This is a genomic window from Psychrobacter piscatorii (assembly GCF_904846415.1).
GTDB lineage: Bacteria > Pseudomonadota > Gammaproteobacteria > Pseudomonadales > Moraxellaceae > Psychrobacter > Psychrobacter piscatorii.
The window spans coordinates 57,672-115,325 of the sequence record NZ_CAJHAR010000010.1; the positions used below are offsets into that span (position 1 = coordinate 57,672).

Annotated in this window: 45 protein-coding genes, 1 other RNA gene and 1 pseudogene (1 of these 47 cut by a window edge); 21 read left to right on the forward strand and 26 right to left on the reverse strand. The window is 43.2% G+C overall.

Features of this window, described 5'->3' with window-relative positions; translation table 11 throughout:
- From mfd to JMX83_RS06435, 4 genes are all read left to right on the forward strand, one after another.
- Positions 1-3,095, forward strand: partial view of a transcription-repair coupling factor gene (gene mfd, locus JMX83_RS06420; RefSeq protein ID WP_201599791.1) — the 3' portion only. The gene continues 616 nt to the left of window position 1, outside the view; 3,095 of the gene's 3,711 nt are visible here — the last part of the coding sequence; the start codon falls outside the window, past its left edge; its stop codon occupies positions 3,093-3,095.
- A 158-nt stretch (positions 3,096-3,253) separates the two neighbouring features.
- Positions 3,254-3,685: an HIT domain-containing protein gene (locus JMX83_RS06425; RefSeq protein ID WP_057759208.1), complete on the forward strand. Its 432-nt coding sequence runs from the start codon at positions 3,254-3,256 to the stop codon at positions 3,683-3,685.
- Between the two features lie 163 nt (positions 3,686-3,848).
- Positions 3,849-5,068 (forward strand): IS3 family transposase gene (locus JMX83_RS06430; protein ID WP_227675763.1). Its coding sequence is split into 2 segments (ribosomal slippage): positions 3,849-4,188 and positions 4,188-5,068, totalling 1,221 coding nucleotides; the frame shifts between segments, so codons are not numbered across the junction.
- 283 nt (positions 5,069-5,351) lie between these two features.
- Positions 5,352-6,776, forward strand: a complete 1,425-nt coding sequence (locus tag JMX83_RS06435) for an adenylate/guanylate cyclase domain-containing protein (RefSeq protein WP_201599793.1) — start codon at positions 5,352-5,354, stop codon at positions 6,774-6,776.
- A 102-nt stretch (positions 6,777-6,878) separates the two neighbouring features.
- Here JMX83_RS06435 and fdx read toward each other — a convergent pair whose 3' ends face one another.
- The 8 genes from fdx to JMX83_RS06475 form a co-directional block, all read right to left on the reverse strand.
- Positions 6,879-7,217 (reverse strand): ISC system 2Fe-2S type ferredoxin, encoded by a 339-nt coding sequence (fdx, locus tag JMX83_RS06440; protein ID WP_201599794.1) that lies wholly within the window; start codon positions 7,215-7,217, stop codon positions 6,879-6,881.
- Between the two features lie 86 nt (positions 7,218-7,303).
- Complete coding sequence (hscA, locus tag JMX83_RS06445; protein ID WP_201599795.1) at positions 7,304-9,184, reverse strand: Fe-S protein assembly chaperone HscA; 1,881 nt, start codon at positions 9,182-9,184, stop codon at positions 7,304-7,306.
- A 210-nt stretch (positions 9,185-9,394) separates the two neighbouring features.
- Positions 9,395-9,976: a Fe-S protein assembly co-chaperone HscB gene (gene hscB, locus JMX83_RS06450; protein ID WP_201599796.1), complete on the reverse strand. Its 582-nt coding sequence runs from the start codon at positions 9,974-9,976 to the stop codon at positions 9,395-9,397.
- Between the two features lie 138 nt (positions 9,977-10,114).
- Positions 10,115-10,435: an iron-sulfur cluster assembly protein IscA gene (iscA, locus tag JMX83_RS06455; RefSeq protein WP_058024184.1), complete on the reverse strand. Its 321-nt coding sequence runs from the start codon at positions 10,433-10,435 to the stop codon at positions 10,115-10,117.
- 223 nt (positions 10,436-10,658) lie between these two features.
- Positions 10,659-11,069 carry a Fe-S cluster assembly scaffold IscU gene (gene iscU, locus JMX83_RS06460; protein ID WP_058024183.1) on the reverse strand — a complete coding sequence of 137 codons (411 nt, stop codon included), beginning with the start codon at positions 11,067-11,069 and terminating at the stop codon, positions 10,659-10,661.
- Between the two features lie 168 nt (positions 11,070-11,237).
- On the reverse strand, positions 11,238-12,464 hold the full coding sequence (locus JMX83_RS06465) for an IscS subfamily cysteine desulfurase (RefSeq protein ID WP_201599798.1): 1,227 nt from the start codon (positions 12,462-12,464) through the stop codon (positions 11,238-11,240).
- On the reverse strand, positions 12,461-12,970 hold the full coding sequence (locus JMX83_RS06470) for an Rrf2 family transcriptional regulator (RefSeq protein ID WP_058024181.1): 510 nt from the start codon (positions 12,968-12,970) through the stop codon (positions 12,461-12,463). Before JMX83_RS06470 ends, JMX83_RS06465 begins: the two co-directional genes overlap by 4 nt.
- A 484-nt stretch (positions 12,971-13,454) precedes the next feature.
- Positions 13,455-14,099 carry a hypothetical protein gene (locus tag JMX83_RS06475; RefSeq protein WP_201599800.1) on the reverse strand — a complete coding sequence of 215 codons (645 nt, stop codon included), beginning with the start codon at positions 14,097-14,099 and terminating at the stop codon, positions 13,455-13,457.
- A gap of 456 nt (positions 14,100-14,555) precedes the next feature.
- Here JMX83_RS06475 and JMX83_RS06480 point away from each other — a divergent pair, with 456 nt between their 5' ends.
- Both JMX83_RS06480 and JMX83_RS06485 read left to right on the forward strand, forming a co-directional pair.
- A complete protein-coding gene (locus JMX83_RS06480) occupies positions 14,556-14,876 on the forward strand; it encodes an HU family DNA-binding protein (RefSeq protein ID WP_161808411.1) in 321 nt (106 codons plus the stop codon).
- A 337-nt stretch (positions 14,877-15,213) separates the two neighbouring features.
- A complete protein-coding gene (locus JMX83_RS06485) occupies positions 15,214-17,088 on the forward strand; it encodes a SurA N-terminal domain-containing protein (RefSeq protein WP_201599802.1) in 1,875 nt (624 codons plus the stop codon).
- 160 nt (positions 17,089-17,248) lie between these two features.
- Here the strand turns inward: JMX83_RS06485 and purH are convergent, their stop codons facing one another.
- The 6 genes from purH to mrcB form a co-directional block, all read right to left on the reverse strand.
- The gene (gene purH, locus JMX83_RS06490; RefSeq protein ID WP_201599804.1) at positions 17,249-18,829 is read right to left on the reverse strand and encodes a bifunctional phosphoribosylaminoimidazolecarboxamide formyltransferase/IMP cyclohydrolase; all 1,581 of its coding nucleotides are present in this window, start codon (positions 18,827-18,829) and stop codon (positions 17,249-17,251) included.
- A 149-nt stretch (positions 18,830-18,978) separates the two neighbouring features.
- Positions 18,979-19,341 (reverse strand): DNA-binding transcriptional regulator Fis, encoded by a 363-nt coding sequence (fis, locus tag JMX83_RS15355; protein ID WP_201599807.1) that lies wholly within the window; start codon positions 19,339-19,341, stop codon positions 18,979-18,981.
- A 148-nt stretch (positions 19,342-19,489) separates the two neighbouring features.
- Positions 19,490-20,752: a DUF3426 domain-containing protein gene (locus tag JMX83_RS06500; protein WP_201599810.1), complete on the reverse strand. Its 1,263-nt coding sequence runs from the start codon at positions 20,750-20,752 to the stop codon at positions 19,490-19,492.
- 159 nt (positions 20,753-20,911) lie between these two features.
- Positions 20,912-21,838: a 50S ribosomal protein L11 methyltransferase gene (gene prmA / locus JMX83_RS06505; RefSeq protein WP_201599813.1), complete on the reverse strand. Its 927-nt coding sequence runs from the start codon at positions 21,836-21,838 to the stop codon at positions 20,912-20,914.
- 70 nt (positions 21,839-21,908) lie between these two features.
- A complete protein-coding gene (locus JMX83_RS06510) occupies positions 21,909-22,721 on the reverse strand; it encodes a tetratricopeptide repeat protein (RefSeq protein WP_201599816.1) in 813 nt (270 codons plus the stop codon).
- A gap of 46 nt (positions 22,722-22,767) precedes the next feature.
- Entirely contained in the window at positions 22,768-25,272 is a 2,505-nt protein-coding gene (gene mrcB / locus JMX83_RS06515) for a penicillin-binding protein 1B (protein WP_406947621.1), read from the reverse strand.
- A gap of 369 nt (positions 25,273-25,641) precedes the next feature.
- Between mrcB and JMX83_RS06520 the strand changes: the two genes are divergently transcribed.
- Positions 25,642-28,431 carry a heavy metal translocating P-type ATPase gene (locus JMX83_RS06520; protein WP_201599818.1) on the forward strand — a complete coding sequence of 930 codons (2,790 nt, stop codon included), beginning with the start codon at positions 25,642-25,644 and terminating at the stop codon, positions 28,429-28,431.
- Between the two features lie 101 nt (positions 28,432-28,532).
- On the opposite strand, the gene JMX83_RS06525 is transcribed toward JMX83_RS06520, so the two are convergent.
- Complete coding sequence (locus JMX83_RS06525; RefSeq protein WP_058024171.1) at positions 28,533-29,255, reverse strand: Bax inhibitor-1/YccA family protein; 723 nt, start codon at positions 29,253-29,255, stop codon at positions 28,533-28,535.
- Positions 29,256-29,527: 272 nt separating this feature from the next.
- Between JMX83_RS06525 and JMX83_RS06530 the strand changes: the two genes are divergently transcribed.
- The 3 genes from JMX83_RS06530 (at position 29,528) to JMX83_RS06540 (ending at position 32,245) form a co-directional block, all read left to right on the forward strand.
- The gene (locus JMX83_RS06530; protein ID WP_201599821.1) at positions 29,528-30,532 is read left to right on the forward strand and encodes an NAD(+) kinase; all 1,005 of its coding nucleotides are present in this window, start codon (positions 29,528-29,530) and stop codon (positions 30,530-30,532) included.
- Positions 30,533-30,615: 83 nt separating this feature from the next.
- A complete protein-coding gene (locus JMX83_RS06535; protein WP_201599824.1) occupies positions 30,616-30,927 on the forward strand; it encodes a YeaC family protein in 312 nt (103 codons plus the stop codon).
- A 98-nt stretch (positions 30,928-31,025) separates the two neighbouring features.
- Positions 31,026-32,245 (forward strand): IS3 family transposase gene (locus JMX83_RS06540; RefSeq protein WP_227675764.1). Its coding sequence is split into 2 segments (ribosomal slippage): positions 31,026-31,365 and positions 31,365-32,245, totalling 1,221 coding nucleotides; the frame shifts between segments, so codons are not numbered across the junction.
- A gap of 95 nt (positions 32,246-32,340) precedes the next feature.
- Here JMX83_RS06540 and JMX83_RS06545 read toward each other — a convergent pair.
- The 5 genes and pseudogenes from JMX83_RS06545 to JMX83_RS06565 form a co-directional block, all read right to left on the reverse strand.
- Positions 32,341-32,715: a HopJ type III effector protein gene (locus tag JMX83_RS06545; protein WP_201599830.1), complete on the reverse strand. Its 375-nt coding sequence runs from the start codon at positions 32,713-32,715 to the stop codon at positions 32,341-32,343.
- 164 nt (positions 32,716-32,879) lie between these two features.
- Positions 32,880-33,047 (reverse strand): annotated as a pseudogene (csrA, locus tag JMX83_RS06550) (carbon storage regulator CsrA); the annotation flags it as partial.
- A gap of 394 nt (positions 33,048-33,441) precedes the next feature.
- Entirely contained in the window at positions 33,442-34,728 is a 1,287-nt protein-coding gene (locus JMX83_RS06555) for an aspartate kinase (RefSeq protein WP_058024167.1), read from the reverse strand.
- A 316-nt stretch (positions 34,729-35,044) separates the two neighbouring features.
- The gene (gene alaS, locus JMX83_RS06560; RefSeq protein WP_201599832.1) at positions 35,045-37,717 is read right to left on the reverse strand and encodes an alanine--tRNA ligase; all 2,673 of its coding nucleotides are present in this window, start codon (positions 37,715-37,717) and stop codon (positions 35,045-35,047) included.
- Between the two features lie 154 nt (positions 37,718-37,871).
- Positions 37,872-39,614, reverse strand: coding sequence for a DUF389 domain-containing protein (locus JMX83_RS06565; RefSeq protein ID WP_201599834.1), 1,743 nt, complete (start codon positions 39,612-39,614; stop codon positions 37,872-37,874).
- Positions 39,615-39,889: 275 nt separating this feature from the next.
- Between JMX83_RS06565 and JMX83_RS06570 the strand changes: the two genes are divergently transcribed.
- On the forward strand, positions 39,890-40,102 hold the full coding sequence (locus tag JMX83_RS06570; RefSeq protein WP_102090391.1) for a hypothetical protein: 213 nt from the start codon (positions 39,890-39,892) through the stop codon (positions 40,100-40,102).
- 155 nt (positions 40,103-40,257) lie between these two features.
- Here the strand turns inward: JMX83_RS06570 and JMX83_RS06575 are convergent, their stop codons facing one another.
- Positions 40,258-41,661 carry a L,D-transpeptidase family protein gene (locus JMX83_RS06575; RefSeq protein WP_193834241.1) on the reverse strand — a complete coding sequence of 468 codons (1,404 nt, stop codon included), beginning with the start codon at positions 41,659-41,661 and terminating at the stop codon, positions 40,258-40,260.
- A 340-nt stretch (positions 41,662-42,001) separates the two neighbouring features.
- Between JMX83_RS06575 and prmB the strand changes: the two genes are divergently transcribed.
- Positions 42,002-43,174 (forward strand): 50S ribosomal protein L3 N(5)-glutamine methyltransferase, encoded by a 1,173-nt coding sequence (prmB, locus tag JMX83_RS06580; protein ID WP_201599835.1) that lies wholly within the window; start codon positions 42,002-42,004, stop codon positions 43,172-43,174.
- Positions 43,175-43,309: 135 nt separating this feature from the next.
- A complete protein-coding gene (gene aroC, locus JMX83_RS06585) occupies positions 43,310-44,413 on the forward strand; it encodes a chorismate synthase (RefSeq protein ID WP_201599838.1) in 1,104 nt (367 codons plus the stop codon).
- Positions 44,414-44,547: 134 nt separating this feature from the next.
- Here the strand turns inward: aroC and JMX83_RS06590 are convergent, their stop codons facing one another.
- The 4 genes from JMX83_RS06590 to JMX83_RS06605 all read right to left on the reverse strand — a co-directional run bounded on the left by JMX83_RS06590 (position 44,548) and on the right by JMX83_RS06605 (position 48,981).
- A complete protein-coding gene (locus tag JMX83_RS06590) occupies positions 44,548-44,748 on the reverse strand; it encodes a hypothetical protein (RefSeq protein WP_201599839.1) in 201 nt (66 codons plus the stop codon).
- A 130-nt stretch (positions 44,749-44,878) separates the two neighbouring features.
- The gene (gene creC, locus JMX83_RS06595) at positions 44,879-46,645 is read right to left on the reverse strand and encodes a two-component system sensor histidine kinase CreC (protein WP_201599840.1); all 1,767 of its coding nucleotides are present in this window, start codon (positions 46,643-46,645) and stop codon (positions 44,879-44,881) included.
- A gap of 16 nt (positions 46,646-46,661) precedes the next feature.
- A complete protein-coding gene (locus JMX83_RS06600; protein ID WP_201599841.1) occupies positions 46,662-47,441 on the reverse strand; it encodes a response regulator in 780 nt (259 codons plus the stop codon).
- 232 nt (positions 47,442-47,673) lie between these two features.
- Positions 47,674-48,981, reverse strand: coding sequence for a glycerophosphodiester phosphodiesterase family protein (locus JMX83_RS06605; protein ID WP_201599843.1), 1,308 nt, complete (start codon positions 48,979-48,981; stop codon positions 47,674-47,676).
- A 338-nt stretch (positions 48,982-49,319) separates the two neighbouring features.
- Here JMX83_RS06605 and JMX83_RS06610 point away from each other — a divergent pair, with 338 nt between their 5' ends.
- From JMX83_RS06610 to JMX83_RS06630, 5 genes are all read left to right on the forward strand, one after another.
- Complete coding sequence (locus JMX83_RS06610) at positions 49,320-49,991, forward strand: alpha/beta hydrolase (protein WP_201599845.1); 672 nt, start codon at positions 49,320-49,322, stop codon at positions 49,989-49,991.
- 85 nt (positions 49,992-50,076) lie between these two features.
- Positions 50,077-50,435, forward strand: a transfer-messenger RNA (tmRNA) gene (ssrA, locus tag JMX83_RS06615).
- 391 nt (positions 50,436-50,826) lie between these two features.
- Positions 50,827-51,078, forward strand: a complete 252-nt coding sequence (locus JMX83_RS06620) for a hypothetical protein (protein WP_201599847.1) — start codon at positions 50,827-50,829, stop codon at positions 51,076-51,078.
- Positions 51,079-51,329: 251 nt separating this feature from the next.
- Entirely contained in the window at positions 51,330-51,575 is a 246-nt protein-coding gene (locus JMX83_RS06625; protein WP_201599849.1) for a hypothetical protein, read from the forward strand.
- A 391-nt stretch (positions 51,576-51,966) separates the two neighbouring features.
- Positions 51,967-53,595: a long-chain fatty acid--CoA ligase gene (locus tag JMX83_RS06630; protein ID WP_201599851.1), complete on the forward strand. Its 1,629-nt coding sequence runs from the start codon at positions 51,967-51,969 to the stop codon at positions 53,593-53,595.
- A gap of 315 nt (positions 53,596-53,910) precedes the next feature.
- Here JMX83_RS06630 and JMX83_RS06635 read toward each other — a convergent pair whose 3' ends face one another.
- Positions 53,911-55,005 (reverse strand): hypothetical protein, encoded by a 1,095-nt coding sequence (locus tag JMX83_RS06635; protein WP_201599853.1) that lies wholly within the window; start codon positions 55,003-55,005, stop codon positions 53,911-53,913.
- Between the two features lie 473 nt (positions 55,006-55,478).
- Here JMX83_RS06635 and JMX83_RS06640 point away from each other — a divergent pair, with 473 nt between their 5' ends.
- From JMX83_RS06640 to JMX83_RS06650, 3 genes are all read left to right on the forward strand, one after another.
- On the forward strand, positions 55,479-56,414 hold the full coding sequence (locus JMX83_RS06640) for a YagK/YfjJ domain-containing protein (protein ID WP_201599855.1): 936 nt from the start codon (positions 55,479-55,481) through the stop codon (positions 56,412-56,414).
- Positions 56,415-56,552: 138 nt separating this feature from the next.
- Positions 56,553-56,834 carry a hypothetical protein gene (locus JMX83_RS06645; protein ID WP_201599858.1) on the forward strand — a complete coding sequence of 94 codons (282 nt, stop codon included), beginning with the start codon at positions 56,553-56,555 and terminating at the stop codon, positions 56,832-56,834.
- A gap of 60 nt (positions 56,835-56,894) precedes the next feature.
- The coding region (locus JMX83_RS06650) for a DUF932 domain-containing protein (RefSeq protein ID WP_201599860.1) at positions 56,895-57,654 on the forward strand (760 nt) is incomplete at its 3' end.

The window sequence follows — 57,654 nt, forward strand, 5'->3', positions numbered from 1 at the left end:
TTCATCCGCAAACCCAGCGCACATTGACCGCTGATGATCTCAAGGCGATGTTGACAGGCAATGATACCAGCATGGGCAAAGAGTCACTGTCGCTGCTGCACAAATTGCCAGACATCTCTAAACCGATCGAGCAGTTCCAAATATTACCAGCAAAAGAGTTTCCGCTGGATGAAGGGCGAGAGACATTTCGCACGAATTTTGCGGCGATGTTCCCTAATGCCAGTAGCCGCAAGTCTGAGCTGCATAAAGATGTGATGGCAGGTATCGCGAGTAGCGGACTGGAGTATTATCAGCCGCTATTTTTTGACTTAAAAGATTGGCAAGAAGAAAGTACATTGTTTTCTTATTTGCCAAGCGATGCGTTGTTTATCACAGATGAACTGATTAACGAAAAACAGGCGGACTATTGGTCGCAAATCCAGCGCCGCTATGAAGAACGTCGACATGATATTGACAAGCCTATCGTTGACCCTACGCTGTTATATCTATTGTCTAATGCGCTCAATGAGCAGCTAAATCACTATCCGCGAGTGATATTAAGTGCACGTGATGAGCTGGCTACGATGAATGATGTAGCAGCGCCAGAAGGTAGTGACTCCTCTCAGCCGCAACTGCCATTAAAGCCTACTAAGCAGCAAGGCTTGGTGACATTAAGCGCCGAAGAACCGCCACAACTGGCAGTAAACCATCAAAAGTCTGAGCCATTAACTGAATTGCTCGACTTTTTAAACGTTCAAAAACAAACAGCAACACCAGTACTAATTGTTGCAGAAACCGCTGGCCGTCGCGAGATTCTCATTGAACTCTTCAAAGGCAAGATTGATATCAAAGCATATGATAGCTTTGAAGCATTTTTAGCAGCAGATAAGACGAGCGCTATGAATAACGCTCGACTACCACATGTCGGTCTGACTGTGGCACCGATTGAGCGCGGTGTATACGTGCCTGAGCGCTTAGTATTAATTAGTGAAACGCAGCTGTTTGGTCGTCAAGTCTTACAGACACGTCGTCGTCGCCAAAGCGGTGTATCAGAGGAGTTCTTGGTTAAGAGCGTCACTGAGATAACAGATGGCAGTCCAGTCGTTCATATCGAGCATGGTATCGGTCGTTATAATGGCCTGATTACCTTAGATGTGGGTGATGGTGAGCAAGAGTTTATTCATTTAAAGTATGACGATGACGCTAGTATCTATGTGCCAGTGGCTAATCTGCAAATGATTAGTCGTTATAGTGGCGGCGATCCAGCGTTGGCCCCGTTACATAAGATTGGTAGTGGCAAATGGGATAGGGCCAAGCAAAAAGCGTTAGAGCAAATTCATGACGTCGCTGCTGAATTGCTCAATATGCAGGCAAGACGTGAGGCAAAAGTTGGTATTCACTTTAAAATAGATCCGTCACAATATGAGCTGTTTGCCAGTCAGTTTGCGTTTGAAGAAACCGCTGACCAAGCCAATGCTATCCATGCGGTTATGGAAGATATGAGACAAAACCAACCGATGGATCGTCTCATTTGCGGTGATGTTGGCTTTGGTAAAACAGAAGTGGCGATGCGAGCAGCCTTTATTGCCGTTAGTGCTGGCTATCAGGTGGCTGTGTTGGTGCCTACTACCTTGCTCGCTGGGCAACACGAAGACAACTTCCGTGATCGTTTTGCCGATTGGCCAGTTCGTATTGAAAGCCTGTCACGTTTTGGCGGCAAAAAACACCAAGAGATGGTTTTAGCTGACTTGGCTGATGGTAAAGTAGATATCGTGATTGGTACCCATAAACTATTGCAGCCTGACGTGAAGTTTGCCAACCTTGGGCTAATGATCGTCGATGAGGAGCACCGCTTTGGAGTACGTCACAAAGAGCGTATCAAGGCTATTCAGACAGATGTAGACAGTATGTCTATGACCGCGACGCCTATACCTAGGACGCTCAATATGGCGCTCTCAGGTATGCGTGACATGTCTATTATTGCCACACCGCCAGCACGTCGTCTTGCCATCAAGACCTTTGTGATGCAAAAGACAGAAGCGCTGATGAAAGAGGCTATCTTGCGTGAGTTATTACGCGGTGGGCAAGTCTATCTCTTGCATAATGATGTGGCTAGTATTGAGCGTATGGCAGAGACTATTCGTGACCTCGTACCAGAAGCGCGAGTAGGGGTCGCCCATGGGCAGATGCAAGAGCGTCAGCTTGAGCAAATCATGCAGCAGTTTTATCATAAAAAATTCAACGTGCTGGTGTGCTCTACTATTATTGAGACAGGTATTGACGTACCGAATGCCAATACCATTATCATTGAGCGTGCGGATAAGTTTGGTCTGGCGCAACTACATCAGCTACGAGGCCGCGTAGGACGTAGTCACCATCAGGCTTATTGCTATCTGTTGGTGCCTTCTATTAAAGGTCTCAAAGGCGATGCCAAGCGTCGCCTCCATGCGATTGAACGCGCCAATACACTCGGCGCAGGTTTTATGCTGGCGAGTGAAGATCTAGAGATTCGCGGTGCGGGTGAGATATTGGGTAAGCAGCAAAGTGGTAATATGCAGGCGATTGGTTTTAGCTTATACATGGATATGCTGGAGCGTGCGACTAAGGCGATCAAGGCCGGTAAAGAGCCTGACTTGAATACGCCATTATCGCTGACCAGTGAGATTAACTTGCATAGCTCAGCTCTTATTCCAGAAGACTATCTACATGATGTGCATCAGCGTCTACTGTTTTATAAACGTATTAGCAATACAGATGATAAAGAAGCATTGACGGATATCCGGACGGAGATGATAGATCGTTTTGGTGCATTGCCAGACCAGACCAAGCAGCTATTTGCCATTCATGGACTACGCTTGCAAGCAGAACCGCTGAAGATCAACAAAATCGATGCCAATAGCAGTAGTATGACGCTGGAGTTTGCACCAGATACCCCCGTCGATGCCTTAGCGATCATTAAACTGATTCAGTCAGATGGACAGCATTATCGTATGAATGGGGCATCTGGTATTCGTTATCAACATAGCGATAAGTTGGCAACGCCGCAGCAACGAGTGACCGTCATTCAGGAATTACTGTGTTATTTTAGCAAACATATGGTGGCGGAGGCGGCCTAGATTTGATGAGTAAAAGCTCACATTTAGGTAAACCCATAAAGGCAATAGTGTATGATGCTATTTTATCGCAGGGATAACTGATAAAATAACCGGATTGTTTTTTCTTCGATATTTTTTACGTACTTTTATTTGCATTAAACAACAAGAGAACCGTCATTATGTTCCAACTTCATCATAAACTTGCTGCTGATAGTTTCTTAGTGGGTGATTTTCCATTATCTACTTGTCGTTTGATCAATGACTGTCAATTTCCTTGGTTGATATTAGTGCCGCGCGTATCGGGTATCAAAGAGCTTTACGAGTTGTCCGAGGCAGACCAAACGCAGTTCTTGCGTGAGTCGAGCTGGTTATCAAGTCAACTCGCCAAAACTTTTCAAGCAGATAAAATGAACGTAGCCGCGCTTGGTAACCAAGTCCCGCAGCTTCATTTTCATCATATTGTTCGTTATCAAAACGATATGCAATGGCCAAATCCAGTATGGGGTGTGCCTGCGGTGCCTTATACCAAAGAAGTCTTGGCACAAATGCAGCAGACGTTAATGATGGCGCTACGTGGTCATCATCAAATGCCTTTTGATTGGCAGATGTAATCCGTTTTTAACTTTGAATTTTGTTACCTTATCTATAAAGCATTATTTATGAAGCATTTCTCATAAACTATTGCGACAGAAAAAAGCCAGATACTCGTCATATCTGGCTTTTTTCTATAATATGTCCCGTCCTGAAATAAGTTTACGAAAAAGGAGCTTATTCATGGACAAGTTAGAGACAACAAGGGCTAAGCGTACGCAAAAAGATTACACGCTAGGCTTTAAATTGGCCGTCGTTGACAGTGTAGAAAAAGGCGACATGACCTACAAACAAGCGCAAGCGATTTATGGCATACAAGGACGCAGTACCGTATTGGTATGGCTGCGACGTCATGGTAAATTAGACTGGACCCACCTACCTAAGAGTCAGACTATGCCATCTAAAGAAACCCCAGCGCAAACCATCAAACGTCTAGAACGTGAACTGGCTGATGCCAAAGCGCATAACCTTATTTTAAGCAAAGTCGTCGAAGTATTTGAAAACGACTATGGAGCACATGCTAGAAAAAAGTCTGCTACGGCATCCTCTGGCAGCTCAAAACAGACAAACAAATAAGTTTAGCCCAAGGATGCCGGTTACTTAGTGTTAGCCCGCAAGCGGTGTATCAACACCGTATCCGGCAGCATAACAAAGCAAGCAGGTTTGCCGTCATCAAGGACTGGGTACAAGCGTATCGAATGCTAATGACTCGCATAGGAGGTCGGAAGTTATATTGGCTCATTAAGCCTAAGCTGACAGCGCATGGTATCAAGATTGGCCGTGATGGGTTCTTTGATTATCTAAGAGCACACAGACTACTGGTTAAGCCCAAACGTAGCTATACCAAGACTACCTTTAGCAAACATTGGATGAAAAAGCATCCCAATCTAACGAAGGATGCACCAGCACCTATTAAACCTGAGCAGACGTTGGTCGCTGATATCACTTATGTTACCTCCAAGCAAGGGGTGCATTATCTATCGTTAGTGACAGATGCGTATTCAAGACAGATTATGGGCTATCATTTAAGTGATCATATGCCAGCGACTGAGGTGGTGAAGGCGCTCAAGATGGCAGCTCACAGGCGGCGTTATACGCATAAAGCGATTCATCACTCTGATAGAGGTCTTCAATACTGTGCCTTAGAGTATCAAGAGGTGCTTAGAGTAAATAACATCACACCGTCTATGACTGATGGCTATGATTGTTATCAGAATGCTTTGGCTGAGCGGGTTAATGGTATTTTAAAGAATGAGTTCTTGTTGTATGAGTGCAATACGATGGGTGAGCTTAAACAGCTTATCGATGAGTCTGTTTATGTCTATAATAATATCAGACCTCATTTAAGTTTGAATATGAGAACACCTGCCCAGGTTCATGACCGTTATTCATGTCCTGCTTAATGTAAAAAGCCAGATACTCAGGGTATCTGGCTCATTAAAAAATCATCAATCTATTTTAGGACGGGACAATAATCAAACATTGTCAGTTATTTATCCAAAAAATTTGTTATCTGGATAAATGATAGATGGTGTTTTTTTAGCTACCACTGACCTAGGTTTCATCTAATTTAAAAAGTATAATATATTTTTGTAATAACTTATCGTTCAGATAAATGATGTATGTATGATATTCTTATATATCTTTATCTCTCTGATAGCCTATCTTACTTAAGTGAAATCTAATATGCCTTTTACAGAGACATTAAAGCCAAAGCTGTCGTCAAAAGGTAGTGGAATCTGTCAATTCGACTATCCAGAAGTTTTCGTTTTAATACTCACTGTCATATTACTCGCCCTGCATTACAATTTTCGTCCTACTTCAATGGCATTATTGGTTGTCATTCTCCTACCTAGCCTGATGATTCTGATTTATAACTACCGACGCCAAACCAGTCTTTGGACGTCTAATATAGTCGTTATTTTATTTGCGGTCGTCATTGGGTCAATACAGTTTTGTACGGTGATATCGCTCAGTCTGGTAGCCTTAATCGGCGTACGTATGATCGTCAGTGGTGTCGATAACGCTCTAAGATTATTTACTGTGGCATTGGTGACATCTATTGTCTTTTATTATGTCAGTACAATACTAGACAACGAAGGCTTGAACTGTGATGAAGGCTGGGTACCGCCCACCGTATTGTTAGCAAGCATGATAGTTATTTTGTATCAGTTTCGCAGTACGTATCAAGAGTATATCGGTTATAAAGAAAGTGCCTCTAAAGCAGGAGGACGTTTGAGTACCATGGTGTCGGTCATCAATAAGTTGACTCGCTTTGTACCACCGCAAATTTGGGAACCAATTGTTAGATCTGATAGCCCTGTTAGTGTGTCGAATAAACGTGCCAAGTTGACCATTATGTTTTCAGATATTGTAGGCTTTACCGATCTATCTGATAGTCTGAGCGCTGATAACTTGGCTGATATTTTGAACACTTATATGCATTGCATGACGTTGATTGCTGACAGACATGGTGCTGTACTTGATAAATTTATTGGTGATGGCATGGTGTGCTTTTTCGGTGAGCCCGCCAGTAATGGCCCACGTCAAGATGCTCTTGACTGTGTGGCAATGGCGATAGATATGCGCCGAGAGATGCGTACATTACGTCAAAAATGGCGACTGATGGGATTTGAGGGATTGTATATACGTATTGGTATCACAACTGGTTATTGCCACGTGGGTAATTTTGGTAGCAATAATCGTCTTAGTTATACACTGATTGGTAAAGAGGCTAATCTGGCCTCAAGACTCGAATCGAATGCTGGCAAAGATGAGATATTGGTCAGTGAAAGCACTTATGATTATGTTTGCCATAACTATGAGTGCCAACATGTTGGAGCGCTTCAGCTAAAAGGCTTTGATGACAAGGTAAATGCATGGCAAGTACTTGATCCTGATGCTAATAAAGGTCATTTGTCTAAATGGGTAGATCACACCTTGCCAGGGTTTAACTTGCATCTAAATTTTAAAGATATGAAAGACAATGACTATCAAGATATTAGGAGTCGGTTAAACTTTGCGCTTGAGCGTATTGAACAAGAAGAAGAAAAGTTGGCACAGAGCATCGCTGAAGAAAGCAAACGTCATATTGCTAATAAAAAATCATGATTTGGGAAATAATATCGTGAAATATTGAGTATAAAAAAAGCCAGCTATTATATTTTAATAGCTGGCTTTTTTATAACTTATAAATAGTTTGTACTAATCATATTAATGATTTTCTTTCGCATGATTCAATGTGTATTTTGGCACTTCGATGATTAGATCTTCATCATCAAGCATGACCTGACAAGACAGACGTGAGTCAGGCTCTAAACCCCAAGCACGATCAAGTAGATCAGCTTCTACATCATCCATCTCATCTAGACTATTGAACCCTTTGCGTACGACAACGTGACAAGTAGTGCAAGCTTTTGACATCTCACAGGCATGCTCAATTTTGATGCCTTTTTCTAATAACGCTTTACACAAGTTCTGACCAGCTTGTAGCTCAACTTCTGCGCCCTCTGGGCAGATTTCGTGATGGGGTAGTACGGTAACTTTTGGCATAAATTATTTGTCCAATGCTAATCAATCTAAAAAATAAGAGAAAGTAGCTTAGTATCATAACTAAGCTATCATTTTGAGTATGGATTTTACCAATCTTGTGCGCTGGTACCTGCCATGCTGGTTTTAACGCTTTGATTCATAATGCGAGCAGCAAAGGCATCACTATGCGGCTTAAGCTGTGCTTGCTGTGCTTCGATAAGTGCCAAGTCATTGGTGCCAAGAGCAGAACGCAGTGCTTGTATGTGCTCCGCTAAAGCGTGCTGCTCATCAGAAGAAAGCAGTGCTGCAAACTCATTGAGTGCAGACTCCAAAGCCAATACTTCACGTTCCGCTTCTACTTTGGTCTCAATTAAAGAACGCGCATTTTTGTCTTCTTCTGCGTGTTTGAATCCTGCAACAAGTAACTGTTCTTTTTGTTCATCTGACAGACCATAAGAAGGCACAATCTCAATTTTACTTTCTGTTTTGGTCGTGGTCTCTTGCGCACTAACAGTCAGCTGACCATTGGCATCGATGCTAAAGGTGACCTCGATACGAGCAAACCCAGCTTTCATTGGCGGAATACCGTAAAGCTCAAAACGGCCAAGGGAGCGACAGTTTTCTACTGTTTCGCGCTCACCTTGTACCACATGAATCACCATACCTGTTTGACCATCTTGATAGGTAGTAAATACTTGGCGTTTTTTGACAGGAATGGGCGTATTACGTGGAATCAGCACTTCGACCAGACCACCCATGGTCTCAAGACCTAATGATAATGGCGTCACGTCCAATAACAACAAATTGTTGTCACTATCACCATTCACCAGTTGGTGAGCAGTTTGGGCAGCGCCTAAAGCAACGACCTCATCTGGATTCAGACGGCAAAGTGGCTGCTTGGCAAAAAATTCAGTCACGACTTGCTGTATGGCAGGCATACGCGTTGAGCCACCGACTAAGATAACCTCGTCTAACTCTTTAGCCGTTAGCTTAGCATCGCGTAGGACTTGTTCACATACGCTCAGCGTGCGACGACTAACAGGTTCTACGATAGCGAGTATGTCTTCACGGCTTAATACGCCTTGATAAGACTGACCATTGACAGTAACACTGATATTCACTTGCTCAGCGTCAGTCAATGCCTGTTTATAAGCCTTAGCTTGCTGAGCTAGTACTGATTTGTCATGCAGGCTTACGTCTTTTGGATCGATATTTAACTGTTTGATGATCCAGTTGGTAATCAGACGATCAATATCATCGCCGCCCAGTGCGCTATTACCGCCAGTTGCTAATACTTCAAAGACACCGTCATTCAGCTTTAAGATAGATACATCAAAAGTACCGCCGCCCAAATCATAAATGAGGTAGTAGCTTTCTCTATTATTGTCTTCTGATGATTGATCGAGTCCGTAAGCAACGGCAGCAGCTGTAGGCTCATTTAACAAGCGTAGCACATTGATACCAGCCGCTTGTGCAGCATCTTTAGTGGCTTGGCGCTGTGCCTCATCAAAATAAGCTGGCACGGTAATCACGGCACCCTCAATGCTGTCTGCAGGTAATGCGCTCGCTGCACGTTGCTCAAGCGCGGCTAATATACGCGCTGATACTTCGACAGGTGACACTTCACCTTGAGCCGTGACAAATGCTGGCATATCATCTGTACTACCAGACAACTCATAAGGATGCGAGAATTTAATATCTGCTTGGCTACGGCCCATAAAACGCTTAGCCGAGACGATCGTATTTTTTGGATCATCTGCTAAATGCGCTAGGGCATCATAGCCGACCGATGGATTACCTGTCGCTGGATAATAAACCACAGAAGGCAACAACGTATCTGACGCTGCGCCTGCTTCTAAGACTTGCGCCTTGCCTGAACGTACTACAGCGACCAGTGAGCGTGTCGTACCAAGGTCAATACCTAGGCCAAAACGATGTTGATGAGGTTGAGCGCTTTGATTGGGTTCGGCAATTTGCATTAAAGACATAAGAATAACTCAGAGATAAAATGAATAAGTGTAATGAGGCAAATATGGCATGTTCAGTATGACTGCTTAACCGCTATCTCTTTATTCTAAATATAGAGGAATTTGGCAGTTAAGCATGCTCAAAGTCAGAGATTATACGGTATAGTTGATACTAATTTAACCAAATATTTAGAATATAGCTTTCAAATAACATACATCATGCACAGCTATCTAGACGTACAGGTCATCGTCATCTGAATGTGCAGCAGTGGCGACTTCATCAAGACCAGTTGTAACATCAGCATTCAATTTGACCAAAAACTTCAATTTCTGTGTCGCATCAATCGCCGTTTGCCAATCTTGCTCTTGATAAGCAGTTTCAAAGCGCTGAGACTGGTTTGCCAAGCGCTCTGTAATTTGAGGATGTAGCTGCTGCAAGGCTGAAAGGTCCTTGCCTACAATAGCGTCATCTAAATCCATACGCATTTCCATCGCATCTTCTAAAAAATCCAAGTCTGCGATGGAGTGCTCTAGATTTTGTGCTTGATCGGCCATACCTAGTAGGTAGCCAGCACGGCTATCAGGTGCACTCAATGTTTGATATGCTTGATTGATGATGGCAGAATACTGCTCCGATTGCTGCTTTGCTTGCTTGGTATCTGCTAGACTCTTTGCAACATTATCAGGGTGATAGCGTTTTTGTAGCAGACGTAGATGCTGATCGAGACTGTCTTGATTGACTTCAAATTGTATAGGTTGCTCAAATAGGGCAAAGAAGTTATCAAATTGTGTTTCTGGAATCGTGTCTGTCATATCTTACGCCTTGCTTTTTTATTTGTTTTTAAAGTCTTAATCTGGTTCTTCCACCAAATATATTAGTGCACTTATATCTTTTGTATTGATTCATCACAACAGGTGCATCGATCACTGAATAATCAGTTAATTGAACCATTAAACAGTAAAAGACTCACCGCAGCCACATTCACCTTTTTGGTTAGGATTAGTGAACTTGAAGCCTTCGTTTAGACCTTCTTTTTCATAATCCATCAACAGGCCATCTAAATAGACCAAGCTTTTAGGATCAATAAAAATGCTAACGCCGCGGCTTTCATAGCGTGTGTCATTTTCATCAGGTATATCTACAAACTCTAAAACATAAGCAAGGCCTGAGCAACCCGCTGTACGGATACCAACTCGAATACCTTCACCTTTGCCGCGATTGTCCAAAAAGTCTCGAACATGCTGAGCGGCGCGTTCTGTCATTTCAATCATGCCAACTCCCATTGACTATTAATCGTAAATATCAATAAATAAACTATGTAAACTGGCAAGCGAAATTACGAGTTTGCCAAAATAATATGCTAATAGTTTTTAGAAAATAAAAGGTGACAATTACATAAGTGTCATTGTCACCTTTTTAGCGTTAGTAGCCATTTGATGTATTACTACTTTAGCATTGCTAACAAAACACAGCGCAGACGCTAGTAGGTTTGGCTTAGATAGTAGCTTCTTCTGCCGCTGCTGCTACGCCATGCTTACCTTTATAGTCGCTAATAGCGGCTTTAATGGCATCTTCTGCAAGTACAGAGCAATGCACTTTTACTGGTGGTAACGCTAGTTCTTTAGCGATATCGTTGTTTTTGATTTCGCCAGCTTGATCCAAGCTCTTACCTTTTAGCCACTCAGTAACGAGCGAGCTTGAAGCAATTGCTGAACCGCAGCCATAAGTTTTAAAGCGTGCATCTTCGATAATACCGTTATCGTCGACTTGGATTTGTAGACGCATTACATCGCCACAGGCTGGGGCACCGACCATACCGGTACCAACGTTTTTGGCGTTTTTGTCAAGATTACCAACGTTGCGTGGGTTTTCGTAATGATCAATAACTTGGTCACTATAGGCCATGGGGTTTTCTCCTAGTTAGATGATGAGTAATCGCGTATTAACTTTAAATATCTAACTACTCATCGATAATTGGGGTCAAACATTTAGTTAATAAAAACTGGATTTATAATTGTCTGATCAATCGTTTAATAAATATATTTGAAGCTATATTACTGTCTGTACTTGATTTTAGTGCTCAGCCCATTCAACTGAATTCAAATCAACACCTTCTTGGTACATATCCCAAAGTGGCGATAGGGCACGTAGTTTATCAACAGCTTCATGCATTTGCTTGATAACAGTGTCGATGTCTTCTTCAGTCGTATAACGACCAAAGCTGAAGCGGATTGAGCTATGCGCCAATTCGTCTGGGCGACCGATAGCACGTAGTACATATGATGGCTCAAGTGTCGCTGATGTACAGGCTGACCCTGATGATACCGCTAAGTCTTTCAGAGACATCATCAATGACTCACCTTCGACAAAGTTAAAGCTGATGTTCACAATATTTGGTACGCTGTTCTCAAGATCGCCGTTTAGGTAGATCTCTTCGATATCTTGTAGACCATCCCACAATTTTTGACGCAGTTTTGCTGCATGTGCGTGATCTGCTTCAAAGCTTTCATTGGCTAAAGCAAATGCTGCACCAAGCCCAACGATTTGATGCGTTGGTAATGTACCTGAACGCATACCGCGCTCATGACCACCGCCATGTTGCTCTGCTTTTAGGCGAATACGTGGCTTACGACGAACAAACAATGCGCCGATACCTTTAGGGCCATAAGCTTTATGACCTGAGAAGCTCATCAAATCGATCTTCATTTCTTCAAGATTGATTTTTACTTTACCAACAGACTGTGCGCCATCAACATGGAAAACTACGCCCGCTTCGCGAGTGATTTCACCAATCGCTGCAACATCAGTAATCGTACCAAGCTCGTTGTTAACCATCATGAGAGATACCAAAATCGTATCATCACGTAGGGCTTCTTTTACTTGCTCTGGCAAGATAAGACCTGTGCTTGGTTGGGGCTCAAGATACGTAATCTCAAAACCTTCTTGCTCAAGTTCACGGCACGTATCTAGCACGGCTTTGTGTTCAATCTTACTAGTGATGATGTGCTTACCACGAGACTGATAAAAGTGAGCCGCGCCTTTAATGGCTAAGTTATCAGATTCAGTTGCACCAGAAGTAAAGACGATTTCGCGTGGATCAGCGTTGATGACTTCAGCAACTTGTCCGCGAGCGGTTTCTACGGCTTCTTCTGCTTGCCAGCCGTAGCCGTGCGAGCGCGAGGCTGGATTACCAAAGATGCCATCTACTGTCAGATATTCGCTCATCTTAGCAGCTACTGATTTAGCAACTGGTGTGGTGGCGGCATAATCTAAGTATATAAGGTTGTTATGTTGGCTCATGCTGGGTTTGCCTCGCTGTTCGATAGAGTAATGGTATTGATGTCTTTTATGGAAATGTCTTTTGTAGAGTTGTGCTGACGTTCTGATACTGACTGCACGTTTTCCATATCTAATAATTGCGCTAATGTTATATTTTTCAAGTACTGTTCAATATGATTTGATAGTGCACACCATAGGTCATGGGTCAGGCACATTGTACCACCTTGACAGTCACCGCGTCCTTCACACTGCATCGCATTAACGGATTCATCGACAGCAGATATGATGCTCATCACATCTATCTCGTTCAATGGCTTGGCTAGGTTATAACCACCAGCTGCACCGCGAATACTGGTCACAAGGCCACGTTTGCGTAGCTTGGAGAATAACTGTTCGAGGTAGGAGATAGAAATTGACTGCCGTTTAGCGATATCAGATAGAGATACTGCGCTCTCTTGTTGACTGGTCTGTAATGCCAAGTCTAGTAAAGCAGTAACGGCATATCTGCCTCGAGTAGTTAAACGCATGTGTTATCTCCAAACTTTTATGTCATTTTTATTTAATAACGTTCTTGGAAAGGGATAGATGCAGTCAATAATAGATCAATATAAAAGCTGTCAATCATATCCGTTCAAGTTGTGTCTTATCGTTATTAAACAACAGATGGTTAACCCGATGTGTGCAACGATTAGGTCAATTATACTTAATCCTGAGTAATTTAGTCAAGATTAAAGTGTGGTTAAATGGTTAATCGAGCTTATCGCTATGATTGATAAAAACAATGGTGTTCGGGATGTATGTATGAGCGGGGAGAGATATCTTATTTTTAACACTTCGATATTGGCTAATTTATGATTTGAACGTAAGTTGTAGCAATATCGAACAAGCCAGAATGTAACAATCTAGAGAAAAAATGAGCGTCCATTACCTTCAATAGGCACTGTACGCTCATTTATATCTGAAATCATAGTTTGGTAAAAATCAATTGATAAAAGCTAAGTTCGATTAAAATCAGCTCATCAACAGTGCGATGACTGAGCCAATCATAACAATCAGCGCCACCATAGTGACAATCATAAAGGTCTTTTGCTTACTCTGTAGCTCTTTAACTGTGGTTTCAAGTTCGCGGTTCTTGATGGTTAATGTGTTGATTTGGGTCTGTTGTTCTTTGATACGCTCTTTATAATGGTCTTTCTTTTCCGCCATTTCAGCATCGGTCGGTTTGGTTTTGGCTTTGCCACCTTTTATCTTTCTAATTAGACCTTGGATTAAGCTGCCGAGACCAAGCTGCATAATGAATTGTTTGACCAGCTGTACTTGAACAGATTCACCGCGCATCTGTAATTTTTCGGTCGTCTCTCTATCGTGAGTGGTGATAGCATTAATCACTTGAATGCTATAAGCATTGATAACGACATCAGGTTCGCTACGACCAACAGGCAACTCGGCATCCAAGAGTACGCCTTTGGTACTAAAGGTGGCAAAAACCTCAACATGAGGCAAATATAAGCGCAACGCTACGACCGTACCTTGCTTGGCAAGTGGATAAGCAGCTTTACGTAGTTCAGGATCCAAACGTAACAATAGTGTCAGCGCCGACTCGATGAACACCAGAATAATATTAAGAAGAGAGTGAGACAACGTAGAACGCTTCATGTAAATAATCCATTTTTTTATTTAGCAAATCAAAGTTATGTAATAAACTTAAGTTTATTTTTACCCGAAATTTGCAGTGGTATTTTGCTTATAGTAACGCCTTTATAATAAAAAGTAACGCTAGTTTCTGTCAGTGGTAAAATTATTACAGTACAATCTAGCAGTTGATAAAGACATTAAAATTTATGACTGGTAATGCACAGACACCAACTGACAACTGTTTTAAAGAGTAAACAAATAAGTTGATTCATTGTTTGAATGAGGACAGTTTGCCTGTATATAGGTTGCAGATGTTTTGCGTAACATTGGGTGTCAAATAAGTAGTTGATGGCACAAAAAGATGTAAAATCGCTTGCACTCCTTATGCTGCCTTGATATAAAGACGATAACAAAGCGAAACCTGTTAATACGCCAGTCAGGTAGTTTTTATTGCGTAAGTACCACGAGAGCGTTACAATGCTTGGCGTGAGCGTTTATTACCCCCTTAAACTTGAAGGAAATTTTATGAATAAGTCAGAATTAATTGATAGCATCGCAGACAAAAGTGGTCTAAATAAGACTCAAGCTGGTGATGCTTTGAATGCTGTTATGGAAAGTGTTGGCGAAGCTTTAGAAGCTGGCGATAGCATCTCTCTAGTTGGCTTTGGTACTTTTAGCGTAAAAGACCGCAAAGCACGTACTGGCCGTAACCCTAAGACTGGTGAAGAGCTAAGCATCCCTGCAAGCAAAGTACCAAGCTTCAAAGCTGGTAAAAACCTAAAAGAGCGTTTGAACTAAGCCGCTCCATGGTAGATGGTCGCTTTGGCTGATGTCATAAGCTAAGCACCGAAAAAGCACCTAAATATTAGGTGCTTTTTTTGTCGCTATAGTTTATCTCATACAACGTGAATATTTTGAGTATATACGAAAAATCACGTATCATAGGGCGCGCGATAGATGCGTTGTTTAAATAAGGTATTGTCACTGAACCTTGTTTCCCCTAATAAAATGTACACTTTCTTCCTCTTACCATTGCCGGCTTAAATAGCATTGATATTAGCAGGTCGCACTCAACAGCTCCTAACAGTATTACAATGGTTTTTCATCAATATAGGTTAATAAAGCAGAGATAACTATGGATAAATTGCGCGATTTCTTAAAAAGCTGGCCAGGTCGCATTTTATTGATTTTATGCCTATCGCCACTGGCTCTATTGGGTGTCGAAAGCTATTTTGGCGGTGGCGTTGATCCCAACCAAATCGCTCAGGTGGGTGAGGCAAGCGTAGGGTTGTCCGAGTATCAGACTGCCGTCAATAACCGTCGTAGCGAAATACTAGAGCAAGTTGATGATGCCAGTTTATTGAATGAAGACGTACTGCACGAGCAGGTACTAAAAGGTCTGATTGATCGTACATTGCTAGAGCAGCAAGCAGGTAAGCTTGGCATGACAGTCTCTGATGACACGATCAATCGTTTGCTGCGTGAAGAAGACATATTCAAAGATGCTGATGGGAACTTTTCTAACGATCAGTTTGCAAACTTTTTGCGTCAGCGTGGCATGACTAAAAACCAGCTGTTTGCAGAGTTTCGTAATCAGTTAAGCTTGGATCAGTTGAATGCTAGTATCGTTGGTACAGCCGTCTATCCAATGCAGGCAGTTAGCCAATTGATCGACTTGCAACTGGAATCACGCAACGTCTGGGTACATCGTTTTGATTGGCAGGACTATGCTGATCAGGTCAAACTGAGCAAAAATGACATTCAAGCATATTATGATGCCAATAAAGACACCTTAAAAAGCGCGGCAATGGTTAACTTGGCTTATCTTCAGCTTAGCCCGCAGACCATCAAAGTCGATGATGTGACAACAGAAGAGTTGCAGCAGCAGTACGAAGCGTATAAGCAAGGTCTGGCTGCTGATGATGAGCGCAGAGTGAGTCAAATTCTGTTAACAGGTGATGATGCTAAGGCAAGAGCAGATAAAGTTAAAGCTCGCTTGGCTAAAGGCGAGTCTTTTGCTGCTGTGGCCAAAGCAGAATCGGATGATCCTTCAGGAGAAACAGGCGGTGATATTGGACGCTTTAATCCGTCAGTATTTGGTGGTGACGCCGATGCCGTTGAAAAAGCACTAGAAGGCTTGAGCGTTGGAGATGTGACAGCCCCTATCAAGACCAGCTTTGGCTATCAAATATTCACAGTCACCGAAGATAATGGCAAAAAGATTCCAAGTCTCGATAGTATGCGTGCAGAGCTGACTGCTAAGGCAAAAGAGTACAAGCGTCAAGAAGTCTACGCGGATAAAGTAACCTCGATTAATGATTTGGCAGCAGATGGCTTTAGTATCGAAGATATTGCGCAGCAAGAGAATGTCACGTTAAAACGTATCAAAGATTATCGTAAAGAAAACAACAAATCAGTATTATCGCAACCAGCAGTGATCAAACAGGCCTTTGACGAATTTACGATTCAAGATCAGGCCGTAACGGCAGGTATAGAAGTTGGTAACGGTACGGTATGGGTACAACCAAGCAACTATCGTCCTACGACCACACTGAGCTTATCTAGTGCAACGCCAAGAATCACTCAGATATTGCGTCAGCAAAAAGCCACAGCCTTGGCGCTAAAAGAAGCGAAAGCTGTCGCTGCTGGTATCAAAACGCCAGCTGATATTGCTAAGCAGTCGGTAAGCTTGCAATCTTTGGGTGAGATCAATCGTCAAACAACGTTGCTGACTGATAAAGAGCGTGGATTGGCCTTTAGCAAGCAAGCTGCCAATGATAGCGTAGTTGCGCTCGCTAGTGAGACTGAAGCAGGTGCAACGCTATTGGTTGGTGATCGCATCAAGACTGAGCAGCAGTCACCACTATCTGATATGCAAAGAGCGCAAACGGCCAGCATCATTCGTGATAACTTAGGTCAAGACCAGCTGCAAGACTACTTAGATTATCTACGTATGGTCTATCAGGTTGAGATTAACGAAGCCAACATGGCAAATGCACAAGGGCGCTAAGCGTTCGTTGTATGGTTACTCTTAATTGTTAAACGTAAAAAAGCCACTGTAGCGATACAGTGGCTTTTTTATGTTGTTCATCAGATAAACTAGAAATGAATAACAGTGTTAAGTATAAGTAGTGCTATTCATGCCAGTTTGCAACATGCTATAGGAGCATTTAGTGGCGGAAATGACGCATGCCAGTAAATACCATCGCAATACCGTGCTCATTAGCGGCTGCAATGGTCTCATCATCACGCATAGATCCACCTGGCTGAATGATAGCAGAGATACCCACTTCAGCAGCATTATCGATGCCGTCACGGAATGGGAAGAAGGCATCTGAGGCCATAACGGCACCTTCAGTGGCCAGTCCAGCATGCTCTGCTTTGATAGCAGCGATACGCGCTGAGTTAACACGGCTCATTTGACCCGCGCCAACGCCGATAGTACGCTGACCTTTCGCGTAAACAATGGCATTCGATTTGACATATTTTGCCACATTCCAGCTGAACAGTAGATCTGCCACTTGCGCTTCAGTTGGTTGTACGTCAGTGACGATTTTTAGATCGTTTGCCGTAATCAAACCAAGGTCTTGCTCTTGTACGAGTAGGCCACCATTGACGCGTTTGTAGTCAAGCTGACTATCACGTTTGTCTGGAGCTGGTAGTTCACCACATACCAATACGCGTACGTTTTTCTTAGTAGCAGTCGCTTCAAGCACACCGTCTTCAATGCTAGGCGCAATGATAACTTCTACAAATTGATTATCGATAATAGCTTTTGCAGCAGCAAGCGTCAGTGGACGGTTGAATGCAATGATACCGCCAAAAGATGACTCAGGATCAGTGCTAAAAGCAGTGCGATAAGCAGCTACTTGGTCATTATCAACCGCGACACCGCAAGGATTGGCATGCTTAACGATCACACAAGCTGGTGCACTAAAGGCTTTAACACACTCAAGGGCTGCGTCAGTATCGGCGATATTATTATATGACAGCGCCTTACCTTGTAATTGCTTAGCCGTAGCAATAGAAGCTTGCTGGCTCTTTAAAGGCTGGTTTTCAGTGTAGAAAGCAGCGTTTTGATGTGGGTTTTCGCCATAGCGAAGATCTTGCGCTTTTTCTAGCTGTACATTAAATGTACGTGGGAAGTTTTCTGGCTCTTGCGTCTCATTGACACGGCTGCCTAAGAAGTTGGCAATCATACCATCGTACTGCGCAGTATGCTCAAAGGCTTTAACCGCTAAATCATAGCGTAGAGCTGTTGTCAGTTCAGTACCACCATCTAAAGCAGTCAGTACACGGTTATAATCAGCAGGATCGGTCACGATGCCGACATGGGCATGGTTCTTTGCTGCTGAGCGTACCATGGTAGGGCCACCGATATCGATATTTTCGATAGCATCGTTCATCGTCACGTCAGCACGCGCAATCGTCTCAGCAAATGGATATAAATTTACCACAACCAAGTCAATACGCTCGATTGCGTGCTCATTCATGACAGCATCGTCTGTACCACGACGTCCCAAGATACCACCGTGAATTTTAGGGTGCAGAGTTTTAACACGGCCATCCATCATCTCAGGAAAGCCCGTATAGTCAGACACTTCCGTCACAGCGACATTATTTTCTGTAAGTAATCGATAAGTACCGCCAGTAGAGAGTAAGCCAAAACCTGCTTTGATAAGGCCTTGAGCAAACTCAACGATATTGGATTTATCAGAGACCGAGAGTAGGGCAAGTGGGGTTGTACTCATAAAAAATCTTCCATAAAAAAAGCCTGACGTAAACGTCTGGCAAGGTGATGATGGCAATAACGGTAGACTATATCGTGATAGATAAAGCCATGCACATTCAATTGCCATGCATGATGATTAGTAATAATGGGTGAGCTCATATAGCAGTGCTACATTAAGTCGTAAGTTTTGAGTTTTTTGCGTAAAGTGCCACGATTGAGGCCTAATATTTGTGCACACTTGGTCTGATTGCCTCGAGTTTTCTCTAGAACTACTGACAATAGAGGCTCTTCGACTTGCTTTAAGATAAGCTCGTACAAGTCGGTAGGCATCTCATCACCTAGCATAGCAAAATACTGGCGAACGACGCGTTCAACATGTACACGCAAAGGCTGCTGTGTGCTATTCGCAGCACTTTCTAACGGGAACTCAACATCGTGAGCGACATGGTGATGATCTTCTTTATTATAGTCGGCAGGATGCTCAGAGCTCTTAGCAAAATGATGGGCATGATGCTGTGCATGAGGTGCCATAAGATAATATCCTTGAAATGAAAAAAGAGTCAAACCATAAGATGTCAGAATAATAGTATATCAAATTAATATCGTCTAGCGCTGACAGATTGACGGCAATCTTAAAGTCAGCGATATGTCAGGCTTATTCTATTGCTAAAAACAGTATTCAATAAAGTGGTATCATCGTAATTTCGCGAATTTGTGCATTGTCAACGGGTATGGTAAATAGTAGTTGTCTGTTATTACTAGCAGCTAGCTGGCTTGGCTTACCCAATAAATAGTTGTTAGGCGCTGCTATAAACTCTCCAATGAGGTTGTCTGTCCCATAAACACTGACTTTTATATTTGGATAGAGCTGTGCTTTTGTGCTTTGATTGTTCAAGGTCGCACTGATATCGCTAAACGCACCTGTTGTTTTAATTTGACTTGATCGATGACTTGGATTGGCGATAGTCAAAGCTGTCAGATCAGCGCTTGGCAAGCTACACGCCGCAATAGAGCATACCGTTTGGAGGCGCTGCGCATTGGCAGGGTTTTTGACTAATGTCTCTAGGTTAAACATAACATACTGCGCAGCAAGTAATAGTGCTAATACTAAGCATCCCAGTATCCAGAGAATAGATGCAATTGAATGTGTTGTGGATGTTGGTGCAAACTGTGCATGTACGTTGTTTGCACGTTCTGTAACAGAATTTTCTTCATCTCTAAGAGGCACACCCATATCTATCAGTAGTTGTGATAAATCTGTACTATCTGCTGATTTGGCTTCGCGTTTATTCTGTTCCTCAAGAAGTGCTTCTAGCCATGAGTTATCAGCTTTGTCATTGATACTAGCATGAATGTCATTGGCGGCAGTTGAGCTCAGTACTTCTTGAGTCATTGAGGAATGTTCTGTTGCAATACGATCGGTAGGGGTTGCTACAAATTGCTCTTGGCTTTTATTATTGGTTTTGGAAAATGTGATTGTCGAGTTGTCAGTTGTCGTGGCAGAGTTGGTATCGCTCACTTGCGTCAACCAAGCATCCATGCTGTCTAGTGAGTCGTATTCTACAATGCTGTCTTCTGGCTCATCGATATCCATATCATCATAGATCAAGTCGTCATGAATCAACATATCAGATGAACGTTTCTTATTGAGTGAGGATTTCGCAGTATTTGATATATTAGATGATTGATTACGATTATTGACAGAGCTCTCAAGTTGATTACTCAGCTTGGATTGAGCATTTTGATATGCTGTAGCAGTATGTTGATGTTGAGTGGAGGAGCTGTTGGAGGTATCAGGGGTTACGATAAGGTGTTGATTGACCGAAAAACTTTTTTGGCACTGAGTACAGTTAATAGTAGCGTTGGCTTTATTTAGTTGATTCTGTTGCACTTTAAAGCAAGCTTGGCAATGAGGACATTGAGTTTTTATTGGGGTGGTCATAGGGTCGAATCCAAAAAAGTATGGTTATCTATACCGCTTAGCCACTCACCAACAGCTACCATGCTTTTTGAAATTCTATAAATCATGAGCAACGACAGAGTGGCGTCAAACATGTAACGTTTGACTGCCCTCTATCGTAACAGATGTAATTAAATGTTGCTAGCTAGTAAATGTACCAGACAAGCGCTGCCAATGCTGGTCTTCTTGTGCGGTAAAGGCATGCTTTGGATCGAGTGCAAAATAGGGTTGATAAGCTTCCATGACTTGTTCAGTCTGTGACTCGATTAAACCTGCCAATACGATGCGACCTTTCGATGCAATCAATGTCGAAAAGTAAGGTGCTAAGCCAATTAAGGGTTTGGCCAAAATATTGGCGACAATCACTTCTACAGGCAAAACATCGTTTTGTGAGCAGTAATTTGTGAACTCTTCTGGTAAGAACGCTTGTAGACGATCACCGACATGATTACGCACTGCATTTTGATTGGTTGCGAGTACAGCTTGTGGATCGATATCGACTGCATACACTTGGCGTGCACCCAATAATAGAGCGGCGATACCCAAAATACCTGAGCCGCAGCCATAGTCGATGACCACTTTATCTGTCAGATCTTGCTCTGTTAACCAGTCAAGACAAAGACGAGTCGTGGCATGATATCCAGTACCGAAGGCTAAGCCTGGATCCATAATGATATTGGTCGCCTCTGGATTGGGCGGCGTGAGCCAGTCTGGCACAATCCACAAGTCATTAGCGCATTCGATAGGATGGTAGTTACTCATCCATTCACGCTCCCAATCCTTGTCATCAACAGCCGTTAACCAAATACGAGTAGCCTGTACCTGTGCGGCGATTTCATGACTGAGCTGCTCAACAGCCTGACGGCTACCATCATCGGTGGTGGCATCAAATAGTCCTGTCAGTATGACTTCATCCCATAATGGTGACTCACCGGGAAGTGGTTCAAACAAAGGCTGATCACCTGCATCATCTAAGGCAATAGATAGTGCGCCAGCTTCTAACAAAAGCGCTTCAGCCAAATCGACGTTTGATTTTTCACATTGTAAATGCAGTTGTTGCCATGCCATAACGATAACCCTAAGCTAAAATAAAAGTAAATGTATGTTTTGGATAAATGATAACTGTAATGAGCGATTATTAGCGTAAAGCTCGTCTTGCTTCACTAACGACGCGTGAGTTACCTTGAGCTTGCCCTGATTGTAAAATGATTTGCCACAGCGCTCGTCTGCGACTGGCATCTTGAGAAACGCTAAGGCCACGACGTGCCATCGCTTCTGCCTTACGAGGTTGGTTCTTTTTCAATGCCACCTGCGCCAGATAAAAATACACGGCTGACGATTTGGGTGCCAAGCGCTGTGCACGGGTAAAGCTGTTTTCAGCATTCGTTAATTGTCCTGATTTCAGCTGATTAACGCCCACCTGCATCAAGTTACGAAATGCAGGCAAGTTACTGTTATTACTTGCTGATTGTTGAGAGCGTTGCTGTGAGTTTTTTCTGGCCTGCTCTAGTAGATCATTGTGTGACGGTACTGAGGGCTCAGAGATGATATAGTCATTGCGCGATGGTATGGCAATGCCCAGATCAGGCTCTGTCGCCACTGGAGTAGGTGGCTCAAATACAGGCGCTTCTTGTGTCAATGGATTCGGCGACTCGGACTGCTCGGGTGGAGTATAAGGCTCAATTAGGTATTCGTTCTCATCATCTGCTTCAACGATGGGTGCCTGAGTCACAGTGGTGGTCGATGTCACTGGCGGCTGTGATGATGGGATTGTTTGAATAGGTGTTGTTTTCATTGCAGCTGAGCTATCTGGCGCAGTCTGGCATGCGCTGAGGCTTAGCATGCTGCAAACGATGCCGCCTACAACTAGAGTATTCACTGACGCAAATTTTTTCTGCCACCAAGACATTGTTTGTGTCACAGAGGCAGATTGCTGTAGAAATGAGACCATGTTGAGACCTTTTTTAAATATCAGACGCTACATATTAAAAACAATGTTAAAACCATTCAATAGCACGGTCATACCACGTATCAGCGCGGTTTTGACTTTCATTATTTTGTCCATTACTGTCTTCTGAATCACCAGCATCAACCGCTTCACCATTTGGGATATCTAAACCTTCGCGACGACGTTGCTCATTGATTGCACTCTGCTGATTTTGGAATTGCGATTGCTCGCGAGCACGGTCTTGTTGATATAAGTTAAGCGCGCAGCTACTGGCTTCCTCTGGTAAATGTGCTGACATGACAGGTAAGTAGCGAGCATTGGCACAACGTTCATTAGACAGCTTGCCTGAGTTGTTCTCGAGCCACAACCATTCGATACCTTCTGGCTCTGGTAACGCCACCGGAGTGAGTTTGAGACGTTTCATATAATCGACCCAAACCGGTAGAGCACCAGTACCACCACTCAAGCCAATGGGCTTGTTGTCATCACGACCAACCCAAACAACACTAACGTAGTTACCACTGTAACCTGCAAACCAAGCATCACGGTAGTCGTTTGTCGTGCCCGTTTTGCCGGCGAGATTCAGATTGCTGCCAAGTGATTGAGCACGTCTGGCAGTACCGTTTGACACCACCTGCTGTAGTGCATAGTTGGTCAAAAAGTTGGTCTCAGGTGGAATACTGCGCTGAGTATTGAGTCCGGTACGCTGTAAAATACGACCGCGATCATCAATAACCGTGCGAATACTATGAATAGGCGTGCGGAAACCGCCAGTCGCAAAGACTTGGTAAATACCTAACATGTCCATCGGGCTCAGATTGACAGACCCTAATAACGCTGATGGATAGGGTGGTATTTCTTCTTTAACGCCCATGCGTTTTAGTTGCTTGGCAAAAGTATCAACCCCAAATTCCATACCTAAGCGTACCGCCGCTTGGTTATAAGATTGCGACAGTCCTGTGGTCAGTGGTACATAGCCATGATCACGGTTATCATAGTTTTTAGGACTCCAGTCGGTACCATCATTCAGATTGACTGTGATAGGTGAGTCATCCACCGAGCTTGCTAAGTTATAACGACCACTTTCAAGCGCGGTCATATAAATGATTGGCTTCAATAGAGAGCCAACTTGACGCTTGGCATCGACAGCGCGGTTAAAGCCCGTAAACTCACTGCCACTACCGACGACAGACACCAATTCGCCAGTTTCAGGGTTGGCACTGACGAGCGCGCCTTGTAAATCTTTGGTTTTGCTACCGCTACGGCGTAGTTCGCCAAGTTTTCTATCAACCGCCTTATCTGCTGCCAACTGAGCAATAGGGTCTAGGGTACTAATGATGATTAGACCTTCATTTTTGAGATCATCAGAGTAATAGACATCATTGAGCTCACGTTTGACGATGTCCAAAAAGTCAGGGAACTGGCTCTTGCCCTCAGCAGGCTTGTCCACGATACCGAGCGGCTGTTTTAGAGCTTTGTCATAGTCCTCTTGGCTTAGTGTGCCCATTGCGAGCATGTTACCAAGCACCACGTCACGACGAGCTTTTGAATCATTTGGATTACGACGTGGGTTATAAATGCTCGGACCTTTTGCCATACCAACTAACATGGCTTGCTGATCTATACGCAGCTCATTAAGTGGTTTATCAAAATAGAACTGTGATGCCAAACCAAAACCATTGATAGAGCGATTGCCGTTTTGACCCAAATAAATTTCGTTCAGATAGGTCTGTAAAATTTCATCCTTACTATAATGCAGCTCAAGCAGTACCGCCATCAACGCCTCATTGGCTTTGCGTTTGAGGGTGCGATCAGAGTTGAGATAAAAGTTTTTGATCAGCTGCTGGGTGATGGTCGAGCCACCTTGTCTAGCGCCACCAGAGAAGTTATTGAAAACGGCACGAGCGATACCGCGTATCGAGACGCCTTTATGCTCATAAAACGCGCGATCTTCGGTGGCAATCAAGGCATCAATTAGTGGCTGAGGCACGTCATCTAAAGAGACAACCATTCGATCTTCGTTACTATCTGGATAGATACCACCGATACTCACTGGCTCTAGACGAATGATGCCGCTTTTGGCAGGTAAGGTGCTTTGAATAGAGTCAACTTTATTGCCAGCAATGGTCATTTTGATGACTTGCTCAGCATCTATATCGCTCGAGCTATAGGTAAAGCCGCGTGTATGGATAAAATAAGTATTACCCGATCTATGATAAGTGCCAGTACGATCATAAGACTTGTTGCTCTGGTAATTAAGCAACTCTAGCCACGTTTTCATCGTATCTCTATCGATATTGGCACCCTGATATAGCTCAAGCGGCTGTGAGTATACTTTAGCTGGAATATCCCAGCGCTTGCCTTCGAACTTATGAGTAATGGTGCGATCAAGCTTGACCAAATACAGTGCAAATAGCACCATGCCAGCGATGATGATAATTAAGAGAAGACTACTAAATACCAAGCCGCGCTGCTGTGAAGGTAAGGCATTCATAGCAGGTTTAGATGATGGTGATAGCTTGGTACTTGGTAACTTAAAATTGGATTTTTGCACGGATGTCGCACCATTTTTGGATAAAAAACTGCCTCATAATGACGCAAATTGACAAATTTTTCAATCTATCATCGTTAACGAGGGCATTCATTGGTATTAGACCATAAGCAATGGTACTGCCTAGGGTGACTGCTTGTAGTATAATCTCTATTAAAATACTGATACTTATAATCAAGTATCAACATCTTTCAATTGGGTTAATAAACGCCATATAAGATAACAATCTATGATAACTGTCACGATGTATTTTGTATGAATCCGCCGTTGCTGTTAACTATTTTGAAAGACCTTAAGTACAGTCAATGATAGAAACCTTGCTTAGAGTGAGAACCCTTTAAACAAGCCTATCCAAAGGAAGTACGTCCGATTATGTCTAGTATTCCATCATCAGTATCATCTGCTACCAATCATTCTTATGAAGACAACTCTATTACTGACGGCTTAGTGCTACCCCTTGCTGATCACTGCTTCCATTGCGGTGATCCAGTGCCTCAGCCGCCGTTTCATACTGAGATATTAGGCAAGTCGCGTGAGATGTGTTGTATGGGCTGTCAATTGGCGGCTCAAAGCATTGTAGAGGCTGGGCTTGAGCAGTATTATCTTGACCGTTCGGAGATTAACCGTACAGCAAGCTTACCGACCCAGCTGACGCGTCTCGAGGTCTACGATCATGACGAGATAAAGTCACAGTTCGTTTACGCGCAAGATGGTATGTCGGTGGCGGAGCTGTCTGTTAATAATTTACGCTGTGCGGCCTGTACTTGGCTGATTGAGTCGCGTCTTGATGAGCTAGAGGGTATTAGTAAGTGTCAGGTAAATTTGACCAACCAACGTATGCGGGTCATTTGGGATGAAAACAAATTACCCATCAGTCGCATTTTAGCGGTCATCAACGAAATCGGCTACGAAGCCAAGCCTTATCGCCAAGATACTCATGAAGCCATGCTGGCACGTCATAATAATCAAATGCTATTGCGTCTCGGCATCGCTGCACTAGGTTCGATGCAAGCGATGATGTATGCCGTTGCGCTTTATTTTGGTGAGTATAGCGACATGTTAATATTTCAGCGCGACTTTTTGCGTTGGGTTTCTTTGTTTGTGAGCACGCCTGTTTTCTTCTATGCTGGTATTCCTTTCTTTACCTCAGCCTGGTCAGCGATTCGTGCACGCCAGGTCAATATGGATGTGCCTGTTAGCCTTGCCTTGATTATTACCTTCTTTGCCAGTCTATACGCCACCATCACTGGACAAGGAGAAACATACTACGATTCGGTTAGCATGTTTATTTTCTTTTTGCTGGCAGGACGCTATATCGAGCATAATGCCCGTCTAAAAGCTGCGACCATGGCCAATGATCTGGTCGTAGTAGAGCCAGTATTGGTACAAAAAGTGGCTGAAGACAAATCAGCAGCAGAGCGTATTTTGCAGCAGATCATAGACAATGAGTCTCAACAAAGTGAAGCCATCGAAGATGAGGCGAAAAAGGTATCAGGTGCGACGGCAGAAATTATGCCTAAGTTTATGAAGGGTATTGATGCCAATATTTATCAGCTCACATCACGTATTGCTCAAGATTGGCAGCAGTCACGTAATCAACAGAATGTGACAGCACAGTTAGAAGGTGATGTGGTATCAAAGCAGATGGTGACAGCTCATAGTTTGCAAGTGGGTGACATTATTTTGGTTGAAGCGGGCTCGGAGATTATCAGTGACGGTATCTTGTTAAGTCCAACTGCAACAGTCTCGCAAAGCCTACTGACGGGCGAAGGTGATTTAATCATTAAGTCCCAAGGCGATTATATTGTTGGCGGTGCACAAAACGACAGCCAGCCGTTTGAGATGTTGGTGACAGCGCTACCAAAAGACAGTCAAATAGGGCTGATTGATAGACTGATGAACCGCGCCATGAGTGAAAAACCCAAACTGGCGCAGCAAGCAGATAAGCTGGCACGTTGGTTTGTGGCGCGCATTTTGGTTTTATCCGTCTTGGTATTTGTCGGCTGGTATATCGTTGATCCAAGTCAAGCTATTTGGGCAACAGTCGCCGTATTGGTCGCTACTTGTCCTTGCGCCTTGTCATTGGCGACGCCAATTGCCTTGACCGTCTCGACCAATCGTCTAGCCAGCTATGGTTTTTTGACGACGCGCGGGCATACGTTGCAAACATTGGCTGAAATCACTCATGTTGCTTTTGATAAAACAGGTACGCTCACCTATGGGAAGCCAAACCTATTAAATATTGAGATAATCGAGCCAGTAAACCAGACTGATTCTGTTAACTCACCATCAACAGCACAAAAAGACACGCTATTGGCAATCGCAGCTTCCTTAGAAGTAGGGAGTCGTCATCCCATTGCACACGCGCTGCTTACCGCTGCCTATCAGTTACATCTACCACCGACGAGTGCCATGCAGCATTATCCAGCAGGCGGGGTGGAAGCGATGATTGATGGTGTGATATATCGTATCGGTCATAAGAATTTCGCACTAGGCACTGATGTAAGTAGTATGGATAAAAACAATGGTTTAACCATCGATTTGCTAACCCAGCGCGCGAGCTCAGCGGTCGTTTTATCTTGCCAAAAAGCAGATACAAATGAATGGCAGGCGCTCGCATGCTTTTATTTTAACGATAAGGTACGTGATAGTGCAAAATCCATGCTGGATACGCTAAAAGGGCTGGGTATCGAGTCTGTGATGTTGACTGGTGACCCGAGTCCGCAAGCACTGGTAATGGCTGAGAGCCTAGGGATGCAGGCCGCTTATAATGGTTTGTCACCGACCGATAAGGTCAATCATATCCAGCAGCTGCAATCTAAAGGCGCGGTTGTGCTCATGGTGGGTGATGGCATCAATGACGCGCCCGTACTGGCGGCAGCAGATGTGTCCACCTCGATTGCTGGCGCGGCCGATTTGGCACAAGTATCTAGCGACAGTATTATCCTAAATGGTCAAATAGAGGCCATCACAGCTGCCAAACGTATTTCTGATAAAACAGAGCGTATTATCAAACAAAACTTCCGCTGGGCGCTCGCTTACAACAGTATTGTTCTGATACCAGCGGCTTTAGGTTACGTACCACCATGGCTTGCTGCGATTGGGATGTCACTTAGCTCATTGTTTGTCGTGTTAAATGCGCTACGCCTAAAACGTGCTTAGTTAAGAAGAACTATAAAACCTGCCCACAAAAAACCGCCTGCAACTATGAATAGCTCAGGCGGTTTTTTCTGTACAAAATTTCTATTAGACAGTTTGTTCAATTAGTCTTGTAGATAGCTCAATAGACGCATGAACTCAATGTACATCCAGACTAGCGTGGCAAGAATACCAATGCTGAACAACCATTCGTAGTCTTCAGAAATACCCATCGCCACGCCGCGATCGATATTATCGAAATCCAACAACAGCGTGAAAGAAGCGATAACGATGACAAATAAGCTAAAACCAATAGCGATAGCACCACCTTCGAACAAGAATGGTAAGGTTGAGCCAAACGCTAGAGACAGTACCCACTGTGCTACATAAACAAGCATGATCGCAATCACGGCTGAGGTCACGATAGAGCGGAACTTTTCAGTGACCTTAACCAAACCTGAGCGATACAGCCCTAGCATGACCGCTGCTGTAACGAAGGTCGCACACATTGCCGTGACTGGTACCGTTGGATACATTCTCATAAAGAATAATGAGATACCGCCCAAAAAGATACCTTCTAGCAATGCGTAAGGCACGGCCAACGTCTTGGCTTTTTGTGGCTTAAAGGTAATAAAAAGGGCAAGAACAAACGCAGCAATCATGCTACCGAAGGCTGCCATGGTAATAAAACCTTGCGATAAACCTGCCATAAGCGCATAAAAGAAAAAGCCCACACCAGTAATAGCTGATAACCCAAGTAACAGGCTGGTCTTTTGAATAACGCCTTTGACCGTCATTGGATTACCGCCGATCGCAAGTTCTGCGCGACTGACAATAGGATTGGCCATACATAAGTCCTTAATAATAAAATATAAAAATAGAGATGCTGCTACTTTAGCAAAACCGCCGTTATTGTCAACTGTGTTTGCGTGACAGCCGTTACAGCTCAACCTAGTAGTCTAAAAACCTAAGCAGACAAGCAAGTATGAGCAAGGCATCTGATATATTTTATATGGGGCCAGTTACGACAGTTAACAACGATAATTCATAAACATGCTAGTCTAAGCGCGCATTTATCGCTATTATTGCCCTGTACTTCACCGTTATACCGAGTCGTTTTATGGAAAACTCAGCGCAGTCAGCAAGATTGCCACACTTACACGAGTCAGAGCTGTTCCACGCTATCAAAAATCCTGCTTTTAGGCGTATTGGCTTGATGGGCCGTGCTGGTAAACGCAGCGTCACGCAAAGTCTGGTACAGATTGCCCAAACCATCAACGATATGAATTTGACGTTGATCATGGATGTACAAACGGCCAACTTACCAACGCTTAACCTCACAGAAGTAGAAAGAGTCAAAATCGTTAAACGTGGCTTGATTGGTGAGATTTGCGATTTGGTCATAGTCGTTGGTGGTGATGGATCGATATTGCATGCTGCTGAAGCATTGGCACGCTACCGTGTCCCGGTATTAGGGGTTAACCGTGGTCGTCTCGGGTTTTTGGCAGATGTCAAACCTGACGAAGCAGCATTTAAGCTACGCCAAGTATTGATGGGCGATTATCAGTTGGATCATCGGTTTTTATTGACGATGGAGATACGAGAAGGGCGCAAAATTATCCATGAAGACATGGCGCTCAACGACATCGTACTGCACGCAGGCAAATCGGTACATATGATCGATTTTCAGATGAAGATTGACGGACATGATGTTTATAGGCAGCATAGTGATGGCTTGATAGCAGCGACACCGACTGGTTCAACCGCTTATGCTCTATCTGGTGGTGGCCCCATCATTCATCCAAGTATGGATGCCATCTGTCTGGTGCCCATGCATCCGCATACGTTGTCTAGTCGTCCGATTGTCGTCAGTGGTAATAGTGAGGTTTGTATTCGTATTCACGAAGACAATCGCACGCAGCCGATGGTCAGCGCAGATGGCAAACCAAGCGTACCGCTTGAGCAAGAACAGCGCCTGTATATTCGTAAGCATCCTGATAAGCTCACTTTACTGCATCCGCCTGGGTTTGACTTTTATGAAGCCTGTCGTACCAAGCTGCACTGGAACGTACATGCCGAAGAATTTAGTCTAGATGTCGATGATGATATTATAGAGGATGAATGAGCGTATCTATTAGGGCATGTCTTCAAGTCGTCTAATAGTCATCAAAAAATATGATGCAAAAATAGTAGTGGAGAGTAGGCAAGATGGATAAACAAACAATACTAGCCAGTCTGACACCGGAAGTGGTTGATAAATTCCGCATGGCGATTGAGCTAGGTAAGTGGCCTGATGGTCGTAAAATTACCGCTGAGCAGCGAGAAACCTGCATGCAAGCAGTGATGGTATGGGAGCACGAGCATCTACCACCTGCCGAGCGTACGGGCTATATCCACAAACCAGTAAAAGACGACGGTTCAGTGGTTGGTGCTGAATGTGATGTCGAGCACGAGCATCATTATCCTAATATGCCGAACCCGAAAGGGGCGGTGCAACCTGTGAAGTTTCGTAATAAATAAATCTATAAACAGTCAATAAAAAAGCCACGCTAATGAGCGTGGCTTTTTTTACTTTATTGTCCCGTCCTGAAATAAGTTTACGAAAAAGGAGCTTATTCATGGACAAGTTAGAGACAACAAGGGCTAAGCGTACGCAAAAAGATTACACGCTAGGCTTTAAATTGGCCGTCGTTGACAGTGTAGAAAAAGGCGACATGACCTACAAACAAGCGCAAGCGATTTATGGCATACAAGGACGCAGTACCGTATTGGTATGGCTGCGACGTCATGGTAAATTAGACTGGACCCACCTACCTAAGAGTCAGACTATGCCATCTAAAGAAACCCCAGCGCAAACCATCAAACGTCTAGAACGTGAACTGGCTGATGCCAAAGCGCATAACCTTATTTTAAGCAAAGTCGTCGAAGTATTTGAAAACGACTATGGAGCACATGCTAGAAAAAAGTCTGCTACGGCATCCTCTGGCAGCTCAAAACAGACAAACAAATAAGTTTAGCCCAAGGATGCCGGTTACTTAGTGTTAGCCCGCAAGCGGTGTATCAACACCGTATCCGGCAGCATAACAAAGCAAGCAGGTTTGCCGTCATCAAGGACTGGGTACAAGCGTATCGAATGCTAATGCCTCGCATAGGAGGTCGGAAGTTATATTGGCTCATTAAGCCTAAGCTGACAGCGCATGGTATCAAGATTGGCCGTGATGGGTTCTTTGATTATCTAAGAGCACACAGACTACTGGTTAAGCCCAAACGTAGCTATACCAAGACTACCTTTAGCAAACATTGGATGAAAAAGCATCCCAATCTAACGAAGGATGCACCAGCACCTATTAAACCTGAGCAGACGTTGGTCGCTGATATCACTTATGTTACCTCCAAGCAAGGGGTGCATTATCTATCGTTAGTGACAGATGCGTATTCAAGACAGATTATGGGCTATCATTTAAGTGATCATATGCCAGCGACTGAGGTGGTGAAGGCGCTCAAGATGGCAGCTCACAGGCGGCGTTATACGCATAAAGCGATTCATCACTCTGATAGAGGTCTTCAATACTGTGCCTTAGAGTATCAAGAGGTGCTTAGAGTAAATAACATCACACCGTCTATGACTGATGGCTATGATTGTTATCAGAATGCTTTGGCTGAGCGGGTTAATGGTATTTTAAAGAATGAGTTCTTGTTGTATGAGTGCAATACGATGGGTGAGCTTAAACAGCTTATCGATGAGTCTGTTTATGTCTATAATAATATCAGACCTCATTTAAGTTTGAATATGAGAACACCTGCCCAGGTTCATGACCGTTATTCATGTCCTGCTTAATGTAAAAAGCCAGATACTCAGGGTATCTGGCTCATTAAAAAATCATCAATCTATTTTAGGACGGGACATATTAATCATTCAATCACTACACATATTTAAATTGCAGTCGTGTCGACACTAGGACGAACCGTTAGCGGATTTTTTTGCATCAAAAATCCTTTCCATCCCCAATGCAAAAAGTTGCGAATATTAGCATGGTCGGTACCGTTAGGCGTTGCTTGAACTTTGGCATAATGTTCGCCGAATAGTTTTAGCGTATCTAATTGGTTTAGACCGTGATGCTTAGCAAATCCAAAAATCTTTGCACTGCCTTCGTTTTCGCCAGCTGCATTATGTACCATTCCATTCACAAATGGGGCAGGAGAATAGCGATAAAAATCATCGATAAAGCTGATGACATCATTGAATCCAATGGCTTTTTTATTCAAACCATTAAGTAATGCCGATACATCTGATTGGCGGATACTCATAAATAAATGACCTCAGAGCAGTTTAAAAAATAAAAAATATAATGCTTATGTATGCTCATTAGTCGTTGAGCATTAAGTATTATAGATTAGCGATTGAAGTAGTCCTCGTCATCGAACGAAGGCGAAAAGTTGCCTTGCTCAAGATGTTGCATTTGCGACTGTACAGAGCGCTCATGCTGAATACGTTGATAAATCTCTTCGCGGTGTACGGCAATATCTTTAGGTGCATTCACACCGATACGTACTTGATTGCCTTTGACGCCCAAAACCGTCACACTGACTTCATCGCCAATCATTAGCGTTTCGCCCACGCGGCGTGTCAAAATTAACATGCGTCACACTCCTTATGTCGCATCAACAAATTATTACTCATCAGATTACTTCTCAATTGCAGAACATCACCGCAGCACTAAACATGTCATGTATCAATTATTACGATGCTTGACGTTGTGCCAATAGCGGCAATGATAGGTAGATTCATTTAGCCCAAATGAAAGCCCCATTATAGGTGGCATAACAGATACTGTCACGGTTTTTTCACAAAACTATTAGGTAAATGCTCATTTCAACTATGCTAAAAAATAAAAATAGGACCTAAAAAGATCCTATTTTATTTAAGTACTGTTTTTATTTGGAGGCTATTTATTTACATACGATGTAGCGTTATTCATAGCGGTTAATAGATAGCCATCAATGCTAAAGCTGTATTTTAACAGTTTTTTGGCCTTATAGCCCAGCGATTTTGCTCTCGCCGTCTTCACGGTCAAGACCAAAGGCAGTATGCAGTGATTTGACCGCTTTTTCTAAGTGCTGATCTTGAATCAAAACAGACACTTTGATTTCGCTGGTCGATATCATTTGGATATTGATATTGTTCTCAGCCAGTGTTTGGAACATGAGGCTCGCAACCCCTGCGTGTGAGCGCATACCAACGCCAACTAGTGAGACTTTGACCACTTCGCTGTTGCCTGAAATCTCTTTGGCTCCAATCTCGTCTTTGACTTCTTCGTTAAGCACTTTTAGAGTCTTGTCCAAGTCAGTGCGATTGACCGTGAAAGTAAAGTCAGTGGTACCATTGTCCGAGAGGTTTTGGACAATCATATCGATTTCGATATTGGCGCGGCCAATTGGGCTTAAGATAGCAGAGGCGATACCAGGATGGTCAGGTACACCGCGTACTAAGATTTTTGCTTCGTCTCGGTTGAATGCGATACCTGAGATGATTGCCTGTTCCATATTGTCTCCTTCGTCTATCGTAATTAGGGTGCCCACGTTGTTTTGAAACTCTTGGTCAAAGCTACCGTCAGTGTTTTCATCAAAGCTAGATAAGACGCGCAGTGGCACGCCGTATTTGCCAGCGAATTCTACTGAGCGAATCTGTAGGATTTTGGAACCAAGACTTGCCATCTCAAGCATTTCTTCAAAGGTAATTTTTTCAAGCTTTTTGGCTTTTGAGGTGACACGAGGGTCAGTGGTATAAACGCCATCAACGTCAGTATAAATTTGACATTCATCAGCACCCAAAGCCGCCGCAATCGCAACGCCTGTCGTATCAGAGCCGCCGCGTCCCAATGTGGTTGCATTGCCTTCTTCATCAATACCTTGAAAGCCTGCCACAATGACGATATTGCCAGCATCTAGCTGCTCGCGTATGTTTTTATCATCGATGCTTTCGATACGGGCCTTATTATGGGCGTTATCGGTTTTAATCGCGACTTGACGACCAGTCATTGAACGCGCACCAATACCAAGCTCTTTAATCGCCATCGCGAGTAGTGAGATAGAGACCTGCTCACCGGTTGAGACCATCTGGTCGTACTCACGTGGGTCAGGGTTGTTACTGATTTGGCGTGCTAGATCAATCAAACGGTTGGTTTCACCACTCATGGCTGAGACCACAACCACGACTTGATGACCATTATCATGCCAACGTTTGACTCGTTTGGCGACGTTTTTGATGCGGTCGATACTGCCCATCGAGGTGCCGCCGTATTTCTGTACTATTAACGCCATAAAAATTTACCTGTTATTCATTAATGACCTTTTATTATCACTGATAAGTGTCAATGTGATACTCGTCAATGCGTGTATAGATAAAGCCAGATTATAAGAGTTATGCACTATATGTGTCATTCGTTTAGTGGTACTGCATCAACGGTAATACATGAGCAATATTGTCAAACGTTGACCTTTATACCATATCTACAGCATAACTTTAAGTATCAGTACCGCTTAGATACATGGCGATTGGTTATAGTTGCTATAACCAATCGCATATCCCATGCCAAGTAAACCAGAGTAAGGCTCTGAGTTACTAGGCCTTTTATGACTAGCTAAGCTGGGTTTCAATCCAAGCAGGTAGGGCATTGATTACGGCAGGACTGTTGCCAGACTTTGGTGCGCCGCCCTGTGCGTAGTCAGGTTTACCGCCACCTTTACCACCAAGCTCGCCTGCTAAATGACGAATGATATCACCCGCTTTGATTTTAGCAGTAACAGATTTAGCGACGCTCGCTGCGAGAGCTAATTGGTCATCTTTATCACCAATTAATACAATCACACTATCAGGCAGTTTTGATTTGATATCATCCATTAGCGTACGGATGGATTTGCCATCAACACCGCTTAAGGTGCTGATAAGTACAGGCGTACCTGCAATAGTCTGCACATCATCGAGTAAGTTAGCGGCTTGAGCGCTGGCGATTTTTTGCTCTAAGCGCTCTAGCTGTTTTTCAAGCTCGCGTTGCTTATCTGCCATGGTGCGTACACGTTGGGCAACTTCAGGACGTTTGACTTTTAGCTGGCTTGCCAACTCACTCAGTTGTTGCTCGCTTTGCTGAATGTTTTTGACCGCATTCATACCCGTGACGGCTTCAATACGGCGAATACCAGCAGCAATACCCGACTCACTGGTGATTTTTAGCATACCGATATCGCCAGTGCGCTCGACATGTAGGCCACCACATAGCTCGATAGAAAAAGGCTTGCGCTGACCATCTATGACACTCTCTGTACCCATGGTAAGTACGCGAACATCACTGCCGTACTTTTCGCCAAATAACGCCATTGCGCCTTGATTCATGGCCTCATCAATCGACATGTGCTCGATACGGGCAGGAGTATTGGCTTGGATTTGCTCATTGACCAAGCGTTCGATACGCGTGATTTCAGCAGCACTGACAGGCTTGTCATAAGCAAAGTCAAAACGTAACACTTCGCTTGAGACTAATGAGCCTTTCTGCGTGACTTCATCACCCAAGACTTCTCTTAGTGCTGCATGTAATAGGTGAGTGGCAGAGTGGTTTTTGGCACTGGCTGCACGAATGCTTGAGAGTACGTGGGCATCCGCCGTTTGCTTGGGTTTGATATCACCCATAGTCACCACACCATAATGAATGATGGCTTGACCAGATTTTTTGGTATCTTGTACTTCAAAGACACCTGATTCGGTGCGGATTTCACCAAGCTCACCCACTTGACCGCCGCCTTCCGCGTAAAATGGCGTGCGATCCAATACCACCACGCCTTCCATACCTTCCGTTAAGCTATCTGCTGGATTGCCGTCTTGATAAAGCGCGTCAATAGTCACGCCGTCTTCTTCAAGCTGCTCATAGCCGATAAATGTCGTTGGCGTTTCTACTTGGATGACACTGCTGTAATCGACGTCAAACTTGCCAGCATCACGCGCACGCTCACGTTGTGCCTGCATATGCTCATCAAATTCGGCTTCATCAATAGCGATACCGCGTTCACGAGTGATATCGGCAGTCAAATCAAGTGGGAAACCATAGGTATCATAGAGCTTAAATGCTGCTTCACCAGATAGCGTATCGCCATCTTGTAAGCCTTCAAGTTCGCTGGCAAGTAAACGTAAGCCTTGTGCCAGTGTTTTAGCAAACTGTGCTTCTTCTTTTTGAATGGCACTTTCGATGACGCTCTGCTTGTCTTTTAGCTCAGGATAGGCACTGCCCATTTCAGCCACAAGCGGGGCTACCATCTTATAGAAAAACTCACTATCAGCGCCAAGTTTGTTGCCATGACGTACTGCGCGACGAATGACACGGCGCAATACATAGCCACGACCTTCATTACTTGGCATGACACCATCAGCAATCAAAAACGCCACGGCACGAATATGGTCGGCGATGACTTTTAATGATGATTGTTGCTCATTATTGATTTCTAAAATGTCAGCCGCTGCGTCCATCAAATGAACGAACAAGTCGATCTCATAGTTGCCATGAACGCCTTGCATAATGGCACTAATACGCTCAAGCCCCATGCCTGTATCGACGCTAGGTGCTGGCAGTGGTAATAGCGTACCGTCTTTTTGACGATTGAACTGCATGAATACGCAGTTCCAAATCTCAATATAGCGATCGCCGTCTTCTTCTGGCGTACCTGGCAGACCGCCTTCGATATCGGCGCCGTGGTCATAAAAGACTTCGGTACAAGGACCACAAGGACCAGTGTCACCCATTGTCCAAAAGTTATCAGACGCGTAAGGAGCACCTTTGTTATCACCAATACGAATGATGCGCTCACTCGGGATGCCGATGTTTTTATTCCAAATTTCAAAGGCCTCGTCATCAGTCTCATAGATAGTGACATAGAGACGATTTTTATCAATCGCTAACCACTGATCTGAGGTTAAAAACTCCCAGATATACTCAATACCTGCTTGCTTGAAATAATCACCAAATGAGAAGTTGCCAAGCATTTCAAAGAAAGTATGGTGACGGGCGGTATAGCCGACATTATCCAAATCATTGTGTTTGCCGCCAGCACGTACGCACTTTTGCGAGGTTACCGCACGTGTATAGTCACGTGGTTCCATACCCAAAAAGGTTTCTTTAAACTGATTCATACCGGCATTGGTAAATAGCAATGTCGGATCATTGTGTGGAATCAAGCTAGACGATGAAACTTGGGTGTGCTGCTTGCTTATGAAAAAATCGATAAAGGCTTGGCGAATATCGGCTGAGCGAAATGGCTGGCTCACAGCGGCTCCTTACTGACGGATAGAATTGAGTAAATGACATAAAATAATTTTGCAAGCGATTTTAGCACAAACGCCCAAGCTCTTGGTACAAGAGTTATAACTACTAGGTTATTATACGTGTGCTAGTCATTGCTTAATTTATAGAGTATGCAAACTAGTTGGTCAAAATTGCCGCATCCGTTTCATCTAATTTGTCTTGCGTCGTTGGATTGGACTCGATTACTTGCACAGGCAGATAACGTAGTTGAAGCTTAATTGGCAAGTACTCTGGGAAATTCTCTGCCATATCATTGGTAATGAGCGTTTCAATCTGGCGAACATCATATGAGCTCGGCAAAGTCTCTCCACGCACGATTGCTCGCACCACTTGATTTTCTTCTGAGGTATCAAACTGTGTATTGGTTAATACATTGCCTTGATCGATAAAGTAGTTGTTGATGGCTTCTTTTACACTACTTTCAAATACTTGCTGCTTGGCATTGGTCTGTAGATTGATGGTTAAGTAGGCACCTAAGCCGCCAAGTAGTAATAAAGTCACCGCGTTACGCTGCAAAAAGGTCAGATAGGTATTGGACTTATAATCGTCATCGACCAAACGACGAAACCCTAAGACCCATAAGACAAGCGCATTGGTAAACTGGATAGCAAGAATGTTGGTCGCTGCCAACAGAAGCGCACCAAGACCAAGCTGCATCTCGCCATTAGCGAGCAAGATACCGCTAGCAGCCAGTGGTGGTACTAAGGCTGTGGCAACTGCAACGCCAACAACAGCAACCGAGAGATGCGGAGATACCATCGCATACGCACCAGCCGTGCCACCTGCTAAGGCAATCATCAAATCCATGGAAGTAGGCTGGGTGCGAGATAGGATTTCTGCCGTTAGCGGTTGGTCTTTATGTAGCCAACCAACGATAAAGCCGACCAATACCACCAATGAGACACCGATAATGACGGTAAAGAGCGACTTACGTAGCAGTGGCATACGGTGATCGATAATTGCTAGTGCTATACCCGTGATAGGGCCTAGCATCATCGCAACCAACATGGCTCCGATGACCACGGCTGCTGAATTAGTCACTAGCCCATAACTGGCAATGATGGCAGATAAGATGTTCATGATGAAGTACATCTTGCTAGGCAGCGCGTTTGCCTCAATCCTAACCCGTACTTCTGGGTAATCTACCTTCTGATTACTAAATTGCTCGGCGACGAATTGCTTATAAGACTCAAGTTTGGCTTCTTTTTCCTCTTGAACCTCATCTTCGTCACTTTCGTTTTCTACATCGCTATCTTCTACATTAGTGTCTTTATTTTGGCTTTTATCTTCTGAATTACTCTCTTGATTGTCATCATCGCGACTAGATTCATTTTTTGTTTTTGGTTGATTGGCTGTTTTATTATCTGATGACTTTGCTGCGATGTTTGTGTCATCAGCAGAGTCATCAGCAAGATCGTCTTCTGCTTCTACCGTTACTTCAGCATCACTATCATCTTGAGCACTTTTTTCTGTTGTTTCTGCCGTATCCGACTGGAAGAAATCGGACTTTTCTTTCGCTTCTATAGTCTCTGACTCTGCAATCTCTGATGCTTCAGTATTTGACTGTGACTCAGGTTCTGTCGATTCTAAGGTTGCTACGACCACATCGTCACTGATGGTTTCCATCGTTATCTCAGCGTCAGGTGGCTGCGCACATTCAGTGTCTACTTCGGAGTCTGTCTCGCCATCTGTATCAGTCGATTGCTTATGTTGATTATCTTCGCTTTTATTGTGATCGACAGCGGCATCATCAACTACTGGATCAATTGTCGCGTCTTGATTGTGAGAGGCGTCAGTAGTGATTGGTGAATCGTTTTGATCCACTGAGTTAGGCGCAGTATTTTTTTTAGATGAGGACATAGCAGATAGCGTTCTTAGTAGGTAAAGAAAGTCATTATTGTAATGATAAATAGATAAAGATATAGGAGATTCTTGAAAATATAAAAAAGAGTTGAGAGAAGGTGGGAGTAAGAACTGGTATTTCTTATGATTAAGTCGAAAACCTTAATAATAGCATGGTTTTTATTCAAAAGTCATTCAATATAGATGCTACAATGGTTCACGGTAAATACTTACTTTTTTTGTGGAATTGAGGTTAAATATATTATATCCACAATAAAGATAAGGAATAACTTATGAACTGGCCATTATTTTCTGTCATATACTCAATGACAGCCACCGTGACTATTGGGCTTTTTATGATTGGTGCTCTCGTTACAGGGTTCGATGAGATATTTCATATTCAAATAGCGGTTGGATTGGGTGTTTTGGCTTCAATACCTGCAGGATTATTCTTTACCAAAAAAATTGGCAGTATTACTGGGAATGAGGAAGGCTATAAGACATAAAGGCGAACAGTAAGACATAAAGACAAGCAGTGTTATCGATGTGAAGTGGAAACACCTATCAACAAACAAAAAAAGACCTCAATATTGAGGTCTTTTTTGTCATCATTAGAATTATTTGCTAACTAGCATCGAAGCTAGTTCTAATAAGGTTCTATTTATTGAAGTTCGACAACCGCGCCATTTTCGATATTGGCATAAACTTCTAACACATCCCAGTTGGTCAAACGAACACAACCTGCTGAGCCTTGACGACTGATACCTTCAGGTACTGGTGAGCCATGTAAACCGTAAGAAGGCTTAGATAATCCCATCCAAACGACACCGACTGGGTTGTTTGGTCCTGGTGCTATCATATGAACTTTCTTTTGAGCGCCTTCACCAACGGTTGATTTATACCAAGGCATTTTCACTTTATTGATAATTTTGAACGTGCCTTTTGGAGACGGTGTGGCATCGCTACCGACGGTCGTCGGATAAGTAGCAACCAATTTGTCACCATTATAGGCATACAATGTTTTGTCGGCTTTGTTGGCAACCACGCGATTGATACGTTGGTTCAGCTTGTCACGAGTATTTAGTACTGTGATAGTCTCGCCAACAGCGTACTTTTTATTTTTGTTGAGTTTATCTAAGTAACGTACATCCATATGGAAACGTTCACCTAGCATCTCTTTAATATCTTGATAATAAAGACCTTTCATTTTTGACTTCGCTTCTGAACCAGAAGGCGTGGTCGCAAAATTGGTATTGATATCGTCTGCGGTCAACGTGTAAGTGACCAGTACAGGTTTGTTCGCAGGGATGTTTTTAACCAAGGCATCCCAAGTTTTTTGATCCATTTTACCAGTCGCTGGCAAGCCTTTCATCGTTTGGAAGTTAACAAGGGCTTTTTTGCTGTTCATGCCCCAACCACCATCGATAGGACCAGGAGAAGCATGGTTCCAATCGAGCAGCGCCTGCATTTTGATGGTCATCGCTGAGTTGACTTTCATATTAGGTGACCAGACAGCACCATTCACTTGCTTAGCATAGTTCGACAAGTTCAGCGTTGTGTGCTTCTTACCATCTTTATCTTCGATATTTTTGATGGTTGGATCGTCGCTGAAGTCTTGACGCTTCTCACTCTCTGGTAACTCAAAAGCGAGTGGATCAGATGAGTCGATAGATGATAGGTCGCTAGGCGCAGCGACGGCTTGACCTTCACTAATGTCATCATTGCGGTCAGCTTGCTCATCTTTGCGCGTTAGTTCTGCTGCGCTCATATTGTCAGCAGCTGGGGCTGGCACGTTTTGGTTGGCTTCTTGCTTATTATTGATAAGCTGGTTCATGCTGTCGACTGGTTTCGCTTTCTCTGTATTTAACTGTACAGTAGCAGCGCCATCTGAGCGACTACGGTTCTCTTGCACATTAAGGCTGACCTTTTTTGCAAGGCCTGGCATAGCGTCAGCCGTGCGTACTGGCAATGTGCGAGTACTATCGGCAGGTGCAGCAAGTGCGGCTACACTGGCACTTACAGCTGCGATAGATATGGCAGTAATAATTGGCTTTATTTTCATCATATTGAGTCACTTGTGGTTGCTACTAATGCGGCTATTATGCGCATAATTTGATTGCATCGCAAACTTTTGACACATCTTTTTGCATTTAAGACTTGCCAAACGTCAACTGCTGACGTATTCGCTACAGTTGGGTAATAATTTAACCAAGGTGTGTATGGCGTCGTGCTCGATTCTTACGCAAACTATTCATTATTCGCACTATTTTTTGTGCAAGTAAAAATGACAGTTATTGGCGCTACTAGAGGTTTACGTCTATAATGTATGACTGAATTTTATTTAATATAACGATTTTTAGCAAAAAGCAATTTAACCCGCTAGCAGTTAATCCACAAGGTGCGATATGTCAGAAGACCAAACAATGAGTGCAGAAGAGTTTCAAAACCAATACTTCAATGATGAGTCTGAGGGCTTAGACGGTGAGATGGAGTATGATTTAGAGACTGGACTTCTTGGTGAGCACGATGAATTTGCTAACTTACATGCAGAATTAAACGAAGCACGAGAGCAGCTCGTCAGTATTCGCGACTTTATTCGTTTTTCAGTCACACAGCTGCGTAATTATGACGTCGTTGTTGCACAAGGCACGACCGACGAGTTTGCAGAAGCGTCAGCCATTGTCCTGCACTCTTTGTCTCTCGATTGGTCTGCTAATGAGCAGATTTTAGACTGTCGTCTGACCACGTCTGAAAAGCAGTTGGTACTAGGACTATTAGAAGAGCGTATCGCTGAGCGTAAGCCACTAAGTTATTTGATTAACTTATCGTATTTCTGCGATTTGCCTTTTTATGTCGATGAGCGGGTTCTTATCCCTCGTTCACCGATTGCAGAGTTGATTCGTCAGCAGTTCCATCCGTACTTTGATGTGACTGAGCTCGCCAAACCACTGGGTGTCAGCCCGAATGAAAAGTCAGCGGTATTTTATGATCATGGTTTAGATGTGAAGCAATTGTCGCAGCCTGAGCGTATCTTGGACTTGTGTACTGGCTCTGGTTGTATCGCAATCGCGCTTGCTACTCGTTTCGTTGATGCCTTGGTTGATGCTGTTGATATTGATAAAGGCGCGCTGGACGTCGCAATGGTCAATGTCGATCATCATGATCTTGGCCATCAAGTAAACGTAATCGAGTCTGATTTGTTTGCCAAGATACCTGCTGAGAACCAGTATGAGCTTATTGTCACCAATCCACCGTACGTCGATGCGGCTATCATGGCAGATTTACCGCCTGAGTTCTTATACGAGCCTGAGCATGCATTAGCCGCGGGCCAAGATGGCTTGGATTTGGTACATCGTATTTTATTTGAAGCGCCAGATTACCTTAGCCCAGATGGGTTGCTGGTCTGTGAAGTGGGCGACAGCGAATGGGCACTAAAACAAGCCTATCCTGAAATCCAGTTTGATTGGTTGAAGTTTGCACATGGCGGTCATGGTGTCTTTGCGATTACCTATGATGAGCTAGTCTCAAACCGTCAATTGTTTGCCTCTTATGTTCAGCTATTAGATAGCCTTCAATAGACAGATATTGGGTCGGATAGACATCGGCTGCACGAGCCGAAACTATAAATAACAATACAATTACTCATTATAAGCAATAACCATGAGTGATTGGTCACATAGTCATCAGTAGCGTTTACTTGTTTAAGGACAGTTATGGCAGGCAATAGTATTGGGCAGGTTTTTACGGTCACCACTTGCGGTGAGTCACATGGCGCAGGCCTGATGGCCATCGTTGATGGCGTACCACCAGGTTTAGCATTATCTGCAGACGACCTACAAGTAGATTTGGATCGTCGCAAACCGGGTACGTCTAAGTATTCAACCCAGCGCCGTGAGTCTGATGAAGTTGAGATTATCTCTGGCGTATTTGAAGGTAAAACTACAGGTACGTCTATCGGTCTATTGATTCGTAATACCAATCAAAAATCTAAAGACTATAGCGATATCAAAGATACTTTCCGTCCTGGACACGCTGACTATACTTATAGTATGAAATATGGCTTCCGTGACTATCGCGGTGGCGGTCGCTCGTCAGCGCGTGAGACGGCTATGCGAGTGGCTGCTGGTGCTATCGCCAAGAAATACTTGCAAGAACGTCTGGGCGTACAAATCCGTGGTCACGTTACCCAAATCGGCAATGAGCATAGTAATGTCTTAGACCCAAGCCAAATTGACTGGGAGTTTGTAAATAGCAATCCGTTCTTTTGTGCAGACAAAGAAGCGATTGGCCGGTTTGAGACCTTGATTGATAACTTGCGCCGTGAAGGCACTAGCTGTGGCGCACGCCTTGATATCATTGCGAGCGGTGTGCCAGTAGGCTTAGGCGAACCAGTATTTGATCGTTTAGATGCAGATATCGCTCATGCGATGATGAGTATCAATGCGGTCAAAGGCGTCGAGATTGGCGATGGGATGGCGGTAGCAGGTCAATTCGGACATAGCGCTCGTGATGAGCTGACTCCAGATGGGTTTGCAGCCAATCATGCGGGCGGTATCTTGGGCGGTATCTCATCAGGCCAAGATATCCGTGTGAGTATTGCGCTTAAGCCAACGTCTAGTATTACCACTGCTGGCAAGAGCATTAACACTCAAGGTGAAGCAGTCGATATGCTGACTAAGGGTCGTCATGATCCTTGCGTTGGTGTGCGTGCTACGCCCATTGCCGAAGCGATGCTAGCGATTGTAGTGCTTGATCATTATCTGCGTCATCGCGGTCAAAACGCGGATGTGCAGCTGCCAGTACAATCGATTACTTAGTATTTTTGTCGTAGAGAAATCAGCTCTTTATTGCTTCTAGTGATTTAACACTAGAAATAATAAAGGGCTTTTTTATGTCCAAATAAAATACAGGTGTTACCTAAATACAATCAATGTGTTGAGCGAGCAAGATATCAGGCTGCCAGTTGATACTCATCAATAGCTACGCACTGCTGATGTCGAAATACCAATAACAACCGGTGACTAGGAATCGCTAGCCAATGTCCAAACTCAATACTATCGACGCCTTGGCTCGTTAATGTCTGTGTACAGTGATGACGGCTAAGGCCGATTAGGCTCTTGACGATAGGGTTATCCGTTAATTGATGTGACATAGATTTTCTACTCCTAATTTACTTTACGAATTTGACGGTTCAATAGATCCTAGTGCTATCGTAAAACAATGAAGTAGAAATCCTGTGTAGTCATGATGGAAAGTTGATGAACTGCTATAAGTGTTTATTTTCAAGCTAAGGGCAAGGTAATACTAACCATCACACCAGAACGCTGGTTTTTACCAGTATCAGTGTTATCAGTGGCTTTATCATCATTAGTACGGACATTATTGAGGGCTACCGGACCGCCATGATGTTCAACCACTTGCTTCACTAGTGTTAGACCAAGGCCAGTGCCCTTTTTAAGCGTATTACTATTATAGTCAGTTTGCCTCGAATCTGCCGATTCTATATATAGATCATTGCTGTCTGTGCGATTCGTTGTTTGAGATGATGGTTGGCTTTGATGAGATAGGCTAAAATAACGTTCAAAAGCTTTTTCAATAGCATAATCAGGCAACAGCTTTCCATCATTAAATATATCAATGATTACCGTTCGCGCTGTGCTATGCAAAGAGATGTTAACAGTGCTATCAGCAAAATGAATGGCATTATCCAGCACATTTTGTAGGACTTGTATCAGCCAAAATTGGTCAGCAAACACACTGGTAGAGGCCAACAACTCTGCTGGCAAGTTTGTAGTGTTTGTCATGTGCTGATCATCGATGTATATATCGATAGGTTGTAGATTCTGCTGTTGCTGCTTAGCAGTATTGTCTTTTATTAGACTCTGTAATAATGGCAGTAGCGGCGTTAGCTGACGATTGAGCTTAAAAGTAGGCTGTTCAACTTTCGCAAGTAACAGTAGTCGGTCGATGAGCTGCTGCATTTTTACGCTTTGCTCACCAACTGCCTCAATGAGCATCTGCCGATCATCCTGATCAAGCATATGACCATCTAACCCATCATCTTCTAACAGCTCACTACTGGCGCGAATGGCGGTTAAAGGGCTTTTTAACTCGTGAGTGAGCGTATGCACATAATCAGTGACATAAGCACGGTTTTCGAGTCGATGCTTCATAGTCTCGATGGTATCGGTCAGACTGTTTAGCTCATGACCCAGATAAAAATAGGGTTTTTTGGTGTCTTCTGCCAGCGAACTGGTATATTGAGTCACCAAGGTAATACTTTGCTTGAGCCACCATGCGATGAGACCCGCTAAAATGAGGGCAGCAATGCTGATGAATAGCACTGTGATCAGCATGCGGTTACGTGTGTCGTCCAAATAAGGTAGCACGCTGGCGACAGGTTTGCCGACGCTGACCACGCCGATAATCTCGCCAGACATATTCTTGATTGGCTGTGCGACATACATGACCGAACCATCACGCTGCTGGTTATCCCGCAGCGTACTTCTTGCACCGTATTGACCTCTTAATGTGAGATAGACATCATTCCAGCGCCCATAATTTTGCCCTTCATTATTGTCAGGTTTGGGTAGCGAGTCATAAATGACCCTGCCGCTGCTGTCTGTTACATATACCCGAAAGCTACTATAGCTTTTGGTTTGATAGACGGGACCTAAATTATCGTTAATGGCTGGTATGCCAACAAAGGCCGCATCAAGTTGCGCTTGATAAGCCTCATCATATAACTGCCCTGTAGATAATGGCATCTGGAGACTGGCCGCAAGTAACTTACTGGTGTCTAGGAGAGTGTCTTCAATGACTTGCTGGGCGGTTGGCTTGACGTAGCCAAATAACTGAGTAAATACAACCACGCCGCATATGACGAGCACTAAAGCGACTGCAAGCCAAATCCTAAAAAATATACTTAAATTGAGCAGTCGTTTACGTTTAGGAGCTTGCTGCACCGTGCCAATGGGGTGCAGTTTTGCATACCAATTGCTTTGGTCGTTATGAATAGCGCTCTCAGCGTTATTTGCATTATGATTCATAAGTTAGCAGCCATTGTTAAGCTGGACATAAGGCGTAACCCAGTCCTCGATGCGTATGAATGACTTCAATACTCGTATCAACGGTTGCAAGTTGCTTACGAATTGACTTGATATGGCTGTCTATCGTGCGTGCTAGGCGATGATCAGGATAATCACTAACTGCGTTAAGCAGCTGCTCACGGCTAAAGACTTGATACGGTGCTTGTAGTAAGGTCAGTAAAATTTTGCGCTCAGTATTACTAAGTTCCAGCTTCTGTTCTTGCCACATTAATGAATAGTTGAGCGGTTGATAATGCCAAACGCCAGATTGATTTTCAAACGTTAATGCTTGTCCCGATAGATTATTCGAGGAAGTAGTATCAGTACTGTCATTTGAGTTTGTGGTATGAGAGCCTGACTGTTGAATCAGTTGTTCACGGCGCCAAATGGCTTTTAAGCGTGCGACCAATTCACGTGGACTAAAGGGTTTGGCGCAATAGTCGTCACCACCCATCTCCAACCCCAAAATCCGATCGACCTCATCGCTACGCGCGGTCAAAAACACGATAGGCAAATCTTTTAAGGCGTCGATATCAGGTGTATGACGTATTTGTTGACATAGGCTCAAGCCGTCACCATCTGGCAGACCGACATCCATAATGATCGCCGATAGATCTTGTGCTTCATGACTATGCAGCATGGGTAACACACTACTGGCATTATCCAACCAAGTCATCTGCCAACCTTCGCGCTTGCAGGTGACCTTGAGTGACATGGCAATCGCAGGATCATCTTCTACCAGTAAAATATGGGTCATAGTCTCTACATCGTCTTATAGGCTTAGTAAATTATCGTAGCACAAAACAGCAGGTTGCTCTTGCTGCCACGAGTTAAATGGTGTGAAAAGTTAATGGAAAAGTAGGGTGCTCAGTAGATAGCGTGCGATGTAATTATTTTAATGCATTCAATAAAAAGGCCAGCTCAATAGATAAGCTGGCCTTGGTAACGAAGATTAAGCATGACTGTCTATTAATAGACTAAGCGAAAACCTATTTAAGACCTTTGCAGTTGGCATAGTAGCTCACTGTAGCGGGCCAATCTGAAAAAATGCCTTGGACACCGACGTCCTGCGCTAGTACGTCAATATAATTCATCATATCACCATCATTGTTGATAGCATCACTAAGACCGCTATAGTACCAATCGCCATCATCGGTTAATGGTCCTGAACGCTCTATCGACCAGGTAATGATTTTTAGACCATTGGCTTTGGCTTGTTTTGCGTATTCTGATGGTTGCATATTTCCTTTACCATCAGTAGTGACTAACAACCAAAGTGCTGGTGCAATGGTGTTGATGCCACGTGCTTTGATATCAGCCAATGAGTGCTTCCATGTGGCTGCGTCATCTTTATCAAATGTTTTATCCTTAGCGGTCTCATTGCTGTCATCAATCAGATAAACGGCATTAGCCCCATAAGCTGGCTCGTTTTTGATCCAGTAATCCAGATCTTCTATATTAAATGACTGGGCAAATACATCGCTTGCAGGTACATCCGCTGCCTTATAAGTATCTATCAGCTGTTGGCGATAATCGTCCAAACGATAGCCATTAAACGGCATGGTCACTGCAGGTGCTTTTAGCTCAGGCGTGTGCTTCATACCTAGCTGACGTGCTAATGCGATATGCTCTTTTAACGTCATTACCTGACCATTTTGTGAATACAAATCCGTTCGCCAAGGCGCGGTTGCATTCATATACTCGCCAATACTGGTTGCTTTTTTATTGGCAGCATCCATCTTACCCGTCAAGGTTTTAAATTGAGCGGCACTGATATCTGAGGTACGGCATTCGATACTATCGGCATTGGTAAGTTTGCCTTTAGCATCGAAGATGGGCGGTACAGTGCATTGGTTGGCGAGCGGCGTGGCTAATATATTAGTAGTGGTGTGCAAATCGTTCTGGGCATGACGACAGACAAGCTCACCGTCGTTGGTAAAAGCGACATCACATTCTAAGATGCCAGCGCCCATTTGTGCTGACGCCACGTAGCTGTCGTAGGTATGTTCAGGTAGCTGTAATGGCGCACCTCGATGCGCAATAGAGAAGTCAGTCTTACTTGGTAGTTGCCCTCTGCATGCCTGTAGCTCTTCTTTTAGTGGTCCCTCGTCCATATCATTTATCAGATAAAACGGACGCACTCCATAGGTATATGCGACAGGTGAGGGCAATTGCGGCTGTGGTTGCAGTTGCGCTGTTGATGAAGAAGCTTTTGATGTGAGTGTTGAGCGGCTATCGGTAGTGCAGCCTACTATCAATAATGAGCTGATCAGCGTTAAAGGTAAGGCGAGATTCATCTTATTAACCTTAGCGGCGTCTGCTTACTCAGCTCAATCGCTGATTTATTAGAAATTGTCATGTAAAATGTTCCTGCAAAATTATAAAAAATCCCATCGGACATAGGGATAGGAATTAAAAGATTAACGTTTGACTATTGATTGTTGTTTGCTAAAAGTAGCTAGAGGTCATGACATGCTTGATTGTTCTCATTTTTGCTATTGTCCGTTTGGTACCTCACTATTGACCATACTCTCAAACTAACAGATGATATTGACCATATAATGACACATACATTATTTTGGCAAAAAATATAGAAATACTTAAGGCATATTTCACTACATTATTAAGGATAACTATGAGTAACTATTTAGACGCCGTCGTCGTTGAGCACAATCCCTCTCAAAAAAAGATAGATCGCGCAGTGATTTGGCTACATGGCTTAGGTGCTAGCGGTCATGATTTTGAGCCAGTGGTACCGCAGCTTGGCTTGGCTAATGATATGGCAGTACGTTTTATCTTCCCACATGCACCTAAACGCCCAGTCACGGTAAATGGCGGCATGGTGATGCCAGCATGGTACGACATCATAGAGATGAGTCTGGAGCGTAAAGTAGATGTCGCTCAGATCGAAGAGTCTGCTCAGCAGATACAAGATTTGATTAGCCGTGAGATTGAGCGCGGCGTATCACCAGAGCACATCGTTATTGCAGGATTTTCGCAGGGCGGGGCAGTGGCATATCATGTGGCACTTGGCTATCCAGAACGTTTGGCTGGCTTGATGACGCTCTCTACTTACTTAGCGACCAATGATAATATTGAGTATAGTGCTGCCAATAAAGACATACCGATTCTGATTGAGCATGGTACGCATGACCCAGTCGTGCCTGTCATCCTAGGTGAGCAAGCGCAGCAGCTATTATCAGCAAAAGACTATAATGTGTCTTACAATACGTATCCGATGGCGCATCAGGTTTGTATGCCGCAGATTCAAAATATTGGTCAGTGGTTAAATACCGTTTTGGCGTAAATTATTAAGCTGTAACGTAATGTAATGCAAGTCTACTATAGGTTGAAAACTTGCCTAATTTTCCTATATAATAAGCGACCTTATTGGGGATGTTCTGGCTTCGACGCTGGTGATGAAACTCAATGATGCATGTCGAGAGTGTATGTCCTCTCGTTAATCAAACATATATTGTTATAGTCGCAAACGACGAAACTTACGCTCTAGCAGCTTAAACCCTGCTTACTTAGTTGCTGATCACCTACAGTTGGTTAACTAAGTTGAAGCGTCCGCATGTAGGCTCGCCACAAGGGATTGTCTCAATCGCTTGGGTTCAAAAGTAGAGAATCGTCCAATCCATCCTGACTGTCGGATCGGTGCGGATTAAATTTAAAGACAGAAACTAAACATGTAGATTCATGAGCGTAATGCTGGCGGACGCGGGTTCAACTCCCGCCATCTCCACCAAACACTGATAAAGGGCTGACCGTCATAGACTGTTAGCCCTTTATTTTGCGTGTTTTTTGACTTTTTCTTATCTTATAAATGGATGCCTAGCATATAGGTTGTTTTTGTTGGTATTGAAGCTTTTTCAGCTATTCAATGCCAACAAACAATATTCCAGTGCCCTTGGCCTATATCATGTTGTACCTGGTATATATCACGTTACATATCATAAATTTCACCATGAAATATCTCATGCTTACCATCATCCTAATCAGCTAAAAAGCTACTTAAGGCAAGTTAGAATTGCTCTCCAGTATGTCTATTTGTAACCTCTAAGTCTAAAAAATATATTGCAGAAAGTGAATTTATCTGTAAAGTATAAAAATAACAGACTAGAAATGAGGGATTAGACATGCTTATCGAACTACAGGGTAGTAGATTGACTCAGGCAATATTAGAGCGGGATGATAATCAGGTATGGTGTGCTGTGAGCAATGTCAGTGACGATCATGCTATGACAGCCATCGATAATGGTTATTACGAATTATTAGTGTCTATCGTGTCTTTGGGTGATGATGGCTTTGTTTGTGGTAAAGGCAATCTATGGCAATACGCTGTACCCGTTAAAAAAGTCGAGCTTACTCAGAATGAAGTGGGTTTATGATTAATAATAGTTAAAAACGGTTGGTGCTCAGTCAATATAGATTAGTTTAATTGTTGACGCTGAATAGTAACGTTTATTGAGTAACTGCACGATAAAAATAATAACGCCAACATGATATGCAAATATCAGCACCCGCATTGCAGCACTATAATTCCTGATTGAAAATCAAAGTCTTAGCGGTGGTCAAGCGATTGCTCTTATAGTCCTGATTGTTTGCCTGAATAATTCTCTTCATTGTAGGAGTCAGTGGTATGGATAGTGGAATGGTGGGGAGTGCATTAACGCGCTCAATGCTTGAAAATGGTCATCAAGAAATATGGTGTGCCGTGAGTGATGTGAGCGATGAAGACGCTATGGAAGATCAAGTAGGGAACGACTTTACAGCGTGTATCGTAGATTTTAGGGACGGGCAGTTTTATTGCGCCGCAGATAATGGTTGGTTCCATGCAGTACCAATTGAGGTACGTGCACTAACGCAAAGTGAAGTTGGTTTCTAAAAAAATAAAAATTATCAAAGTATAAAGTATTTAGTTCTTGCTACCCCACCAAACACAAAAAACCGATCATTTAATTTGGTCGGTTTTTTTGTTTCTGCTTATGTGGTATTGCTCAAAATACCTAAGAAGTTTGATAAATTCAGTGTCATTTAACGATTTTTTATTGATGATTAATGTAGCTAACGGTTTGGTAAAACCGTAAGAAAGGGAAAATAGAGTATCAGCAGCAATACATAAATAATGAACAGTCGTTTATTTTAATCGATGGCGATCATAATATTAGCTTGTCTTGACACACAATTCTGATTATTCTTAATTGTGGCTTATTTTTAGTATTAGAGGATACATGAATAAAAATAAGCGAACTTTTAACAACGACAGGGAATGTACTATGTTAGGAAAAATGATGTATCAGCCATTGCTGATCAGTGGTCTAATCGAACACGCTGCCCGCTATCACGGTGATACGGCAGTTTTGTCCAAAGAAGTCGATGGACAAATGACTCATACTAATTGGCTTACGATTTCGAATAACTCAAAACGGTTGGCGAACGCCTTAGCTGCCCTCGGATTAAAATCATCAGAGCGCTTAGCCACATTGGCTTGGAACAATCGCCGTCACTTAGAAGCTTGGTATGCGATTTCAGGCAGTGGCATGGTTTGCCATACCATTAATCCACGTCTATTTCCTGAGCAGCTTAGCTACATTATCAATGATGCGGATGACCGCGTGCTATTCTTTGATGTTACATTCCTACCGCTCATTATGGCAATTAAAGAAGATATTAAAGGGATTGAGCACTTTATTTGCTTGAGCGCTCGAGAGGATAGTGTTGTCGAAAAACTGCCTGATGTATTATTTTTTGATGAGTTATTAGCAGAAAGTTCTACTGACTTTGATTGGCCTCAGTTTGATGAAGCCACTGCCAGCTCGCTTTGCTATACCTCAGGAACGACAGGCAATCCTAAAGGCATTTTATACACGCACCGCTCTTCTGTGCTTCATGCGATGGCATTGTGCATGCCGGATGTGTCGGGATTATCTGCGCAAGATGTCCTACTCCCTGTGGTACCGATGTTCCATGTTAACGCTTGGGGCACCCCTTATGCGGCTGCATTGACTGGCTGCTCTCTGATGCTCCCAGGCCCCAATCTGGATGGTGATAGCCTAGTTTCTCTCATTGATGATTATAAGGTGACGGTTGCGTTAGGCGTTCCGACGATTTGGCAAAGCCTATTGACTGCCGCTAAAGCCAGAGGTAGTAAGCTTGATAGTATGACGCGGACCATTGTCGGTGGCGCCGCTTGTCCACCATCAGTGATTAAAACGTTTAGAGAAGATTTTAATTGTGATGCGGTACACGGCTGGGGTATGACGGAGACCAGTCCACTTGGAACGATGAATCAAATAAAGGCTAAGCATAAATCACTGAGTAAAGATGAGATTAACGAGCTACGTAACTCTCAAGGACGTCCACCGTATGGTGTTCAGTTACGTCTCATAGATACTGATGAGCCACTTAAGCCAGTCAAAGAGGATGGGGTGTCTCAGGGTCGCTTGCAGATCAAAGGTCACTGGATTATCAACGATTATTACACAGAGAATCCTGATGCCATTACGGAAGATGGCTGGTTCGATACGGGTGATATTGCAACCATTGATGCTGATGGCTATATGAATATTCGTGACCGATCAAAAGATTTAATCAAATCTGGCGGAGAATGGATCTCCTCAGTAGAGCTTGAAAATATCGCTGCCGCCCATCCACAGATAAAAATGGCAGCTGCTATCGCGGCAAAACATAAAAAATGGGGAGAACGTCCGGTACTGATTGTGGTAAAAGAAGAGAATGCAGAACTCGATGAGTCACAAGTGCTAAGTTTTTATGAAGATAAAATTGCTAGCTGGCAGATACCTAACAAAGTTATTTTTGTAGAAAACATCGTACTGAACGGTGCCGGAAAAATGGTGAAAAAAGATTTGCGCGATGATTATGGTGATGTATTGTTGGACATGTGATGGTATTTTCGTAAAGTAGTGTGTATTCTAAACGCCCCTGATATGCGTTGAAAATCGACGTGTATCAGAATTGCGAGTGATAATAAATACAGCAGGACAGTATGGAACACCAGATACAACAAAGCCCCTGATATCAGGGGCTTTAGCTGTTCTATAAGATAGTATAGGACTATGTAATGGTACCCGGAGCCGGAACGGTATTGTGTAATTAAGTATTTGATTTTATTTATTAAATTATTTTGCGTTCGATATAATGTACATTATAGTGTACATGAGATAGGGTTTTCAAAAATTCATGGTAAATATTTTATGTCATTAAGTTTTATCGTAAGCGTCATCAATTAGCTGCTGAAGATACTCAGTGCTACTTACTCCATAATCGCTAGCCAATTTTTTTAGCTTATTTATGTGCCTTCTATTCAAAATGTATTCAAGAGCGGACTCAGCATCTTTTTTATCACGAAACTTCTTTTGACTCCAGGCACCGCGCATCTTTCTAATAATCTCTTTCTTTTTCAGACTCATACCTGATGTTCCATACGTAGTGCTATTATTATCTAATCCTGTATCTATAATGTCGAGAGAGGCACAAACTTGTTCATATATGCTTTGCAAAGTATCTGTTAAAAACCCCCTTGGTTGTATGAGGAGATTTTGTGAATACAAGTGTTCTTGTGCCCATAGAATTTGTTGTTCGTTTTTTACGTCTAACCAATCTGTGTACTTTTCCGAAGTCCTACGTAAGCTGTATTCAACTTTAGCACAATTTATAAACTCTGACTTTCGTTCAAACTGTTTTATGTGTTTATTTAAACGTAGAGTAGAGTTACGACGATTGCTAGTACTACTTGTATCATAATTCTCTCTAATAGGTCTAGAGGGTCTAGGAGGTAAACTAATACTCATATCATAAATATTTGTGGCTACATTTCGTGGTTTCATAACCCTTACATATCTACCATCATTCATTGATCGGTTGTTATATATGTTATTGGATTCTTCCTCTGTTAAAAGGTAACAGGTGTCAAATCCTTTTAGACAATCATCTATGTATGTTGTACGTAGGATAGGTTGGAATTTTAAGATGTAAGGAGTCAGAGCTTTGAATCTATTCTTCTTAAGGTAGTCATCAAACCATAATACTACTCTCAAACTTTTGAATATCCAGTCTACTGCTTTATCGTCGAGTACATGATTATGTGCTATATCAATGTAGCTATCTAAGTCTTCAGACATTATATTGAGTTCTGCTAGTCTTCTGCTTAAATAATCCACATCAACAACAGAAGTGCTCTGTGACTTATCGATAGATACTTCCGTCATTAATACATACAGCAACCTAGGCGATAAGCCTTTAATTTTCGATTTAATATAATCGCTATCTAATAGTCCATCGTCTCTAGTAGTCATCATTACACTCTAAATTATTAATATTTAAATAATAATTGTACTACAATTTACTATTAGTTTAATAATATTGACATAATTATACAGTAATATTTTAGTAATGATTATTATGTAAGTTATCTTGTATTACTGGGCTGTATAGCTTATTTGGAAGTATTTTAGTATAAATGCGATTTATTAATACTGGTTCACTTAGTTGCTGCGAGGGTATAGTTTGACAATGCTTGACTTCGACTAGTTTATTGTCTTCTGACTTGATGTAATAATTAAGCTAACTCCATCCCAATTTTCATCACTCAAAAAGCCTGAAAACCCAGTATCCAGTTGATGACAAAACACTAGAAACTCTGCTGCCAAATTTCTCTTATATGGTTGGTATCTATGTTATTGATTAATACTACTCAGTACTTATCATTAAAAAATACTACTAGACCCTACTCTATGAACAATTCGTTCCCATTCATAGGAGTAGTCTCATGTCATACCCACATATCCATCAATCCAAACTTATCAGTACTATCGATTTATTAGTCAGAGATGTGCTATTTGGAGATATTGATATCAGCCAAGTCAGCGTTCAGCTATCAAAACTGTATTTGCCGTTGATAGAGAATTACGATCCCGCATTGAAGTACATGCCAACTATTAAAGCCTTCAAAAAGAGCACCAAAAAAGTGATGGATAACCCACACTCACAGACTCATAGATGGGGCTATTACAATACGAATAGGTTCATTGACTATCTACAGACTCATAAGAACTCTATTGTGACTAAAGATAGGTCACTCAGTAGAAAGGAGAAAAACCATAGCAAATCGCTTGAAACAGATTTACGCATATCATTTAAGAAGCATTCTAGGCTACTATTTGTCAGGGTTGATTTATTCTACTTAAAAGACACTATGTATCTGGTCACTATTGCAGACTTACGTCGACATCTGACAAAGCTCAGAGACTTTATAGGCAATAAAAGGACATGCTTTGAAGGCTTGGTATACAATGCTATAGCGATAGAACAAGGGCATGAACATGGTTACCATTGTCATGTCCTGTTAATCTATAACGGTGCTGACCGCTGGAAAGACACCTATTTAGGCCAAGCAGTAGGAGAGAAGTGGGAAAGCATTACTGATGGTCTGGGTTCTTACTACAATTGCAATCATCCAGCGAATAAGAGAGCTTATGAAAAGAGTGGCACACTAGGTATTGGCATGATAAGTCGTCACGATGAACAAGCCGTTGAGAATGCGATAAGAACAGCCTTATACCTCACTGACCCCGGTAAAACTGACCGCTATACTGATAGGCTTGACCAGCATCTAAAGGTGAAGCTACCTAAAATGCAAGCTTTTACTCGTGGGATTGTTAAAGATAAGAAGAAAAAGAAGAAGCATTCCTCTTTAAACCCATAGCAAAATAATCTCAGGTATATACTATTTTAATGAGATAGCGCATTAGTAGTTAGTAAAGCGCCTAATCCAATCAACATTTAATCAATAAAGGTCTGCCTCGTGCAGGCCTTTTTTATGCCCAAAATAAAAGGAGTGCTTATGAAAACCATTTGTCCATGTTGTCAGTCAACTGCGGTCTATGAGATGACTGATGGCATCAGTATCAATTTGATTGAGCAGCTATTGTCCCCTGCGGTTCTCGTCAGCCTTGGCGTTAGTCTGTGCAAGACGCTTAAGGTTCATCCTGCTATAGGCGTGGTTGCAGGCACAACAGTTGCCGCACTGATTGAGATGACCCAGTCTCATCAAGCGCTACCGCTGCTAGTCAATCAGCAGTATCGCTGTGATGACTGCTCCCATGTGTTCACCTCACTTCATTAACTCTCAACTCAACCCTCTAACTTATTCAATTATAAATTATCAATAAAAAGGAAAATTATCATGGCACATTTAATCGAAAGTATGGCGTACGTAGGCGAAACCCCTTGGCATGGTCTTGGTAATGAGCTATCACCTAAGCAGCCACTTGAGGTTTGGGCACGCGAGGCAGGACTTGATTGGCGTATCGAGTCCTCGGATGTCAGCTACATGTCAAGCAATGACAAAGGTCATAACCTCATCATGCCCTTTGCTGAGAACAAGGTACTTTATCGCAGTGACAACCTAGAGCCGTTATCAGTCGTCAGTCAACGCTATCAAGAAGTACAACCGCGTGAGATTTTAGAGTTCTATCGTGATCTCACTGAGCAGTCGGATTTCGAGCTTGAGACTGCTGGTGTGCTCAAAGGTGGTAGAAAGTTATGGGCGCTCGCCCGTACAGGCCAGTCAGCAACGCTCAAAGGTGGTGATGTTAGTAACGGCTATCTACTACTAGCAACGGCTTGTGATGGGACGCTAGCCACCACAGCACAGTTCACTAATATTCGTGTGGTCTGTAATAACACGCTTGCTGTTAGCTTAGCCAACGGAGGTGGCGGTGTGGTCAAAGTGCCGCATAGTACCTCCTTTGATGCTGATAGCGTCAAGCAGCAATTAGGCGTATCGGTGAAGCAGTGGGAAGAACACGTTTATGAGATGAAGCAGTTATCAGAGCGACGAGTCACCCAAGCAGAAGCGGCCAATTATCTTAGCCGTGTGTTTAACGATCAGGACAATGATCTTATTCTGTTTAACCGCGCTAAGAAAGAAAAAGAGGCCGTGC

Coding starts and splice junctions, on each gene's coding strand:
- JMX83_RS06425 (WP_057759208.1), top strand. CDS start 3,254: ATGTTCCAACTTCATCATAAACTTGCTGCTGATAGTTTCTTAGTGGGT.
- JMX83_RS06435 (WP_201599793.1), top strand. CDS start 5,352: ATGCCTTTTACAGAGACATTAAAGCCAAAGCTGTCGTCAAAAGGTAGT.
- fdx (WP_201599794.1), bottom strand. CDS start 7,217: ATGCCAAAAGTTACCGTACTACCCCATCACGAAATCTGCCCAGAGGGC.
- hscA (WP_201599795.1), bottom strand. CDS start 9,184: ATGTCTTTAATGCAAATTGCCGAACCCAATCAAAGCGCTCAACCTCAT.
- hscB (WP_201599796.1), bottom strand. CDS start 9,976: ATGACAGACACGATTCCAGAAACACAATTTGATAACTTCTTTGCCCTA.
- iscA (WP_058024184.1), bottom strand. CDS start 10,435: ATGATTGAAATGACAGAACGCGCCGCTCAGCATGTTCGAGACTTTTTG.
- iscU (WP_058024183.1), bottom strand. CDS start 11,069: ATGGCCTATAGTGACCAAGTTATTGATCATTACGAAAACCCACGCAAC.
- JMX83_RS06465 (WP_201599798.1), bottom strand. CDS start 12,464: ATGAGCCAACATAACAACCTTATATACTTAGATTATGCCGCCACCACA.
- JMX83_RS06470 (WP_058024181.1), bottom strand. CDS start 12,970: ATGCGTTTAACTACTCGAGGCAGATATGCCGTTACTGCTTTACTAGAC.
- JMX83_RS06475 (WP_201599800.1), bottom strand. CDS start 14,099: ATGAAGCGTTCTACGTTGTCTCACTCTCTTCTTAATATTATTCTGGTG.
- JMX83_RS06480 (WP_161808411.1), top strand. CDS start 14,556: ATGCTTGGCGTGAGCGTTTATTACCCCCTTAAACTTGAAGGAAATTTT.
- JMX83_RS06485 (WP_201599802.1), top strand. CDS start 15,214: ATGGATAAATTGCGCGATTTCTTAAAAAGCTGGCCAGGTCGCATTTTA.
- purH (WP_201599804.1), bottom strand. CDS start 18,829: ATGAGTACAACCCCACTTGCCCTACTCTCGGTCTCTGATAAATCCAAT.
- fis (WP_201599807.1), bottom strand. CDS start 19,341: ATGGCACCTCATGCACAGCATCATGCCCATCATTTTGCTAAGAGCTCT.
- JMX83_RS06500 (WP_201599810.1), bottom strand. CDS start 20,752: ATGACCACCCCAATAAAAACTCAATGTCCTCATTGCCAAGCTTGCTTT.
- prmA (WP_201599813.1), bottom strand. CDS start 21,838: ATGGCATGGCAACAACTGCATTTACAATGTGAAAAATCAAACGTCGAT.
- JMX83_RS06510 (WP_201599816.1), bottom strand. CDS start 22,721: ATGGTCTCATTTCTACAGCAATCTGCCTCTGTGACACAAACAATGTCT.
- JMX83_RS06520 (WP_201599818.1), top strand. CDS start 25,642: ATGTCTAGTATTCCATCATCAGTATCATCTGCTACCAATCATTCTTAT.
- JMX83_RS06525 (WP_058024171.1), bottom strand. CDS start 29,255: ATGGCCAATCCTATTGTCAGTCGCGCAGAACTTGCGATCGGCGGTAAT.
- JMX83_RS06530 (WP_201599821.1), top strand. CDS start 29,528: ATGGAAAACTCAGCGCAGTCAGCAAGATTGCCACACTTACACGAGTCA.
- JMX83_RS06535 (WP_201599824.1), top strand. CDS start 30,616: ATGGATAAACAAACAATACTAGCCAGTCTGACACCGGAAGTGGTTGAT.
- JMX83_RS06545 (WP_201599830.1), bottom strand. CDS start 32,715: ATGAGTATCCGCCAATCAGATGTATCGGCATTACTTAATGGTTTGAAT.
- JMX83_RS06555 (WP_058024167.1), bottom strand. CDS start 34,728: ATGGCGTTAATAGTACAGAAATACGGCGGCACCTCGATGGGCAGTATC.
- JMX83_RS06565 (WP_201599834.1), bottom strand. CDS start 39,614: ATGTCCTCATCTAAAAAAAATACTGCGCCTAACTCAGTGGATCAAAAC.
- JMX83_RS06570 (WP_102090391.1), top strand. CDS start 39,890: ATGAACTGGCCATTATTTTCTGTCATATACTCAATGACAGCCACCGTG.
- JMX83_RS06575 (WP_193834241.1), bottom strand. CDS start 41,661: ATGATGAAAATAAAGCCAATTATTACTGCCATATCTATCGCAGCTGTA.
- prmB (WP_201599835.1), top strand. CDS start 42,002: ATGTCAGAAGACCAAACAATGAGTGCAGAAGAGTTTCAAAACCAATAC.
- aroC (WP_201599838.1), top strand. CDS start 43,310: ATGGCAGGCAATAGTATTGGGCAGGTTTTTACGGTCACCACTTGCGGT.
- JMX83_RS06590 (WP_201599839.1), bottom strand. CDS start 44,748: ATGTCACATCAATTAACGGATAACCCTATCGTCAAGAGCCTAATCGGC.
- creC (WP_201599840.1), bottom strand. CDS start 46,645: ATGAATCATAATGCAAATAACGCTGAGAGCGCTATTCATAACGACCAA.
- JMX83_RS06600 (WP_201599841.1), bottom strand. CDS start 47,441: ATGACCCATATTTTACTGGTAGAAGATGATCCTGCGATTGCCATGTCA.
- JMX83_RS06605 (WP_201599843.1), bottom strand. CDS start 48,981: ATGAATCTCGCCTTACCTTTAACGCTGATCAGCTCATTATTGATAGTA.
- JMX83_RS06610 (WP_201599845.1), top strand. CDS start 49,320: ATGAGTAACTATTTAGACGCCGTCGTCGTTGAGCACAATCCCTCTCAA.
- JMX83_RS06620 (WP_201599847.1), top strand. CDS start 50,827: ATGCTTATCGAACTACAGGGTAGTAGATTGACTCAGGCAATATTAGAG.
- JMX83_RS06625 (WP_201599849.1), top strand. CDS start 51,330: ATGGATAGTGGAATGGTGGGGAGTGCATTAACGCGCTCAATGCTTGAA.
- JMX83_RS06630 (WP_201599851.1), top strand. CDS start 51,967: ATGTTAGGAAAAATGATGTATCAGCCATTGCTGATCAGTGGTCTAATC.
- JMX83_RS06635 (WP_201599853.1), bottom strand. CDS start 55,005: ATGACTACTAGAGACGATGGACTATTAGATAGCGATTATATTAAATCG.
- JMX83_RS06640 (WP_201599855.1), top strand. CDS start 55,479: ATGTCATACCCACATATCCATCAATCCAAACTTATCAGTACTATCGAT.
- JMX83_RS06645 (WP_201599858.1), top strand. CDS start 56,553: ATGAAAACCATTTGTCCATGTTGTCAGTCAACTGCGGTCTATGAGATG.